General features: G+C 65.0%; 51 protein-coding genes, 2 tRNA genes and 6 pseudogenes (2 of these 59 cut by a window edge). 18 read left to right on the top strand and 41 right to left on the bottom strand.

The genetic code is table 11. The features are described from left to right. The 3 genes in view from eccCa to ACFVTE_RS14110 are tightly spaced (each overlapping or abutting the next) and all read left to right on the top strand, a layout consistent with a single transcriptional unit that may run on beyond the window. A protein-coding gene (eccCa, locus tag ACFVTE_RS14100) for a type VII secretion protein EccCa (protein ID WP_387101326.1) crosses the window boundary here: on the top strand, nt 1-1839 show its 3' end. Its footprint begins 2121 nt before the window's first position; the window shows 1839 of its 3960 coding nt (coding positions 2122-3960); its start codon lies off the left edge, out of view; it ends in the stop codon at nt 1837-1839. Beyond that, nucleotides 1829-2209, top strand: coding sequence for a hypothetical protein (locus tag ACFVTE_RS14105; RefSeq protein ID WP_387101328.1), 381 nt, complete (start codon nt 1829-1831; stop codon nt 2207-2209). The genes eccCa and ACFVTE_RS14105 overlap by 11 nt, the downstream gene beginning before the upstream one ends. Beyond that, complete coding sequence (locus ACFVTE_RS14110; RefSeq protein WP_387101329.1) at nt 2206-3144, top strand: DUF6177 family protein; 939 nt, start codon at nt 2206-2208, stop codon at nt 3142-3144. The genes ACFVTE_RS14105 and ACFVTE_RS14110 overlap by 4 nt, the downstream gene beginning before the upstream one ends. 4 nt (nt 3145-3148) lie before the next feature. Here the strand turns inward: ACFVTE_RS14110 and ACFVTE_RS14115 are convergent, their stop codons facing one another. From ACFVTE_RS14115 to ACFVTE_RS14160, 10 genes and pseudogenes are all read right to left on the bottom strand, one after another. Beyond that, nucleotides 3149-4447, bottom strand: a complete 1299-nt coding sequence (locus tag ACFVTE_RS14115) for a MinD/ParA family protein (protein ID WP_387101331.1) — start codon at nt 4445-4447, stop codon at nt 3149-3151. 115 nt (nt 4448-4562) lie between these two features. Then, nucleotides 4563-4691: a hypothetical protein gene (locus ACFVTE_RS14120; protein WP_387101333.1), complete on the bottom strand. Its 129-nt coding sequence runs from the start codon at nt 4689-4691 to the stop codon at nt 4563-4565. 532 nt (nt 4692-5223) lie between these two features. Continuing rightward, nucleotides 5224-5334, bottom strand: a pseudogene (locus ACFVTE_RS14125) (HPr family phosphocarrier protein); the annotation flags it as partial. Between the two features lie 477 nt (nt 5335-5811). Beyond that, a complete protein-coding gene (gene nrdF / locus ACFVTE_RS14130; protein ID WP_377965731.1) occupies nt 5812-6786 on the bottom strand; it encodes a class 1b ribonucleoside-diphosphate reductase subunit beta in 975 nt (324 codons plus the stop codon). Between the two features lie 103 nt (nt 6787-6889). Further along, a complete protein-coding gene (nrdE, locus tag ACFVTE_RS14135) occupies nt 6890-9046 on the bottom strand; it encodes a class 1b ribonucleoside-diphosphate reductase subunit alpha (protein ID WP_387101335.1) in 2157 nt (718 codons plus the stop codon). Between the two features lie 26 nt (nt 9047-9072). After that, nucleotides 9073-9579, bottom strand: coding sequence for a class Ib ribonucleoside-diphosphate reductase assembly flavoprotein NrdI (nrdI, locus tag ACFVTE_RS14140; RefSeq protein ID WP_387101337.1), 507 nt, complete (start codon nt 9577-9579; stop codon nt 9073-9075). A gap of 55 nt (nt 9580-9634) precedes the next feature. Further along, nucleotides 9635-9880 (bottom strand): glutaredoxin-like protein NrdH, encoded by a 246-nt coding sequence (nrdH, locus tag ACFVTE_RS14145; protein WP_076802586.1) that lies wholly within the window; start codon nt 9878-9880, stop codon nt 9635-9637. Nucleotides 9881-10367: 487 nt separating this feature from the next. Then, nucleotides 10368-11663 carry a class I SAM-dependent methyltransferase gene (locus ACFVTE_RS14150; RefSeq protein WP_387101340.1) on the bottom strand — a complete coding sequence of 432 codons (1296 nt, stop codon included), beginning with the start codon at nt 11661-11663 and terminating at the stop codon, nt 10368-10370. Between the two features lie 89 nt (nt 11664-11752). Then, nucleotides 11753-12478, bottom strand: a complete 726-nt coding sequence (locus ACFVTE_RS14155; protein ID WP_387101342.1) for a DUF1365 domain-containing protein — start codon at nt 12476-12478, stop codon at nt 11753-11755. Next, the gene (locus tag ACFVTE_RS14160; protein WP_387101344.1) at nt 12475-13884 is read right to left on the bottom strand and encodes an NAD(P)/FAD-dependent oxidoreductase; all 1410 of its coding nucleotides are present in this window, start codon (nt 13882-13884) and stop codon (nt 12475-12477) included. Before ACFVTE_RS14160 ends, ACFVTE_RS14155 begins: the two co-directional genes overlap by 4 nt. Before the next feature lie 125 nt (nt 13885-14009). Between ACFVTE_RS14160 and ACFVTE_RS14165 the strand changes: the two genes are divergently transcribed. Both ACFVTE_RS14165 and ACFVTE_RS14170 read left to right on the top strand, forming a co-directional pair. Continuing rightward, nucleotides 14010-14927 carry a LysR family transcriptional regulator gene (locus tag ACFVTE_RS14165; protein WP_387101346.1) on the top strand — a complete coding sequence of 306 codons (918 nt, stop codon included), beginning with the start codon at nt 14010-14012 and terminating at the stop codon, nt 14925-14927. Nucleotides 14928-14972: 45 nt separating this feature from the next. Next, nucleotides 14973-15482, top strand: coding sequence for a DUF2004 domain-containing protein (locus ACFVTE_RS14170; protein ID WP_387101348.1), 510 nt, complete (start codon nt 14973-14975; stop codon nt 15480-15482). Nucleotides 15483-15575: 93 nt separating this feature from the next. Here ACFVTE_RS14170 and metE read toward each other — a convergent pair whose 3' ends face one another. Beyond that, entirely contained in the window at nt 15576-17918 is a 2343-nt protein-coding gene (gene metE / locus ACFVTE_RS14175; RefSeq protein ID WP_387101350.1) for a 5-methyltetrahydropteroyltriglutamate--homocysteine S-methyltransferase, read from the bottom strand. Nucleotides 17919-17986: 68 nt separating this feature from the next. After that, on the bottom strand, nt 17987-18952 hold the full coding sequence (locus tag ACFVTE_RS14180; protein WP_387101352.1) for a methylenetetrahydrofolate reductase: 966 nt from the start codon (nt 18950-18952) through the stop codon (nt 17987-17989). 680 nt (nt 18953-19632) lie between these two features. On the opposite strand from ACFVTE_RS14180, the gene ACFVTE_RS14185 reads away from it, so the two are divergent. Together ACFVTE_RS14185 and ACFVTE_RS14190 are read left to right on the top strand one after the other, a co-directional pair. Further along, nucleotides 19633-20715, top strand: a complete 1083-nt coding sequence (locus tag ACFVTE_RS14185; RefSeq protein WP_387101354.1) for a hypothetical protein — start codon at nt 19633-19635, stop codon at nt 20713-20715. 91 nt (nt 20716-20806) lie between these two features. Beyond that, nucleotides 20807-21004, top strand: coding sequence for a hypothetical protein (locus tag ACFVTE_RS14190; protein ID WP_387101355.1), 198 nt, complete (start codon nt 20807-20809; stop codon nt 21002-21004). Nucleotides 21005-21041: 37 nt separating this feature from the next. On the opposite strand, the gene ACFVTE_RS14195 is transcribed toward ACFVTE_RS14190, so the two are convergent. The 6 genes from ACFVTE_RS14195 to ACFVTE_RS14220 all read right to left on the bottom strand — a co-directional run bounded on the left by ACFVTE_RS14195 (nt 21042) and on the right by ACFVTE_RS14220 (nt 26433). Continuing rightward, the gene (locus ACFVTE_RS14195) at nt 21042-22295 is read right to left on the bottom strand and encodes an ROK family transcriptional regulator (protein WP_387101357.1); all 1254 of its coding nucleotides are present in this window, start codon (nt 22293-22295) and stop codon (nt 21042-21044) included. Nucleotides 22296-22433: 138 nt separating this feature from the next. After that, nucleotides 22434-23582: a class I SAM-dependent methyltransferase gene (locus ACFVTE_RS14200; RefSeq protein ID WP_387101359.1), complete on the bottom strand. Its 1149-nt coding sequence runs from the start codon at nt 23580-23582 to the stop codon at nt 22434-22436. A 56-nt stretch (nt 23583-23638) separates the two neighbouring features. Continuing rightward, on the bottom strand, nt 23639-24796 hold the full coding sequence (locus tag ACFVTE_RS14205; protein ID WP_387101361.1) for an NAD(P)-binding domain-containing protein: 1158 nt from the start codon (nt 24794-24796) through the stop codon (nt 23639-23641). 183 nt (nt 24797-24979) lie between these two features. After that, nucleotides 24980-25573, bottom strand: coding sequence for a hypothetical protein (locus ACFVTE_RS14210; protein WP_387101363.1), 594 nt, complete (start codon nt 25571-25573; stop codon nt 24980-24982). 120 nt (nt 25574-25693) lie between these two features. Next, nucleotides 25694-26218, bottom strand: a complete 525-nt coding sequence (locus tag ACFVTE_RS14215) for a hypothetical protein (protein ID WP_387101365.1) — start codon at nt 26216-26218, stop codon at nt 25694-25696. 139 nt (nt 26219-26357) lie between these two features. Then, nucleotides 26358-26433 (bottom strand) — tRNA-Ala (locus ACFVTE_RS14220). Between the two features lie 430 nt (nt 26434-26863). On the opposite strand from ACFVTE_RS14220, the pseudogene ACFVTE_RS14225 reads away from it, so the two are divergent. The 7 genes and pseudogenes from ACFVTE_RS14225 to ACFVTE_RS14255 form a co-directional block, all read left to right on the top strand. Further along, nucleotides 26864-27531 (top strand): annotated as a pseudogene (locus ACFVTE_RS14225) (IS3 family transposase); the annotation flags it as partial. Between the two features lie 1027 nt (nt 27532-28558). Beyond that, nucleotides 28559-29038, top strand: coding sequence for a DUF6578 domain-containing protein (locus ACFVTE_RS14230; RefSeq protein ID WP_387101462.1), 480 nt, complete (start codon nt 28559-28561; stop codon nt 29036-29038). 335 nt (nt 29039-29373) lie between these two features. Beyond that, nucleotides 29374-30072: pseudogene (locus ACFVTE_RS14235) on the top strand (DDE-type integrase/transposase/recombinase); the annotation flags it as partial. A gap of 275 nt (nt 30073-30347) precedes the next feature. Beyond that, a pseudogene (locus tag ACFVTE_RS14240) lies at nt 30348-30518 on the top strand (hypothetical protein); the annotation flags it as partial. Nucleotides 30519-30558: 40 nt separating this feature from the next. Continuing rightward, nucleotides 30559-31372, top strand: a pseudogene (locus ACFVTE_RS14245) (AAA family ATPase). 171 nt (nt 31373-31543) lie between these two features. After that, nucleotides 31544-33238, top strand: a complete 1695-nt coding sequence (locus tag ACFVTE_RS14250) for a phospholipase C (protein ID WP_387101367.1) — start codon at nt 31544-31546, stop codon at nt 33236-33238. Between the two features lie 101 nt (nt 33239-33339). Beyond that, the gene (locus ACFVTE_RS14255) at nt 33340-34422 is read left to right on the top strand and encodes a glycerophosphodiester phosphodiesterase (RefSeq protein WP_387101369.1); all 1083 of its coding nucleotides are present in this window, start codon (nt 33340-33342) and stop codon (nt 34420-34422) included. On the opposite strand, the gene ACFVTE_RS14260 is transcribed toward ACFVTE_RS14255, so the two are convergent. Continuing rightward, nucleotides 34329-34763, bottom strand: a complete 435-nt coding sequence (locus tag ACFVTE_RS14260) for a hypothetical protein (RefSeq protein WP_387101373.1) — start codon at nt 34761-34763, stop codon at nt 34329-34331. The genes ACFVTE_RS14255 and ACFVTE_RS14260 overlap by 94 nt on opposite strands. A gap of 76 nt (nt 34764-34839) precedes the next feature. Further along, nucleotides 34840-35076, bottom strand: a complete 237-nt coding sequence (locus ACFVTE_RS14265; RefSeq protein ID WP_387101375.1) for a hypothetical protein — start codon at nt 35074-35076, stop codon at nt 34840-34842. A gap of 113 nt (nt 35077-35189) precedes the next feature. On the opposite strand from ACFVTE_RS14265, the gene ACFVTE_RS14270 reads away from it, so the two are divergent. Next, a complete protein-coding gene (locus ACFVTE_RS14270; protein ID WP_387101377.1) occupies nt 35190-35606 on the top strand; it encodes a CBS domain-containing protein in 417 nt (138 codons plus the stop codon). A 384-nt stretch (nt 35607-35990) separates the two neighbouring features. Here the strand turns inward: ACFVTE_RS14270 and ACFVTE_RS14275 are convergent, their stop codons facing one another. From ACFVTE_RS14275 to ACFVTE_RS14290, 4 genes are all read right to left on the bottom strand, one after another. Next, a complete protein-coding gene (locus ACFVTE_RS14275; RefSeq protein ID WP_387101379.1) occupies nt 35991-36389 on the bottom strand; it encodes a hypothetical protein in 399 nt (132 codons plus the stop codon). Nucleotides 36390-36410: 21 nt separating this feature from the next. Continuing rightward, a complete protein-coding gene (locus ACFVTE_RS14280; protein ID WP_387101380.1) occupies nt 36411-36644 on the bottom strand; it encodes a helix-turn-helix domain-containing protein in 234 nt (77 codons plus the stop codon). Continuing rightward, nucleotides 36644-37282 carry a hypothetical protein gene (locus tag ACFVTE_RS14285; RefSeq protein WP_387101382.1) on the bottom strand — a complete coding sequence of 213 codons (639 nt, stop codon included), beginning with the start codon at nt 37280-37282 and terminating at the stop codon, nt 36644-36646. The genes ACFVTE_RS14280 and ACFVTE_RS14285 overlap by 1 nt, the downstream gene beginning before the upstream one ends. A gap of 282 nt (nt 37283-37564) precedes the next feature. Next, on the bottom strand, nt 37565-38350 hold the full coding sequence (locus ACFVTE_RS14290) for a hypothetical protein (RefSeq protein ID WP_387101384.1): 786 nt from the start codon (nt 38348-38350) through the stop codon (nt 37565-37567). A gap of 668 nt (nt 38351-39018) precedes the next feature. On the opposite strand from ACFVTE_RS14290, the gene ACFVTE_RS14295 reads away from it, so the two are divergent. Together ACFVTE_RS14295 and ACFVTE_RS14300 are read left to right on the top strand one after the other, a co-directional pair. Then, entirely contained in the window at nt 39019-42387 is a 3369-nt protein-coding gene (locus tag ACFVTE_RS14295) for an Ig-like domain-containing protein (RefSeq protein WP_387101386.1), read from the top strand. Nucleotides 42388-43626: 1239 nt separating this feature from the next. Next, a complete protein-coding gene (locus ACFVTE_RS14300; RefSeq protein WP_387101388.1) occupies nt 43627-43812 on the top strand; it encodes a hypothetical protein in 186 nt (61 codons plus the stop codon). Here the strand turns inward: ACFVTE_RS14300 and ACFVTE_RS14305 are convergent. The 3 genes and pseudogenes from ACFVTE_RS14305 to ACFVTE_RS14315 all read right to left on the bottom strand — a co-directional run bounded on the left by ACFVTE_RS14305 (nt 43796) and on the right by ACFVTE_RS14315 (nt 45256). After that, complete coding sequence (locus tag ACFVTE_RS14305) at nt 43796-43972, bottom strand: hypothetical protein (protein WP_387101465.1); 177 nt, start codon at nt 43970-43972, stop codon at nt 43796-43798. The two genes, ACFVTE_RS14300 and ACFVTE_RS14305, sit on opposite strands and share 17 nt — an antisense overlap. Before the next feature lie 134 nt (nt 43973-44106). Then, nucleotides 44107-44403 (bottom strand): annotated as a pseudogene (locus ACFVTE_RS14310) (DUF6884 domain-containing protein); the annotation flags it as partial. 34 nt (nt 44404-44437) lie between these two features. Continuing rightward, nucleotides 44438-45256, bottom strand: coding sequence for a PRC and DUF2382 domain-containing protein (locus tag ACFVTE_RS14315; protein WP_387101390.1), 819 nt, complete (start codon nt 45254-45256; stop codon nt 44438-44440). Between the two features lie 550 nt (nt 45257-45806). On the opposite strand from ACFVTE_RS14315, the gene ACFVTE_RS14320 reads away from it, so the two are divergent. Continuing rightward, nucleotides 45807-46034: a hypothetical protein gene (locus ACFVTE_RS14320; protein WP_387101392.1), complete on the top strand. Its 228-nt coding sequence runs from the start codon at nt 45807-45809 to the stop codon at nt 46032-46034. A gap of 67 nt (nt 46035-46101) precedes the next feature. On the opposite strand, the gene ACFVTE_RS14325 is transcribed toward ACFVTE_RS14320, so the two are convergent. The 14 genes from ACFVTE_RS14325 to ACFVTE_RS14390 all read right to left on the bottom strand — a co-directional run. Further along, nucleotides 46102-46296, bottom strand: coding sequence for a hypothetical protein (locus ACFVTE_RS14325; protein ID WP_387101394.1), 195 nt, complete (start codon nt 46294-46296; stop codon nt 46102-46104). Nucleotides 46297-46396: 100 nt separating this feature from the next. Then, nucleotides 46397-46723, bottom strand: coding sequence for a hypothetical protein (locus ACFVTE_RS14330; RefSeq protein ID WP_387101396.1), 327 nt, complete (start codon nt 46721-46723; stop codon nt 46397-46399). A gap of 90 nt (nt 46724-46813) precedes the next feature. Further along, nucleotides 46814-47140 (bottom strand): hypothetical protein, encoded by a 327-nt coding sequence (locus ACFVTE_RS14335; protein ID WP_387101398.1) that lies wholly within the window; start codon nt 47138-47140, stop codon nt 46814-46816. 549 nt (nt 47141-47689) lie between these two features. After that, nucleotides 47690-47765: transfer RNA gene (locus ACFVTE_RS14340), tRNA-Ala, on the bottom strand. Nucleotides 47766-47864: 99 nt separating this feature from the next. Continuing rightward, nucleotides 47865-48266 carry a ribosome silencing factor gene (rsfS, locus tag ACFVTE_RS14345; RefSeq protein WP_387101400.1) on the bottom strand — a complete coding sequence of 134 codons (402 nt, stop codon included), beginning with the start codon at nt 48264-48266 and terminating at the stop codon, nt 47865-47867. Between the two features lie 49 nt (nt 48267-48315). Further along, complete coding sequence (locus tag ACFVTE_RS14350) at nt 48316-49617, bottom strand: hypothetical protein (protein ID WP_387101402.1); 1302 nt, start codon at nt 49615-49617, stop codon at nt 48316-48318. Between the two features lie 7 nt (nt 49618-49624). Beyond that, nucleotides 49625-50356 (bottom strand): nicotinate-nucleotide adenylyltransferase, encoded by a 732-nt coding sequence (gene nadD, locus ACFVTE_RS14355; protein ID WP_387101404.1) that lies wholly within the window; start codon nt 50354-50356, stop codon nt 49625-49627. Continuing rightward, entirely contained in the window at nt 50295-50519 is a 225-nt protein-coding gene (locus tag ACFVTE_RS14360) for a hypothetical protein (RefSeq protein WP_387101406.1), read from the bottom strand. The genes nadD and ACFVTE_RS14360 overlap by 62 nt, the downstream gene beginning before the upstream one ends. Before the next feature lie 102 nt (nt 50520-50621). Continuing rightward, nucleotides 50622-51971, bottom strand: a complete 1350-nt coding sequence (locus tag ACFVTE_RS14365; RefSeq protein ID WP_387101408.1) for a glutamate-5-semialdehyde dehydrogenase — start codon at nt 51969-51971, stop codon at nt 50622-50624. Between the two features lie 26 nt (nt 51972-51997). Continuing rightward, entirely contained in the window at nt 51998-53095 is a 1098-nt protein-coding gene (gene proB, locus ACFVTE_RS14370) for a glutamate 5-kinase (protein WP_387101463.1), read from the bottom strand. A gap of 64 nt (nt 53096-53159) precedes the next feature. Then, on the bottom strand, nt 53160-54749 hold the full coding sequence (gene obgE, locus ACFVTE_RS14375) for a GTPase ObgE (protein WP_387101410.1): 1590 nt from the start codon (nt 54747-54749) through the stop codon (nt 53160-53162). A 118-nt stretch (nt 54750-54867) separates the two neighbouring features. Further along, nucleotides 54868-55131, bottom strand: a complete 264-nt coding sequence (gene rpmA / locus ACFVTE_RS14380) for a 50S ribosomal protein L27 (protein ID WP_003803426.1) — start codon at nt 55129-55131, stop codon at nt 54868-54870. A gap of 60 nt (nt 55132-55191) precedes the next feature. Beyond that, nucleotides 55192-55500 carry a 50S ribosomal protein L21 gene (rplU, locus tag ACFVTE_RS14385; protein ID WP_003803420.1) on the bottom strand — a complete coding sequence of 103 codons (309 nt, stop codon included), beginning with the start codon at nt 55498-55500 and terminating at the stop codon, nt 55192-55194. 328 nt (nt 55501-55828) lie between these two features. Next, nucleotides 55829-56249, bottom strand: the final stretch of a protein-coding gene (locus ACFVTE_RS14390; RefSeq protein WP_387101413.1) for a bifunctional hydroxymethylpyrimidine kinase/phosphomethylpyrimidine kinase. The gene runs 1175 nt beyond the window's last position; only the last 421 of its 1596 coding nucleotides appear in the window; its start codon lies beyond the right edge, outside the window — the gene reads right to left on this strand; its stop codon occupies nt 55829-55831.

Genomic DNA, 56249 nt, shown 5'->3' on the forward strand with positions numbered 1-56249 from the left:
CCCACCGCACCCGCGGCCGAGCCCGTAAGAGTCTTTGGACTAGCCGGGGACGCACACAACAACGTAGCCACCAAAAATCCAGATACCGTAGCGCGCCCAGCCGTGCCGCAGCAGAAGACCAGCCCGGGCGCCGCCACCATCCTTTCGACCATCGTCGGCTTCGCCTCCGCACAACCCCGCCAGACATCCCCTGTGTGGCTACCTCCGCTGCCGACGGCCATCTCCCTCGCCGTCACCGGTGCCCCGCTCGATCTCACTTCCACCGGGCCACGGCTGGCCCAACCACGTCACCTTCATCCCGCCGTCGGAATCCTCGACGACCCAGCCAGGCAGTGGCAAGGCCCCTGGCACCTGGATCTGTCGGCGCGCGGCGGCAACCTGGCAGTCATCGGAGCACCCCAAAGCGGAAGATCCACAGCCCTCCGCACCATCGCCGCATCCCTCGCCCTCAGCCACAGCGTTCAGGACATCAACATCTACGGCGTCGACCTGCTCGGCAACGCCCTGTCCGGTCTGGCCGACCTGCCCCACTGCAGCGGGACGGCAGGACGCGGCAACCGCGAGCTGCTCCGCCGGACAGTGGAAGAGGTCCAAAGCCTCCTGAACGCCCGGCAGGCAGTCTTCGAGACCCACAACCTCGATTCGCTCCAGGCCATGCGGTCCCTGCGAAGCAAAGGCGCGCTAAAGGAGCTGAGCTGCACCGATGCTTTCCTGTTCATCGACGGATTCGGAAGCCTCACCTCCGAGTTCCCGGAACTGGAGGATGCCGTTCACGACATCATGACCCGCGGCAGCTCCCTGGGCGTGCACGTGATCGTCAGCGTCCGAAACTGGTCGGAAATCCGAATGTCCAGACAGTCACTCCTGGGAAACCGGATCGAGTTGCACATCTCCGATCCGGCGGACTCCATCGACCGCAGGCTCGCCACCACATTGGGCGCCCACCGCCCTGGCCGCGCGCTCACGACCGAGAAGACGATCGGCCACTTTGCGCTGCCATCCCTGGCCGAACTCCCAGACCCTGCGGATACGGGCCGCGATCTGGCGGAACTCGCCTCCGTCCTGCGACGGTACTCAACGGAGACCGCGCCCCCTGTCCGGGTCCTCCCCCAGCACGTTCAACTGCCAGTGGACTACAGTCCGGCAGGAGGCAGGACGGCACTTGGCATCCGGGAACATGACGCCGGAACAGAAACCCTCGACCTCTTTGGCGCCGACCGCGGCGCGGTCATCTTCGGCGACCCAGAAACCGGCAGAACCAACCTCCTGCGGACCGCGGCCGCCCAACTCATCGCCTCCCATAAACCAGGCGAGCTCGCGTTCGCCATCTTCGACCCGCGCCAGCAGCTCCAGGACTTCGTCCCCGACGGTTACCTCGGCGAATACGCGGCAAACGGCCAGCGCGCCGCCCAACTTGCGGAATTTGTTGCGGGCCAGGCGCGTGAACGGCTCGGCGACGGGACACGCGCCCCTGTCCGAACACCCCGCATCGTGCTGCTTGTGGACGATTACGACATCCTGGCCGCCACTGGAAACCAGCCGCTGCGACCGCTTGCCGGCTACCTTCCGTCAGGGGCCGATGTCGGGCTGTTCGCCCTGGTCACCGCCAGGACAACCGGCGCCGCGGTGACCGTCCACGATCCGTTCATCTCCAGCCTCAGGGCGGCGGGCGCTCCTGTCATCATGTTCTCCGGGGATCGGTCCGAAGGGGTGATCGCCAACGGCGAACGTCCCATCCCGCTGGCAACCGGACGTGCCAGGATCCTGCGGCCCAGCCGCCCTCCGGTTATGCTCCAAACATTCCACTACAACGGCGAGGCGCCCCACCATGAGCTATGAGTTCCACCTCATCTGCGACCAGAACCCGACGTTGAATCTCTTCGAGGCCGCGTCCGTGCAGTTCGAGAACAAGTTCACCCTGTCAGCCGTGGAAGGCTCAGACAACCTCGTCATGAGCTTCAACGGAGAGGACCTGGCCCTCCTCACCACCCCGCGGCCGGTCCCGGTACCCGAAGTCACCAGGATCTTCGGCGAGCAGGTTGCCAACCAGCTCAAGCAAGAAGCATGGGTATCGGAAGTGAGCTGCCCCTACGATAAGGACACCGCCGAGGCCGTGCGCTCATTCCTGATGATCACAGTGATCGGCACCCAGGGACTGCTGATCGATCCACAAGCCAACGAGGTCATCAACGCGGACTGGGGCTCATGACGACTCCTCTGGTCCTAGTCCAAACCAAGGCCACCCGGCCGTGGCTCAGCCGCACGCTATGGGGCGAACTCCACCAGGCAACCAGCAGTGCACACCAAAGCGGTATCGTCGCACTGCAAACTGCTCCCGAAGCCGCGCCCAGCTATCCCATGCTGGCGTTCCTGAAAGCAGCCGGCATCCCCTGGGTCACAGCAACCCCCGGTGGGGATTTGGGGAACGCGCTGACTCCTCACGGAGAGGACGAACCGCCCCCGAGACAGACCCCCGCTCTCCGAATCTATGGCAGCGTGCTCCACGCTGCCACCGAAGAGCTAGTGATCGGTTCCTTCAGCGCCCGCATGCTGCTGGCCTCCCTGGAAAGCGAACCCGAGCACATGGGCCCGACCGAGCCGCTGGAGCACTCCTGGGACACCGCTGCCGTGACGGAATGGTTCCGCCATCACATGCCGCTGGGAACCATGCTGCAGTCCGGCCCCGGATTCGCCGGAGCGATCACCGCCTACCGTACCGATACCGGCGTGATCGAATCGTTTGACGTGCTGCTGTCACCAAACCGGTCGGCGGGTGGAACGGCCGGTCCGGGGCGACGCTCACTTTGGAACGTGGACCGGCACGCAGAGGTCGAGGCAGCCGCCGTGGCGGCCAACGTTCAGGAACTCGGTATCGAACTGCACTTCGGCGCCGTTGGACTGACTGTGCCCGCAGGCAAAGACGCCTTCCGGGTCCCACAGCTCCTCGTGCTGGGCCCTGCGCTTGGGCGAACGGTCCAGACCCAAGCACCGGAACTGGCGGGAGTGGTCAGCAACCTCCTTGGCACCGCCCCGTTCCAGCACCTGGCCATCCGCTACCCGGAAAGTCCGGCATGGGACGGGGGACGCGCCCGAGACTTCCAACAGCGGATACTCGCTGCGGCGGCCCGGGCGGACAGCCCGTAGTTGCCTAGAGGTAGCCGTCCACGATGGCGGCGGCGATCTCCTTGTACGCCCGCCGTGTGGCGGCGGAAATCTTTTCCAGGGAAATCCGGTCCCCGTCAGCCACCCCACGGTCGTGCGGGACGGTGATGAGCTGGCGGCAATAACCGGCCAAGTGCTCTTCAATGGCCCGCTTATTGACCCTACTGGAGACCTGGTCTTTGTCGGTGACCACAACTATGGCATTGCGCGCGAGGCTTTCATAGCCGTGGGCGGCCAGCCACTGCAGGGTATTCCTCGCCCGCTTGGCCCCGCTGACCGCGTAGCCGGACGCGATGACCAGGTTGGTGGCCTGCGGCAGCACACCAGCCATGGCGGGGTGGGAAACGCCCGTACCGCAGTCGGTCAACGTGACCGAGTAGTACTGGGAGACAAGCTGCTTGATCTGTAGATATTCCTCCGCCGTCAGGGCATCCGACAGCGCCGGGTCCTGTTCACCGGCGATCAGGTGGAGCCGGTTGGCGTGGTGCATATAGTCAGTCAGTTGGGTCAGGGAATTGATCTGCCCAATGTCCCGGACAATGTCCGTCACCGTGCGGGGCTTGGCTTTCTGGTACAGCATTTCGCCCAAGGCCCGCTCGGCAAGGTCGCCGCTGTCCGGGTTCGCGTCGATGGCGCAGGGGTGGTCGCCACGGTATTCAGCCAGAATCATGCCAACCCCCACGGTGGTGGAGGTCTTCCCGATCCCGCCCTTCAGGCTCAGAATAGCCGTGTTGAAACTGCCGGACAGCGGCCTGGCAATCCGTCGCTCCAGTTCCGCCTCCTCCTGGTCCTTGGCGCTGGGACCCAGGTTCACCAGGCCGCCGGTAGCGGAGTAGACAGCGCCGCGGAAACCGGACGCAGGCCGAGGGCGGTCCGGGCGCACGAATTGAGTCTCGTTGATCGGCGCACCATAGGGCGCATCGGCTGGTCGATCGATTGCGGTCGGAAAGGAATCGCGGGCCCCAGGCTCTCTCGTAATCGCGCTTGCTTTCTGACCAGCTGCCTTCGCGGGAAGACCAGAACCTGAGGCCACGGCCGGGGAAGGCTCTTCAGGCGATACGGGTTCAGCCCGGCCGTCCGGGTGAACCTGAAATCTGCCGCGCGAACCATTCGAGTGATCGGTAGCCTCCGCAACAACCGGAGCGCCGGACGTTTGCGCGAAGTCCGCCAGCACCGCAATGGCTGCCGAATACGGGTCCACGCCAGGAGGAGGGGAGATCGCCTCGCCGCCCACAGTCAGTCTGCCATCGGCAAACACTTCAACCCTTGTGGCCCCCAGTTCCATTACTGCTCCTCAACGTCAACACACCCGGATGGTGCCTCCCAGTGATCCTAGTCGCCGCAACACTTGGCGGTCATGTCATGAAGACACTCAAGCGGGTTCAGAACCTCCGCTCCGGCTACCCTCCGGGTTCACGGTCGTCCTTCAATTCACCTGCGGCGATACGCTCGGCGGTGCGCCGGTATGCCGCCGCGATGAAGTCTTCGACGTCGTTCGCCGCGATGTGCCAGACACCGCGGCCACCCACCTGAATTCCACTAAGGTCTCCGGTTTGAAGCAAAGCCCTGATTTGGCTATCGGAGACGTTCAGCTCCTAGCGGCCTGTGGAATGGTCAGGAAGCGGCGTTCTTTGGGTTGCTCGGACACCGGTCCACCCTATATGCAGCCCGGCCCCGCTGCCGCCAGCACGCACCTTCGCACTGACGGGGACGAGCCTAACGATAACTTGCTGGCTCCCTCCGCGCTGCCTGGCAACGTGGCGCCCTTAGACCAGAGTGAGGTGAAGCTACCGGCTGCGGCCAATCGGCTCCCGCCGGCCCAGCCCCCAAGGTCCGGACCGAAGCCATCGACATCAACAAGCTCGAAGTGCGGCTGGTGAAGGATGGCAATCCACCTCTTTCCGGGACATTGACTCCCTTACGGCGGGTTTCGAGGGACCACGACCCGTATTAGCAGCCCTGCGCGCTCTTGAGGAGGGCACCTTCGCCTGAGCTTTCCTGCGTGGGCCGCCTTCGAACGCAACGAGGCGCCGTCTCTACTTATGCTTGGTGGATGCATGATCGGGCGATGATGATGTCCAGATCGAACTCACCTGCGGCCTCAGCGAAGATGGCGGCGGGGCGGGCGTGCAGGCCCACGCGGCTTGCGACAGTTGCGGCACGTTCTGGCATTGGAGCTCCTTAGTCGTTCCAGGCGGCAGACGGTTCAGCGCCAGGAGGATAGGGGGTTCGGCTGCTGACAGGCTCCGCGCCGTGGGAATGCAATGCGGGTCCGAGAATAACAATTGTTAAGGCTAGGAAAATCTAGTCCCAAAATTGTTAATTTTGCGCCGTTCTGGACACCAGCACCGTGATGGCGACGAAGACGAGCGGCACCATCAGCAGCAAGGACAGAAAAGTGAATGCGACTACGCCACTCCCCTGACCGGATCCTGGGAGGCTTACAAAGCGGGCCCTGCACGATTCACCGTGCAGGGCCCGCTCAAGCGGTAGCTACTTGGAAGACTTCCTCCAACTAGTCAACTAAGTCGGAACAGAGGTTCAAGTAGCGCGGAATAGGGTCAACTTGAACGGAACAAGGGCCAACTAGCTTGGAATCTCACAGATACTGTGAAATTGCCCAGCTAGGTCGGGATCTCACAGTGGTGACTAGAAGTCCCAGTCCTCGTCTTCGGTGTTGACGGCCTTGCCAATGACGTACGACGAGCCCGAACCCGAGAAGAAGTCGTGGTTCTCGTCGGCGTTCGGCGACAGGGCCGAGAGGATGGCCGGGTTCACGTCCGTGACGGAAGCCGGGAACATGGCCTCGTAGCCCAGGTTCATCAGGGCCTTGTTGGCGTTGTAGTGCAGGAACTTCTTGACGTCCTCGGCCAGGCCAACGCCGTCGTAGAGGTCGTGCGTGTACTGGACTTCGTTTTCGTACAGCTCAAAGAGCAGCTCGAAGGTGTAGTCCTTGATCTCCTGCCGGCGTGCCTCGGAAACGGTCTCCAGCCCGCGCTGGAACTTGTAGCCGATGTAGTAGCCGTGCACGGCCTCGTCGCGGATGATCAGGCGGATCAGGTCTGCCGTGTTTGTCAGCTTGGCGCGCGAGGACCAGTACATCGGCAGGTAGAAGCCGGAGTAGAACAGGAAGCTTTCCAGCAGCGTGGAGGCCACTTTGCGCTTCAGGGGATCGTCGCCCTGGTAGTAGTCCATGACGATCTGGGCCTTCTTCTGAAGGTTCTCGTTCTCGGTGGACCAGCGGAAGGCGTCGTCGATCTCCTTGGTGGAGCACAGGGTGGAGAAGATCGAGGAGTAGCTCTTGGCGTGCACGGCCTCCATGAAGGCGATGTTCGTGTACACGGCCTCTTCGTGCGGGGTGAGCGCGTCCGGAATCAGCGAAACGGCGCCGACGGTGCCCTGGATGGTGTCCAGCAGGGTCAGGCCGGTGAACACGCGCATGGTCAGCTGCTGTTCCGCCGGGGTGAGCGTGTTCCACGACTGGACATCGTTGGACAGCGGCACCTTCTCCGGCAGCCAGAAGTTGTTGACGAGGCGGTTCCAGACCTCAACGTCCTTGTCGTCCTGGATGCGGTTCCAGTTGATGGCCTCGACGTGGCTCAGCAGCTTGACCTTCTCGGTCATGTCATCCCCTAAAAAGTTGGGTTGGTTCTTACTTAAAGCGTACGACGGCGGGCGGGCACCCGCCGTCGTACGTGGCCTTGGTCTCGACACGCTCGACCAGAGGTCAGAGCATGCAGGAAACGCAACCCTCCACTTCCGTTCCTTCCAGCGCGAGCTGGCGGAGACGGATGTAGTAGATGGTCTTGATGCCCTTGCGCCAAGCGTAGATCTGTGCCTTGTTGATGTCGCGGGTGGTGGCGGTGTCCTTGAAGAACAGCGTCAATGACAGGCCCTGGTCCACGTGCTGGGTAGCGGCGGCGTAGGTGTCGATGATCTTCTCGTAGCCGATCTCGTACGCGTCCTGGTAGTACTCCAGGTTGTCGTTCGTCAGGTACGGCGCCGGGTAGTAAACGCGGCCGATCTTGCCTTCCTTGCGGATCTCAATCTTGGACGCCACCGGGTGGATCGAGGAGGTGGAGTTGTTGATGTAGGAGATCGAACCGGTCGGCGGAACGGCCTGCAGGTTCTGGTTGTAGATGCCGTGCTCCATGACGGAGGCCTTCAGCTCGCGCCAGTCATCCTGCGTGGGGATGTGCACGTCCTTGAAGAGCTCCCTGACCTTCTCGGTCTGCGGCACCCACTCCTGCTCGATGTACTTGTCGAAGAACTCGCCCGACGCGTACTTGGACTTCTCGAAGCCGCCGAATGTCTGCCCGGTCTCGATGGAGAGCAGGTTCGATGCGCGGACCGCGTGGAACACCACGGAGTAGAAGTAGATGTTGGTGAAGTCCAGTCCCTCTTCGGAGCCGTAGTGGACCCGCTCACGTGCAAGGTAGCCGTGCAGGTTCATCTGGCCCAGGCCGATGGCGTGGGACTGGTCGTTGCCGCGGGCGATGGACGGCACCGACGTGATGTTGGACATGTCCGAGACCGCCGACAGCGAGCGGATGGCCGTCTCGATGGTCAGGCCGAAGTCCGGCGAATCCATGGTCTTCGCGATGTTCAGAGAGCCCAGGTTGCAGGAGATGTCCTTGCCGGTCTCGTCGTAGGACAGGTCATCGTGGTACGTCGTGGGCTGGGAGACCTGGAGGATCTCCGAGCACAGGTTGGACATGATGATTTTGCCGTCGATCGGGTTTTCCCGGTTTACGGTGTCCTCGAACATGATGTACGGGTAGCCGGATTCGAACTGGATCTCGGCGAGGGTCTGGAAGAACTCGCGTGCCTTGATCTTGGTCTTCTTGATCCGGGAATCGTCCACCATCTCGTAGTACTTCTCGGTGACCGAGACGTCGGAGAACGGCATCCCGTAGACGCGCTCGACGTCGTACGGCGAGAACAGGTACATGTCCTCGTCCTTCTTCGCGAGCTCGAAGGTGATGTCCGGGATGACGACGCCGAGCGAAAGGGTCTTGATGCGGATCTTCTCGTCCGCGTTCTCCCGCTTGGTGTCCAGGAACCGGTAGATGTCCGGGTGGTGGGCGTGCAGGTACACGGCACCGGCGCCCTGGCGGGCACCGAGCTGGTTGGCGTAGGAGAAGCTGTCTTCGAGGAGTTTCATCACGGGGATGACGCCGGAGGACTGGTTCTCGATCTGCTTGATCGGCGCGCCGACCTCACGGATGTTGGTCAGCGCGAACGCCACGCCGCCGCCGCGCTTGGACAGCTGCAGGGCGGAGTTGATGGAGCGGCCGATCGACTCCATGTTGTCCTCGATGCGGAGCAGGAAGCAGGAGACCAGCTCGCCGCGCTGCTTCTTGCCGGCGTTCAGGAACGTCGGGGTGGCCGGCTGGAAACGGCCCTCGATGATCTCGTCCACCATCTGGGTGGCCAGCTGCTCGTTGCCGCGGGCCAGGTGCAGGGCGACCATGCAGACGCGGTCCTCGTAGCGCTCCAGGAAGCGCTTGCCGTCAAACGTCTTCAGCGTGTAGGACGTGTAGAACTTGAAGGCGCCCAGGAAGGTCTCGAAGCGGAACTTCTTCTTGTAGGCGCGGTTGAAGAGGTCACGGATGAAGTTCATCGTGTACTGGTCGAGGGTCTCGCGCTCGTAGTACTGGTTCTTCACCAGGTAGTCGAGCTTCTCCTCGAGGTCATGGAAGAAGACCGTGTTGTTGTTCACGTGCTGCAGGAAGTACTGGTGGGCAGCCTCGCGGTCGGCCTCGAACTGGATTTCGCCGTTCGGACCGTACAGGTTCAGCATCGCGTTCAGCTCGTGGTAGCCCAGGCCCTTGTAGGCAGCGGGGAGCGCCGGCTTCTCCTGCTTTTCAACAGCCGTGTCCATGGACGCGTCCTTTCCTTCGGGCCTGGTTACTTCTGTGTCTGCGACAGTCGTGTCCAAAACTCTTCCAATCCTTCTTGTACACGGGAGACGTCTTCCGGCGTGCCCATGAGTTCGAACCTGTATAGGTGGGGGACCTTGCACTTGGCGGCGATGATGTCGCCTGCCATGCAGTAGTTGTCCCCGAAATTAGTGTTTCCGGCCCCGATGACGCCACGGAGCAGGCGTCGGTTTTCCGGGTTGTTCAGGAACCTGATGACCTGTTTCGGCACGGACCCCTCGCCGCCTGTCCCGCCGTAGGTGGGGACCACGAGCACGAACGGCTCACAGGCAACGAGGGGTTCGTCCTTCGCGTGCAGGGGGACCCTGGCGGCGTCCGCACCAAGCTTCCCGATGAAGCGTTTGGTGTTCTCGGAGGCCGAGGAGAAGTAGATGAGGCGGCTGTGGGTCTGGTTCACGGACGGTGTCTGATTGACGGGCGTCGTGTCCGCAGCGCGGGCTGCGGCCGGCGCATCGGCAAGTGCCGGCGCAGCCATGCGAGTCACCTCATCTACTTGGGAATTCTCTGCCGGAAACGGCGTGGGCGCAGCCTTAGGCCACGGAAGCGGACGCGCTGAGCGCCAGCTCTTCGATCTTGTCCGGGCGGAAACCGGACCAGTGGTCCTGGTCCGTAACCACGACCGGTGCCTGCATGTAACCGAGCGACTTCAGGCGCTCAAGGGCGTCCGCGTCCTGGGAGATGTCCACGCTCTGGTAGGCGATGCCCTTCTTGTCCAGTGCTCGGTAGGTAGCGTTGCACTGTACGCAGGCCGGCTTGGTGTAAACCGTAACGGTCATGGTTCCTGTCCCCTTTGTTGAAGTCACTGCTGCTGCACTCTTCTGAGACCTTGCTGGTGTCTCTGTCTTTAAATCTCTGGCATCGTAGCGGTGGACTCTGCCCGGACCTTACCGTCCAGTACTGGCTGCGCCGGCCTCCCGCTCAATCTGTATGTCGATACTACATGTAGTGCGCGGCCCCGGATGGGACCCCAAGATGATGTATTACAAGTATGTCATTTAATGCACTTTTAATCCACAGGCCAGGGCTCTCAAAATGTCCGGATTTCCGGGTTTTTCGCGGACGGAATCCACACCCTGTGGAGTAGTTAGACACATTTAAACGCCAGCGTGTCGCGGCGGAGACGGCGTGTCGCAGCACCCCGGACGGCACCTTTTGGGTGGCCCGGAATACAACAGCGGGGGTCCCGGAGCATGCTTAGGGACCCCCACTGTGATTAAGCAAACGCCAGGGCGGTGTTGCGCTTCCCGGCGGACGCGGCACGTACTACAGCTGCGCCTCCCTGCGGTCCAGCACGATCTGCTGCACGTCCAGATATCCGGACTGGAAGCCTGCACGTGAGTAGCACAGGTAGAACAGCCACATCCGCTGGAAGACCGCGTCGAATCCGAGCTCCTGCACTTCCGCGGCGCGCTGCAGGAACCGTTCCTCCCACAGCCGGAGCGTGACCGCGTAGTGGTCACCAATCCCCCGGCGCTCACGTACCCGCAGGGTGGTGTGCTGCTCCGTGACGCTCTCGATCGCCCGCACCGACGGCAGGAACCCGCCCGGGAAGATGTACTTGTGAACCCACGTGTAGGCATTGCGGGTGGCAAGCATCCGCCCATGCGGCATGGTGATGGCCTGGATGGCCACCTTGCCGCCGGGTGCCAGCACCCGGTCGATGGTCTGGAAGTAGACGGGCCAGTATTCGTAGCCCACCGCTTCGATCATCTCCACGGACACGACGGCGTCATACTCGCCTTCCACGGCACGGTAGTCCTGCAGCCCGACGGTGACCTGCCCGGAGAAGCCGGCTTCCTCGATCCTCTGCTGCGCGAGCGCCCGCTGCTCGCTGGACAGCGTGACCGTGTACACGGTGGCGCCCCGGGCTGCGGCCCGCAGGGCCAGTTCGCCCCAGCCGGTGCCGATCTCCAGCAGCCGGGTGCCCTCCCCCACGCCGGCCTTGTCCAGCAGCCTGTCGATCTTGGCCTGCTGCGCACTGGCCAGGGCCTCCCAGCCCAACTCCGTCAGCTGGCCCGCCGACGCCGGGAACAGCGCCGAGGAATAGCTCATGGTGCTGTCCAGGAAGCTGGCGAACAGCTCGTTGGAGAGGTCGTAGTGCCGGGAGATGTTGCCGCGGGTGTTCTGCTCGGTGTTGCGCTCCTGCCGCGGCGCCCTTGGCAGATACAGACTCCGGAGTTTCTGCAACGGGACGGGGATGAGGGTGTCCACCGATGAGGCAAAGACCTCGAGGACCCCGGCGAGGTCTGACGCCTCCCAGTCTCCCGCCATGAAAGACTCCCCCAGCCCGATCAGCCCGTTGTCGCCGATCCGGACCGCGAAGTCCTCCGGGCGCAGCATGGTCATCACCGGCGCGTCTGCATCGCCGGTGCCCAGCACCTTCCCGTCGGGGTATTCCACCCGGAGCGGCAGGCAGCGGACCGCCGCCCTGAACAGCGAGTCGGCTGCCTTGCCGGCCAGTTGAGCCTTGATCCCGGCAGGCGGACGGGCGACGCCGGGCCACACCTCCGCGTCGATGGCCGCCGGCGCCGGCGGGACCCGGAAGGCCCCGCCTGGCATGCTTCCGCGCCGTGAGGGGTCCCTGCGTGAAGGGTCGGGGCGTGAAGGGTCCCCGACAGCGGGATCTGTGTATGACGGATCTGTGAGAGTCACGAGACTGCCTCCTGTGCTCGGTGGTCGGGACGGTTGATGATGGGCAATCCGCGGGCCCAGAGTCTGATTCCCTGCCAGCGGATCTGCAGGACAACGCGGAGCGGCGCGACCGGCACCGCTGCCGCCGCAGCCAGGACGCTGCGGGGTGTGGCGGGCCGGCGGTCGCCGGTCATGGTGGCGGTGAAGGGCTTCCGTCCGGCGCGCTCCAGCACCACTGCCACGGCGAGTTTGTCCGCCGGCTCGGGCAGGCTCATCCGGTAACTGCCGTCCACCCCGTTGAACGGGGACACGAAAAATTCCTTGTCGGTCCGGGCTCGGCCGGTGCTGTCCGGGTGCAGGAGGTAGCAGTGCCGTTCGCCGTAAGTGTTGTGGACCTCGGCGATGACGGCACGCAGCGAGCCGTCGGCATCGCGGCACCAGAAGATGCTGATCGGGTTGAAGACGTGGCCCAGCACCCTGGCGCTGGCCAGCATGGTGACCGTACCGCCGTCGTGCGCTTCGCCGTTCACGGCAAGGAAACGGTCCACGTTCTCCCTGATGCTCGCGGCGGGATCGCCAAAATGGTCCTTCGCATGGAGGCCGGCGAGGGGCCGCAGCCACCAGGGCAGTTTCGGCAGGTCATCGAGGTCCACGTACCAGCTGTAGCTGCGGTAGGTGAAGGCATTCTGCAGCGGATCCCGCCGCACGTGGCGGATGCTGGTCCGGTAGATTGCCGCGGTCATGGCACCAGCTCCGCGGCGTGCCCGGCACCGGATGCCGCGGCCTCCGATCCGGAGGGGTCCGGCTCCGCGACGAAGGGATCCTCCCACTCGCGGCCCAGCTGCGCGGCTGCCCGCACACCTGAGGCCGCGCCGTCCTCGTGGAATCCCCAGCCGTGGTAGGCCCCCGCGAAAGCCAGCCGGTGATCGCCCAGCTCCCGAAGGCGCTCCTGCGCGGCCACGGATCCCGGCGTGTACTGGGGGTGCTCGTAGACGAGGTCCTGCAGCACTGCGGCCGGTTCAATGAGGTCCGATTCGCCGAGGCTCACGATGTAGCTGCCGCCGTCGTCGGGCGTAAGCCGCTGCAGCCGGGTGAGGTCGTAGCTGACCAGCACGTGCCCGGGGCGGGCGTCGCAGGACGGCAGCCGGTAGTTCCAGGAAGCGCGGGCGGCGCGGCTGCGCGGCAGCACAGCCGGATCACGGTGGAACTTGATGTGGTTCACGGAATAGGGGATGTTCCCCAGAACCTGGACCTCCGCCGGCGTCGATTCAGCCAGCATGGCGAGTGCTTCGCGGGGATGGGCGGCGATGACTGCGGCGTCGAAGTGTTCGGTTCCGGACGCCGTCGTGATTTCCACTCCGGCGGGGACCCGGCGCACGGCGAGGACGGGGCTGGAGAGGCGGACATCCTGGAGGCCTTCGACCACGCGGTCAACGTAGCGCCGGGATCCGCCCCGCACCGTCTTCCACTGCGGCGAGCCTTTGATGCCGAGCATGCCGTGGTGGTCAAGGAAAGTGAAGAGGTACCGGGCGGGATAGGCCAGGGCCGTGGCAGGGTCGCAGGACCAGACAGCGCTGACCACCGGCGCCATGAAGTGCGAGGTGAAGTAGTCGCTGAACTGTTCGCGTTCAAGGAACTCGCCCAGCGTTTCCTCCGGCGCATCGGTCCGCGGTGCCCCGGGCCGCGACGCGGCGTCGGCAGTGCTGGCCAGCAGCGCCCGGGCCTTCCGCCAGAACCGCAGGATCTCGGCAAGCATCAGCAGGAACCGTGGCCGCGCGAGGTTGGCTGGCCTGGCGAAGACACCCGCGGCGCCCTTCGCTCCCGCATATTCCAGGCCACAGCCGTCGCAGCGGATGCTCATGGTCATGTCCGAATCCTGCGTCTCCACACCGAGCTCGCCGAACAGCCGGATGAGGTTGGGGTAGGTGCGGTTGTTGTGCACAATGAAGCCGGTGTCCACGGCCAGGCTCCCCGACTCCTGCCGCACGTCGTGGGTGTGGGCGTGTCCGCCCGGCCGGGCATCCGCCTCGAAAAGGGTCACATGGTCCCGGCGGCTGAGGATGTACGCCGCCGTCAGGCCCGCCACCCCGCTTCCGACGACGGCGACGTGCCGCCTTTCGTCTCCACTCCGTGCTGGGCTCGGTGACAATCTTCGCTCCTCTGCTGAACAGTTGCCGTGAATCGGGTAGTCAACGGCTATTCGGAGCACTCATGCGTGCCGGATGGGTGCGGTGTCTTTTTCCCGTCCCCAAGCACCCGGAGTAAGGTTGGCTGGTGGTCAACCCCGTGCATTTAAGGACGCTCCTTGAGGTGACGCGGCTGGGTTCCTTCGCCGCCGCTGCGGGCCGGCTTGGCTACACGGCCTCGGCGGTGTCCCAGCAGATGTCCGCCCTGGAACGGGACACCGGCGTCCGGCTGTTCCAGCGCTCGGCCCGGAGCGTGGTTCCCACCGACGCGGCGATGGTGATGGCGCGCCACGCAGCCAAAGTCCTCACGGACATCGAGGCGCTGATGGCGGCGGCCTCCAAAACGCAGGACACCACCAGCCAGGAGCTCCGGCTGGGCATCTTCCCGAGCCTGGCCACCTACGTGCTGCCGCGGATCCTGCGGAGTCCCGCATGGAAAGGACTGGGCATCGACCTCAGGGTTTCCGTGGCGGAACCCGCCCAGACCATCCAGGGCCTGCGCACCGGCGGCGACACCGATGTGGCGCTCGTGTACCAGGTGGGACAGTCGGGGCTGGCCTGGCCGCACACCATCAACCGGCAGTGGATCGGCGATGACAATTTCCGCGTGGTCCTTCCCTCCGGCTGGGGTTTCCGCACGGACGCGAAGGTGGCGGCGGACCATCTCTCGGACATGCCGTGGATCATGCACCATCCGGGCACGAGCGATGCCACAGTCATCGAGCGGCTGTTCGCGGGCTGCAACCTGCATCCCCGCGTGGTGGCCTACAGTGACGACTTCCATGCCAGCCTGGAAATGACCGCCGCGGGGCTGGGGGCGGCACTGGTGCCGGAGCTTGCGCTGCTCCACCGGCCGGCCGGCGTCGTGGTGCTGGACGTTCCGGAAATCCGGCTGGCCCGCAACGTTTTTGCGCTGCTCATCAATGACAAGAAGACGGCCCGGGTGCAGCTGTTCGTGGACCTGCTGGCCGAAACGATGGGCAGCCTGGGGCAGTCAGTTAAATGACCCCCGATGCTGGAATGCTCTGCTGTTCGGGTCTATGTTGAAGATATGACCACCAAGGTAGCGAGCCAGCACTTCGGAGTAATCGAGCTGAACCACGGCAGGGACCACAACATTGCCGCGGAGCACGAGCTGGCCGGCCAACGCCTTGAGCTGGATCTGAACATCAACGCCCACGACCACTTCGACGAAGCGGCCATGCACAAGGTGGACTACCGCCTCCGGTACCTCCCCGAGCTCGTGGACGAGGTCAGGGAAATGATTGCCGAGGAGCTCGAGCAGGAGGGCACCAGCCCGCAGGAATACTTCCGCTTCCACTGCAACGCCATCAAGGACGAGCACCTGCAGAAAATTTTCGGCGTGAAAGAGAAAAGCCAGCTCACCAATGCGGTGTTCCTCAAGGCCCTGAAACTGGGCCACGTAGGGATCTACCCCGGCCAGCCGGAGCGCTACTTCGTTCTGGACTTCACGCTGGGCGGGCACTTCACGGACGAGGTCCTGGTGGCCTCCGCGGACGAGGACGGCGTGGTCGACGACGAGATCGTCTGGGAATCCTGAGGTTTCGACCGGCTCAACCGCCCAAGCATTAAATGACGACGGCGCCCGTCACCATTTTGGTGACGGGCGCCGCTTCGCGAGTGGTGCTATGTACTATTTGGCTTCCTGCAGCAGTTCGGCGCGGACCGTCTTGGTGGCCGCGACCAGGTTACGCAGGGACGCTTCGGTCTCGGCGTAGCCGCGGGTCTTCAGGCCGCAGTCCGGGTTGACCCAGAGCTGGCGGGACGGAACGTGCTTCACGGCGGTGCTCAGCAGTTCGGTGACTTCCTGCTCGCCCGGAACGCGCGGCGAGTGGATGTCGTAGACGCCGGGTCCGACGCCGCGGCCGAAGCCGTGGGACTCGAGGTCGTGGACAACCTCCATGCGGGACCGGGCGGCCTCGATCGAGGTCACGTCGGCGTCCAGGCCGTCGATCGCGTCGATGATCACACCGAACTCGGAGTAGCACAGGTGGGTGTGGATCTGGGTCGCGTCGGCTGCGCCGGCGGTGGCCAGGCGGAAGGAGTTGACGGACCAGTCCAGGTACGCGGGCTGGTCGGCCTTGCGCAGCGGGAGCAGTTCACGCAGGGCGGGCTCGTCAACCTGGATGATCTTGATGCCTGCGGCTTCCAGGTCGGCGATCTCGTCACGCAGCGCCAGGCCCACCTGGTTGGCGGTCTCGCCCAGCGGCTGGTCGTCGCGGACGAAGGACCAGGCCAGGATGGTGACCGGACCGGTCAGCATGCCCTTCATCGGCTTGCTGGTCAGCGACTGGGCGTACTCGGCCCATGCCACCGTGATGGGGGCGCTGCGGGTGACGTCGCCCCACAGGATCGACGGACGGGTGCAGCGGGAGCCGTAGGACTGGACCCAGCCGTGGACGGTTACATCGAAGCCCTCGAGGTTCTCGGCGAAGTACTGGACCATGTCGTTGCGCTCGGGCTCGCCGTGCACCAGGACGTCATAGCCGAGCTCTTCCTGCAGCTCGACGACGCGCTTGATCTCGTCCTTCATGAGCTGCTCGTACTGCTCGTTGGTCAGGTCGCCCTTGTTGTTGCGGGCGCGGGCCGAACGGATTTCCGAGGTCTGCGGGAAGGAGCCGATGGTGGTGGTGGGCAGCGGCGGCAGCTGCAGTGCTGCTTCCTGGGCGGCCTCGCGGACCGAGTACTCGGACCGGTTGAAGTCGGCCGGGGTCAGGGCCTCGGTACGGGCACGGACGTCGGCGCGGCGGACACCCTCGGCCTCGGCGCGGGAGGCGATGACACGGGTGGCCTCGTCGATGGCCGGCTGGACTGCGGCACCATCGGTCAGCAGGCCGGCCAAGGTGACGACCTCGACGGTCTTCTGGTCGGCGAACGCCAGCCAGCTGCGCAGCTGCTCGGAGAGCTGGACCTCTTCCTCGACGTCGTGCGGGACGTGCTGGGTCGAGGTGGAGGTGCTGATGGCCAGCTTGGCGACGCTCTTCTGCAGCTCGGCGATCTTGTTGGCCGAGGCCTGCAGGTCGTTGCGCCAGATGTTGTGGCCGTCCACGACGCCGGCAACGAGGGTCTTGGTGCCCAGCGCGGCCAGTGCCGCGGCGGAGGGAACCTCGCCCTTGAAAACGTCGATGTGCAGGGCGTCGATGTTGGTGGCGGCGAGGGTGCCTAGCTGGCCGTTCAGTGCGCCGTACGGTGTGGAGACGAACAGCTGCGGGCGGCCGGCAGCAGCGGTGAGGACCTCGTAGGCGCGGGCAACCGCGGCCTGGATCTCCTGTTCCGGGGTGTCCTGGTCCACAACCAGGGCAGGCTCGTCCAGCTGGACCCAGCTGGCGCCGGCGGCTGCCAGCTTGCCGAGCAGCGCGGTGTAGACCGGCAGGACGTCCTCGAGGCGGGACAGCGGGCTGAAGCCGGCGGGGGCGTCGTCGGAAGCCTTGCTCAGCAGCAGGAAGGTGACCGGGCCCACGATGTACGGGCGGGTCTCAACGCCGTTGGCGAGTGCGTATTCGAACTCTTCAACGATGCGGTTGGAGGTCAGCGCGAAGTTGGTCTCCGGGCCGATTTCCGGAACCAGGTAGTGGTAGTTGGTGTCGAACCATTTGGTCATTTCCAGCGGCTGCTGTTCCTTGTTGCCGCGGGCCAGGGTGAAGTAGCCATCAATGTCCAGCTGTCCCTCAGCGTTGAGGAGGTTGCCGAAACGGGCCGGAACGGCGCCGACGTGGGCGGCGGCGTCGAGCACCTGGTCGTAGAACGAGAACGTGCCCGGAACCGCAGCGGCTTCGGTGAGGCCGAGGCCCTGCAGGCGCTTGGCAGTGCCCAGCTGGATTTCCTTGGCGGCAGCGTCCAGGGCGGCGGCGTCGATCTTGCCGGCCCAGTATGCCTCCACGGCCTTCTTCAGTTCGCGGCGGCGGCCGATGCGCGGGTAGCCCAGGATCGAGGCGGACGGGAAGGGCGTGCTCTGCACGGGAGTCTGTTCAGTCATGTGGAAGTCCTTGAATCGTTGCGGAAAATCGTTGCGAAAAGCAGTGAATGTCTTGGGGAGGAATGTGGTCAGCTGGCGAGCTGGCGGCGTGCGAGCGCGCTGAGGCGGCTCGTCGGGCGGGCGGGCCGGGCAAGCTGCAGCTTGTCCAGCACCTCCAGCGCGCTCTGGTGCTCATTGAACGTGTAGATGTGGAGTCCGGGCGCTCCCGCGGCCAGGGCCGCGTTGGCCAGGTCCACCGTTGCGCTGACGCCGATCCGGAGCCGCTCGGCGTCGGTATCCGCCGCCGCCATGCGCTCGATGAGTTCGGGTGCAGGTTCGACGCCGGTCAGCTCGCCCAGGCGCTTGAGCCTGCGCAGGCTGGTGAGCGGCATGACGCCGGGGATGATCGGGATGGTTACGCCGGCCCGGCGGGCCCGGGTGAGCAGGTCCGCGTACTGGTCGGTGTGGAAGAACACCTGGGTGATCGCGAAGTCGGCACCGGACCGCTGCTTGGCGAGCAGCACCTCGACGTCGTGGGCCTCGCTGGGTGATTCCGGATGCCGCGTCGGGTAGGCCGCCACACCAACGGCAACCTTTCCGGCGCACAGCAGCGCGGAACGCCGCTGCTCGACCCTGCGGATGAGCTCAATCAGGTCCTGGGCGTAGCGCAGCGAACCGCTGGCCGGTACGCCGCTGTCCTTCGGCAGGTCGCCGCGGAGGGCGAGGATGCCGCGGACGCCGGCGTCGAGCAGTTCCCCGATGATTTCGGCGAGCTCGGTGGGCGTGTTGCCTACGCACGTCAGGTGCGCCAGCGGGCGGAGGGTGGTCTCCAGCACCAGGCGGTTGATGAGTTCGACGGCGGTGTCCCGGTTGGAGCCGCTGGCGCCGTACGTGACCGACACGTAGTCGGGATCCGTGGCTTCCAGTTCCCGGATGGTGGTCCAGAGGGTCTCGGCCGCAGCAGGCGACCGCGGCGGGAAAAGCTCATAGGAGAGCGCCACCGGTGCGGTGTCGGAGAGATTTGGGTGCGTGTCAATAAGGCTTGGTGGTGACATTTGCGTCCTTGGCTATGGGCCATTGAAGGCTGCGCTGCCGTGGCTGGAAGCCCTGCAGCATGCGGTCAATGAATTGAGTTTGGGGAACACGGGACGGACTTCGGCAGGGCGCAGCCGCGACTGTTACGCCTGGAAAAAAGTCCACCGTGAGCAAATGTCAGGCCCACATGGGGGCACCCACACCCTCCTTGGCGGCCGGCAGGCGGCTCACCGCAGCGGAGGATCGCTGACACGTTACCTCGGTAACTTGTATAGAACTCTAGAAGCCGTGGAGGGACGCCTTCAAGTTGGCGCCGAATTAAGACGCAGCTTTACGCCCGGTTGGACTGCCCGTTCAGAATTATCTTCGCCGAAAGCGAGCCTGGGGTCCACGGTCCGTCGGGAACCGGCCCGGCGGGGCCCTTTTCAAACCGCGGAAATTAGTCCATTCTTTTGTCACGTCGTATCGGATTCGGCAAGGTCTCAGGTTGAGGAGGCTGGATGCTTCTTCTGGTTCTTCCTCGGTGAATCGTCCCGAGAGAACATGATCCGCGCTCGTCTCCCGGCCTGCGTCGCACCGTCCCGAGATTCGCCCGCCGGCAGGGCGCGGTTTGCCAGCGTTCTGCCGCAGCCCGGGCCGGCACTGACGGCGCGGTGGAGTAGCTGGAAGCCAGAAATCCCTACGGCGAAAGGCCATTGAGATGTTCCAGCTTCACAAACCTCCGCTTTCCAAAGCACCGTCTGCCCCGGGCTCCGCCCTTGTACTCCTCCTGGCGCTGGCCACCGTTACGTCCTGCGCTCCCCAGCAGAATTCCGCCCCGCAGGCCACCACCGGTTCTGCCGCACCGACAGTGACGTCGGCCGCGGCTTCGCCGACCGGCTCTGCGGCTTCGGAATCCGCCACCCCCGGTTCAACCGGGACAGCCGGCGCGGACGAGCTCTGCGGTCCCGGCTCCGCGATCAACTTTGACATCTCCGAATTCCAGTCAACCCCCAACGTGGACAACAAGTGGTTCCCGCTGAAGCCCGGCATGCAGTACACCACCACGGGCGACGTCAAGAGCGCCGAGGGAGACATCAAACGCACGGTGGTGCATACGATAACGGGACTGACCAAGGTCATCGACGGCGTGAAGACCCAGGTCATGTGGGACCGGGACTACGCGGGCGATGAGCTGGTGGAATCTGAACTGGCGTTCTTTGCCCAGACCAACAGCGGGACCGTCTGGCTCTTCGGCGAATACCCCGAGGAATACGAGAACGGGAAGTTCACCGGCGCACCCTCCACCTTCATCCACGGCCTGGATGAGGCCCAGGCCGGCATCGCCATGCAGGCGGACCCGCAGACCAATACGCCCAGCTATGTCCAGGCGCACGCGGCGAGCGTCGACTTCCTGGACTGCGGGCAGGTCATCAAGCAGAACGACCATGTGTGCGTCGCCACGGGCTGCTATGACGATGTGCTGGTGATTGACGAACACAACCCGCTGGAACCCGCTGTCGGCCACCAGCGGAAGTACTACTCGGCCGGGACGGGCCTGGTGAAGGTGACCGCCGTTGGCGGCGCGGACCAGGAGACGCTGGAGCTCGCCAAGATCGAACAGCTCACCGATGCCAAGCTGAAGGAAATCAACCAGGAGGCCTTCAAGCTGGACCCGCATGGCTACCAGGTCAGCAAGAACGTGTACGCCAAGACGGAGCGGGCTCAGGTTGCCACGGATACGTCTGCGCCCGTCAGCAGCCCGGCTACGGGCGACAGTCCAACTGTTCAGCCCGGCTACTAGTCAGGGCGGACGTCCGATACCGGACAGGGTGCCCGGCAAGAGGTTGCCGGGCACCCTCCCCTACGGCCATGATCAGGTCTATTCTGATGCCATGATCCAGCTACCATCCAGCTACGAGGAATATCTCGTTGGCAAGGACCCGAGCTTCGTTGACATGGTCCGCCCGGTCCTTCTCCAGTCGGCAGCGGACCAGTTGCACGGCGTCCGGGTGCTTTTTGTTCCCCGCGGACACCAGGCCCACCTGGACGACACGATTCCCTACGGAACGATCGTCGAAGACATCGACTGAAACTTAGCTTTCAGGCGGCCTTGGTCCGCCAGCGGGCTCAGCCTTCAAGGAGCAGCCGCTGGGCCCGGGGCGCGAGGGTGTGCTCAAGGACCAGGCAGGCAGCACCGACTGCTCCCACGTCCTCCCCCACCCCTGTCCCCACCACTTCTACGGGGTGGATGTTGCCGGCGTCGCTGCTTTGCTGGATCAGTCCGGGGACCTTCTCCAGGTAGCGCCCGGACAGCAGCGGCCAGAAAGGGCCGCCGAACACTACGCGGTCCACGTCCAGGGTGTTGGCCACCGCTGACGCTGCCCGGGCCACGAGTTCAGCTGATTTGTCGATGATGGCAGCCGCTCTGGTGTTGCCGGCGTCGGCGGCCTCGCAGAGCATGGCAAACCGCTCCTGGACGGCAGAGCCGTTGGCAGCAGTACCGGGCTCGTCCAGGATACCGGCGGCCTGCGCCTGCGCGACGAGGACCTGCGGAATGCAGGTGGACTTGACGCAGCCGCGCAGTCCGCAGTCGCAGGGGGCACCGTCCGGGTCGACAATGATGTGGCCGATCTCGCCGGCGTTGCCCGACGTTCCGCGCACAACCTCGTCATTTAGAACGATGCCGCAGCCGATGCCGGTGCCCATGTACATGAAAACAAAGCTTCCGGCGCCGCTGGCCCCGCCGGCCCAGGTTTCGGCGACCGCGGCGCTGGTGACGTCCTTGTCCATCAGCACGGAAAGGCCCGTGGCCTCGGCCAGCGCATCCCGAAGCGGCACACTGTCCCAGCCGTCAAGAAGCGGCGGCTCCACCACCGTTCCGTTGTCATGGTCGATGGGCCCCGGCGCCGCGACGCCCAGGCCGGCAATCTTGGCGCGGTCCACGCCCGAGGCTTCGATCAGCCTGTCGATTTCGGCGGCAATGGCGGTAATGACAGCCTCGGGCCGGGAGCTGGCCGGCGTTTTCACGCTCGAATGCTGCACCACCGCGCCCAGCAGATCAAGAACGACGAACGTGGCTACGGCAGGGTCGAGGTGCACACCGACCGCGTACATGCCGGCGGGGTTCAGGCGAAGGATGGTCCGTGGCTTGCCGGGCCCGCTGCCCTCTTTGCCTGCCTCGACGATGAGGCTCTGGTCGAGCAGGCGGCGGGAGATGTTTGAAATCGTTTGCGGGGACAAGCCCACGATCTGGGCCAGTTCCACACGGCTGAGCCCTCCGGCGGTACGGCGGATCGCATCAAGAATGACAGTGAGGTTGAAGTCGCCCATCCGGGGCAGGTTGGTTCCGCGCCTCGGCGAGGGCTGGCGGATCTCGGTCAAGGATTCCCCTAACATCTTTTGTTGGCCATCCCCCAATGTCTGAATCTCCCCACTGTCTGAATGGTACGTCACGCCCCCTGTAACGGGTACGCCCCACGCGCGGGGCGGCGCAGGGTGCTTCGGCGACGGCCCCGGCGCTCAGCCGGCCGCACGACGTACGCTGGTGGCCACCGTGAATTTGGGGTTCCGGCCCCTCACGGTGGTGGGGCCAACAAGCCGCTCCAGGGCGGGCACATAGCGCAGATGGCTGTTGAAGACTGTCCAGAGCTGGCCTCCGGGGGCCAGTACCCGGCCCGCTGCCTCGAAGAGCTTCAGCCCCGCCCCGGCGTGAACGCTCGAGCCGAGATGGAACGGGGGGTTCAGGAGGATCAGGTCCGCGCTTCCGTCCGGAAGTGTGCTCATGGCATCATCCTGGACGGCAGTGATGCTGGCGGCCAGGCCGTTCGCCCGGGCGGTCGCTGCTGCCGATGCCACCGCGGCCGCGGACCGGTCCGTGGCGAGGACCTCGGCTTCGGGATGCCGGCGGGCATACATCGCTGCAAGGATCCCGGTGCCGCAGCCCAGGTCCACCGCTCTGGGTGCGGCAGGGAGCTCCGGCAGGAACGTGAGCAGGAAGCGGGTTCCTATGTCCAGGCGGGTGCCTGCGAAAGCTGCCCCGTGTGCGCAGATGTCGAGATCGAGTTCGGCGCTGTGTTCGGTCACGGGGTAGGGCGGAGGAGCGTCCGCCCGTTTCAGGTCAGAGGCAATGAGAAGCCGGGATTTTTGCCGGGCCAGCTGCGGCTGGACGGTACCGAAGTGCTTGCCCAGCACGGCGTTCATGCCGAGGGACATGTGCTTGACACGGCCGCCGGCAATCAAAACAGCACCGGCAGGCGCGTGTCGGGCAACGGCGTCGGAAATTTCTTCGAGTTCCGCGAGCGTCTTGGGAAGCTGCAGCAGCACCAGGTCCGCGCCGGCCAGCAGTTCGGCGCCGAGCGGCAGCTGGGAAAAGCCCGCCGCGACTCCCAGCGCTGCCGCATTGTTGCGGAGTGCCCGCTCGCCCGTGACGAGGTCCTGATGCACCTTCACCTCCGCCGGCACCGGTCCGGCACCGCCGGCCAGCAGCCCGAGGGTGAGTGCCCCGTAGTTGTCCCCGATGACAGCAACGGTGCTGTCCGGGGTCAGCAGATCAGAAGCGGCCTCCAGCAGGAGCGAGTCGGTGGCGTCCCACGCCTGAAGGTTGGCGGCCTCGACATCAGGGTGCCTTCGAAGCAAGCCCAGGACCTGCCCAAGACCGTTTTCTGTCACGTGTTGCCGCCGCCTCTTCCTTGCTGGTTGCCCGGCGGAAATCCGCCTGTGCAAATCTACCGTGGATCCGTCGCGGCTGCCGGAGTGGTGAGGAGTTTGAGAATTTCGGTCACCGCTGTCCGGCCGGCACGGTTTGCGCCGATGGTGGAGGACGACGGGCCGTAGCCCACCAGGTGCACCCGGGGTTCCGCCGCCACCTGGGTTCCTTCCATTGCAATCCCGCCGCCTGGTCCCCGCAGGTGCAGCGGCGCCAGATGTTCCAGCTCGGCCCGGAAGCCGGTGGCCCACAGGATCACGTCCGCTGCGAGGAACCCGCCGTCAGCCAGCCGGACGCCGCCGGGTTCGATCCCGGTGAACATCGGCCGCCGGTCCAGCACGCCGCGTGCGGCGGCCGCCCGGAGCGCCGGAGTCCAGATGAGCCCGGTAGCGGCCACGACGCTTTGCGGCGGCAGTCCCTGCCGTACCCGTTCTTCCACGAGGGCCACGGCGTCGTGCCCGGCCTGCCGGTCGAACCCCTCCCGCCATACCGGCTCACGGCGCGTGAACCAGCTCGTCGAGGTGACCTTGGAGATTTCGTCCAGCAGCCCGACGGCGGAAATCCCGCCGCCCACCACGATGACGTGCAGGCCCCGGAACTCCTCGGCGGACACATAGTCGGCCACGTGCAGCTGCCGGCCGGCGAAGGTGAACTGGCCGGGATAGATCGGCCAGAACGGCCTGGTCCAGGTGCCCGTGGCGTTGATTACCGCGCGGGCTGACCAACCGCCGTCGGACGTGGTGATCCTTAGCCGCCCGGCCGGGTCCGCGTCCTCCCGTTCGACGGCGAGCACTTTCACGGGCCGCTCGACGGCCAGCCCCACCTGCCGCTCGTAGGCGGCGAAGTAGCGGCTGAGGAAGGCGGAACTTGGCTCCTTTGGGTCGACGTCCGGCTGCGGTATTCCCGGAAGGTCGCTGATGCCGTTCACCGTAGCCATCAGCAGGCTCTTCCAGCGGTGCCGCCATGCTCCGCCCGGGCCGTCCTCGGCGTCCAGCACCGCGTAGCTCCGTCCCGGACCGGCTGCCGGCGCCGGATCCTCCGGCCGTTCTGCAGCGCCGGCCGGTGTAAAGCCGCGGCGGGCCAGGTGGTACGCGGCGGAGAGGCCGGCCTGCCCTGCGCCGATGACCACGACGTCGGCGTTCCGGGTCGCTCTGCTGCTGACAGGGGCGCCGCTCAACTGTGCCGCTCTCCCGGGTCGTTTATCCGCTCCACTTTGTCATCCTATGCGCCGTCCGTCCGTGGTCAGCACGGACCTGGCTGCCGCGCTTCCCTCGGCACGCGGAAGGTCCTCCTGGACACCAGGGTGCAGGAGGACCGTCCGGCCTTTCAGTTGTCTTGTCGCGTTGGGCAGTCGCCGTTATCAGTCGTCGTTGCCGTGGCCGCCGCTGCCGCTGTCGTCGCCTGGCTCGGTGGCCTTGTGGTCTCCGCCGTTGTCGTCACCGGGCTCGGGCGTTGTCCGCAGCCCGCCGTGGTCATCGCCCGGTTCAGCAACCCGGGGTGCCTGGTCTGAGCGGAGACCGCCGTTGTCGTCGCCAGGCTCGGGGGTGGTCCGAAGGCCGCCCTTGTCGTCACCCGGCTCGACGGTGACGGAGCCGCTGCCGACGAAGTTCTCCGCCGGCGCTGCCGCCGTTCCGCTGTTGTCGTCGCCGGGCTCGGCTGCGGTCCGGCGGCCGCCCTTGTCGTCGCCGGCTTCCGCCGGCTTGGACGCCTTCTTTGCTGCTGATGCCTTCTTGTCGTCGGCTTGCGTGTCATCGGTTGTCTTGGCGGTGGCCTTGGAGGAGCTGACGGCGGGGGCCGGAGTTCGGGTGGCGGAGTCGTCCGTTACGAGGACGCTCTGCGCGTCGTCACTGGTAGCAGGGCCGGTGTTGCCCAGCGTCTGGGTGGTGGCGAAGGCGGCACCTCCGGTGAGGAGGATGCCGGCGACGGATAGTGCGAGGGCTGCTCTTGTCTTCATGGCTCCACAGTAGAAATTCGCCGTCGAGGATAGGTGCAGGGGAAATCCAAGAGTTGTCCAAGATTGCCCCGCGGTTCTCCGGCACGTAGGAAAGCGTGCGTGGTGCGTCAGCAGGAAGGGTCAGTCGTCGGCGCCGTGGCCGCCGCTGCCGCCGCTGTCATCGCCGGGTTCCGGCGCCTTCCGCAGGCCACCCTTGTCGTCCCCGGGCTGAACCGGGACCACCACAGCCGGTGCGGGAACGGGCTGAACGGTCATCGTTCCGCCGCCGGGATCGGATGATGACGGCGCAGACGAACCGGCGGCATTCCCTGACGGCGCAGCGACCGGGGCGGACGTCGCCGGATTCGGTTTCGCTGCAGTCGATGCCGCTGCACCGGATTTCGTGGAGCCCGGCTTTGCGGGGCTGGATTTCGCCGGAGTGCCCGTCTTCTGTGCGCTGGCCGGCGCGCCTGTCGCGTGTGGCGTGGCTTCCGGTCCTGCCGTGCTGGCAGGACCCGGCACGGGGCCGTTCGGCAGGAGGACCACGCTGGCATTTCCGGTGCCGGTGGGCGAAATGCTGAGCACCTGCGTATTGACGGCCAGGGCTGCCGAGCCCGCTGCGAGTATCCCCGCCACGGACAACGCCAGGGCAGCTCCCGTTTTCATGGCACTACTTTAGAGGCAAAGCGGGAAAGACTGGCCCAACGAATATCCAAGATTCGTCAAAGATTCGCGGTCGACTGCAGCCCGGGTGTTAAACAAAGAGCCGCCGGTTCATGATCTAAACCATGAACCGGCGGCTGCTTGGTGGAGCTGAGGGGACTCGAACCCCTGACCCCCTGCATGCCATGCAGGTGCGCTACCAGCTGCGCCACAGCCCCAAGCTGTTTCCTCCGGAATCTTTGCGTTTTCCCGAAGCAACCCGACCAGCGTAGTCCAGAAATTGCCAAGATGCGAATCGACGGCATGTGGCTTCCGTCACGTTCACCGGGGAGCCTGCAAGGCAGTGTCAACGCGGCTTTCGGGCAAACAAAAATCCGCCGGAGCTGAGGGGACTCGAACCCCTGACCCCCTGCATGCCAATCGAAAAGAATCCACGCTCCCGTGTGTTCCCAGTTGCGCCCGCTTCGCAGCAAGCGCAAGGGTTGGCACCTATCCTCGGATCCCTGGTCTTCCCGTGATGCTCCGTGTTTTCCGGTGGAAAATACGGAGTAAACTCGGAATGAGTTGAGTGGCCGGACTAGCGCCGAGCACCCGGAGCGGGTGCGGTTTCCTCGGTGCTGGGAGCTGCGGGAGTACCCGGCCGTGGTGCGGGCGGAGCTGGATGCGAAGGTTCGGCGGGCTCACCGGGATTCGACCGGGATCTACGGGGCGCCGCGGGTCCAGGACGCGCTGGCGAGGAACGGGACCGGTGGGGATCGGAAAACGGTGGCCGCCTCGATGCGCCGGCAGGGTCTGGAAGGGATTTCGCCGCGGCGTTTCCGGATATTACCTATCTGCGCACCGGGGAGGGCTGGGTGTATCTGTGTGCTGTTCGGGACGCCTGTTCGCGGCGGGTGATCGGATGGGCGATGGACTCGGCCCAGACTTCCGGCCTGGTCGAGCGCGCGTTACGGATGGCCTACATCCTGCGCGGCGGAGGCCCGGACGGGGTGGTGTTCCACGCGGACCGCGGCACTCAGTACACCTCCACCCAACTCAACGAGGTCTGCACCGGTTTGGGCATTAAGCAGTCCGTCGGGCGGACAGGTGTGTGCTGGGACAACGCGATGCAGGAATCCTTCTGGTCCACACTAAAAACCGAGTTCTACGACCGGCGCCGTTGGGCAAAGCGGCAGGACGCGATCCGGGCAACAGGACGTTGGATCGAGGAGTTCTACAACCGCGCCCGGCTCCATTCAGCCCTGGGCTACAACACGCCCGTCGAGCACGAACAAATCCTCACCAGCAATAAGCCTCAGCCGGCACAAGCCGCCTGATCAACTGTCCACAACTTGCGGGCAGCCCCACAGGACGCATGCCCCCCGATGCAGACACTCACTGCACGCTCCTGTCGACTGTCTTGAAACTCTACGGATTTGAGGCGTGCAGCTTTCGAGACGCCACGGCAACATGCCTATAAAGCCCGGATCATCGAGGTTAGGACCAGAAGTCTGTAGCGATGGTTGCAGTCCGCGGGCACTTTGCTTCAGACGTCACCGGCATCGTCTGCTCTGTCGGCAAGCACGCCCGGGACAATTTGTGCTCTTCTTTCCCGCAGTGTTTCGCGAAGGATATGGCCAATCATCACCCCGACAGCGCTGCTGGGAATCAGTACCGGCCACAAGCTGGACCACGGCTTGGGAAGCTGGGAAAGAATCACACACTCCACCACAACCATGAGCGCGAAAAGGACTGCCACTAGGTTTTCTCGAGCCAGGAGTCGGACGAGAGCGCCCCCTACGATTCCGGCAGCAAGCAGAACAGCGATGACCAGGGCGTTGGATCCCCTCGTCAATGAGTAGGACGCGAAAAATATGCCAGCTACAAAAGCCAACACCATCACCCACAGGGACCACGTGCTTGGAACGGTTCGGATAAGGCCAGGCGGATTACGCACCTTTCTCATCTTGCTCCTCATTTGCCGGGGCGTTCTTCACGAAGGCCTTCAATCTGCACAAGCGGCTCTTCCGCGTCCCCCACGTCATGGTGTCAGCCTATCCATCCCCACGAGTGTCTGCTCATTGGCAGGTGTTCGTCGAGGGGTTGTGAAATTGGTCTGGCTGGGGAGCCACCAAACCGTCAACGATCCTATTCGACTGGCCGGTAGGCAGACCGTCGCGCAACCCTTGGGATACGAGACGTCTCACAGGGCGCGACAATGGGCGATGACGGCTGCACCTCATTTGACTCGCAGCGATGGATGGTGGTCTTTTCGCAGCGCCATTTGTCACTCCCCAGCACGTAAGGGGATTCCTCAGCGGGCCACTGTGAACATCAAACGGTGTGGTCTGGGACGATGGTTTTATGCATGTGTGGCTTACGGACTGGCAGGTCGCGGAAGATCATCTCCTCATTAGAGTCGGTGACACCATAGATTGGACCCTGTACCCAGCCGACCGGAGCTGGGTGTCGCGATTGCTCGGTGATCGTCTTGTCATCGATTGGCAGTTCGATACATATGGCGATGCGGTGGACCAGCCTGCCCTGCGGGTGTCGGGAGAAGTAGCTGAGCTACGGAGTGTTCGGTGTCGTCAGATTCAAACGGATGATGGCTTCGTGCCCGTCATTGGCGAGGCGACGCTGCAGCCGGTAGCAGACACATCTGGTTCATGGATGCGCCTTGCCCGCCAAGAGGAGAGTGCCGCTGTTCCAGGCGCTGAGACGATCACTTGCAAGTTCCCATACACGAGTTCCGGTGACAGCGTTGAAGCCGAAGATCTCTACGGCTACGTCCTATCGCTTGCAGGTAGCGACGGAGATTGCGGCAGCGCGGAAGCGAGATGACCGGCGCCCGCAAGCCGGTCCCTGTTTGGATACGTGTATCTCTGACATGGGACAACGGCACTTCACAGCAGGCGTCGCCCCGTTGGACCGGACCCATGCACTGTCCGGAAATGGTGCCACATACGGCAGCATTGGATGGCCGCCGGGGCGAATGCCAGGGATGCCCGTCTAGGTTCGTTCGCTTGGCTCAACGCCGTGGCCCAGACGTGCCCAGAGGCCATCCCGCTCGGGCCCGATAACGCGGGTGGCGTCAAAGGTTCCGTCCCTGTCGAACCGGGAGTCTACCGTCACCAGAAAGCCCTCGCTGCCCGCGAGAGCACCATGTAGCTGCGTTCATGAATGGCGTGGAGCGGTGGCGGATCCTTCGATTGCACGTCGAAGACAAGATCCCACTCGCGGAGCTGGCCCTGGCATCAGAGGTCAGTCTGCGCACGCTTGAGCGCTGGCACCGGTCGTTCCAAGAGGGTGGCATCGCGGCGCTGGATCCGCGTCCCAGGTTCGATGCCGGCAGGCGCCGTACCGCAGCGGAAACGGTGGCACTCATCGAGAGGCTCGCGCTGACAAAGCCCCGTCCAAGCCTTGCAACCCTGCACCGGCTCGCTGTCGCCGACGCCAGACAGAGGAACGCTCCGGCGCCTGGGTATTCGACGGTTCGGGACATCGTCACTGCGCTGGATCCCGGACTAGTCACCCTCGCCCTCGAGGGGCCCACGTCCTACCGCGACCGGTACGAACTCGTGTACCGCCGCCGGACGGAACGGCCGGACCAGATATGGCAGGCCGACCACACCGAACTCGACATCCTCATTCTCGGCGCGAACGGTAAAACGGGCCGCCCTTGGCTGACCACGGTGGTAGATGACTATTCCCGGGCAATCTGCGGCTACACCGTCTTTACCGGCGCACCCGCAGCCTTGAACACGGCACTCGCGCTGCGGCAGGCAATCTGGCGCAAGCAGAACCCTTCCTGGGTGATGTGTGGACTTCCTGACATCCTGCACGTCGATCACGGCTCCGACTTCACCAGTCAGCACCTTGAACGCACCGCCGTCACGCTGCACATCCGCACCATCCATTCCACCATCGGCCGGCCACAGGGCCGCGGCAAAATCGAGCGCTTTTTCGGCACAATCAACACCGAAGTCCTTGCGACCTTGCCGGGGTACCTTGCTCCCGGAAGCCGTTCACCACAGCCAGTGCTCGACCTGCCCACAAACGACCGGGAAATCGGCGCCTTCATCTCCATCTACAACAACCGGGCACACAGCGAAATAGGCACATCACCCAGGGACGCCTGGGTCGCTGACGGATGGCTTCCCCGCTTGCCGGACACCCTCGAAGAACTCGACGGACTCCTCCTCACCGTTCCGAAAAACCGCGTCGTGCAACGCGACGGTATCCACTTCCAGGGCCAGCGCTACCTCTCAGCCACCCTCGCCCCCTTGTCGGACACACCATCACCATCCGCTACGACCCCCGAGACATCTCCGAGATTCGCGTCTTCGACCGTAACACTGATGATGGACCAGCCATTCATCGTGACCAAAGAACACCGGCGCTTCACCGAGTTCGCCAACGCCGTACGGAAAGAGCGCACCATCGGTATCTGCCATGGGGACGCCGGCGTCGGCAAAACCTACTCCGCCCGCCGCTACGCAAACTGGGATGCCCTGGAACCGTACATAACAGACTGGCGGTCCCGCGACGCAGAAGAAGAGGCCAAGCACTTCTCACTCGCCAACAAGAACCGCGCCGTTTTCTACACCCCGGAAGTACTCTGCCGCCCTGGAGAACTCATGGCAGAGATCCACCGCTCCCAGGTCCGGATCGCCTCATGCATTGATGGCCACCTCCACCGGCAACGATCCAACAACCCCTCGCCTCATGAACGGCATCACCGAACTCGTCGAACTGCTCATCATCGACGAAGCCGAACGCCTCACCCCAACAGCCCTGGAACTCTTCCGCGACAACCACGACCGGACCCGGCTGGGGATCATCCTCATCGGCATGCCTGGCATCGACCAACGATTCCGCCACTACCCGCAGCTCTACAGCCGCCTCGGATTCTCCCACCGCTACCGCCCCCTCGGCCGCGACGAACTCCTGTTCGTCCTCGATCGACATTGGAAAAGAATCGGCCGATCACTCGACCCCGACGACTTCACCGACGCCCAGGCAATTGCCGCGATCGAGCGGATCACTCGCGGCAACTTCCGGCTGCTCGAACGGCTCTTCCCGCAGATCACCCGTGTGCTGAAGATCAACCAACTCGAAACCATCACCGATGATGTCATCGAAGCAGCCGCCAGCACCCTCGTCATCGGGAACTAACGACAAAGAGCGCCAACAAAACTCCACCAAAGAGCGCCGAACTCCACAGTCATAGGTGTCCTGACCTCGTCACCTGACGTTCACCGAACCGCCCCCGCAGGTTAATTACCGATCAGTAACTTGGTTGGCGCTCAACAGGCAACTTCCTTCACACACGAAAGACTGGACCCCATGCCTCAACCCCAGGCAAAACGCAGATTCAACCGCAAGGGCGCAGCGGCCACCGGCGCTGTTGTCCTCGCCGCTTCAGCACTGACATCAGGCCTGCTCGGGCTCGATACCGCGACGGCCGCCGGCACCCCCAGCGGCACGGCCACGCCGATCAAGCATGTCGTAGTCCTCTTTCAGGAGAACGTCTCCTTCGACCACTACTTCGCGACCTACCCGAAGGCGGCCAACACCGCCGGCGAGACCCAGCAGGGCTCCGGGACCGCAGCAGCGGCCTTCAAGGCTTCCGAGGACACTCCGAAGGACATCAACACCCTCGCCCACGCCGGCCTGCTGGCACCGAACAACCCCAACTCGGTCCAGCCGGCGCGGCTGTCCCCGACGCAGGCCGTCACCTGCGACCAGGACCATGAGTACACCGCCGAGCAGAAGGCGTACAACGGCGGGCTGATGGATAAGTTCGTGGAGTTCACCAGCCGGGATGCCTGTGCACCGAACCAGTACGGGCGCCCCGGGCTGACGATGGACTATTACGACGGCAACACGGTCACCGGGATCTGGAACTACGCCCAGAACTACGCCATGAGCGACAAGCACTTCAGCACCGTCTTCGGCCCCTCCACCCCGGGCGCGCTGAACCTGGTCTCGGGGCAGACCCACGGTGTCAAGGAATTCACTGCTGCCGGCCAGCCGGTGAAGCCCGCGGCCAGCGACTACACGGTCCGCGTCCCTGACGCCAACGGCGTCGGCACCATGATCAACGACCCCGACCCGGTTTACGACGACTGCTCCAACAACAGCCACGCCAAGACCAACAACCTCGCCGGCATGACCGGCAAGAACATCGGCGACCTGCTCAACGACAAGGGCGTGTCTTGGGGCTGGTTCCAGGGCGGCTTCACCCCCACTACCGCGGCAACCGCCACGAACCCGGCCGCCTGCAAGAGCACCCACAACAACGTGGCAGGCGTCTCCAGCACGGACTACAACCCGCACCACCAGCCCTTCCAGTACTACGCCTCCACAGCCAACCCGCACCACCTCGCACCGGCGAACGACGCCGAAATCGGCCACAACGGCCAGGCGAACCACCAGTACGACCTGACCGACTTCAACAAGGTGGTCAACAGCGACAACATGCCCGCCGTGTCCTTCCTGAAAGCCTCCAACTACCAGGACGGCCACGCCGCCTACTCGGATCCGGTCGATGAGCAGAACTTCATCACCAAGACCGTCAACCAGATCCAGCAGTCCAAGAACTGGAAGGACACCGCCGTCGTCCTTGCCTACGACGATTCCGATGGCTGGTACGACCACGTCGCCGCCCAAGTGAAGAACGCCTCCAACAGCCCCGACGACGCCGCCTGGTGCCAGAACGCGGCGGCCGCCGGTGTCCCGGTGGCCGCCGGTTACGCCGACCGCTGCGGCCCCGGCCCCCGCCAGCCGCTGGTTGTCATCTCCCCGTACTCAAAGAGGAACTTCGTGGACCACAACGAAACCGACCAAGCCTCGATCCTGCGCTTCATCGAGGACAACTGGCACACCGGCCAGATCGGTGACTCCTCGGCCGATGCGACCGCCGGGTCCATGGAGGCGATGTTCAACTTCCATCACGCACGCAACGACAAAGTCCTGCTCAATGAACAGACCGGTGCCGTCGCTGCCATCACCCACAACGGCCACGGCGGCGGAAACTAGCCACCTTCTACTGCCCTTCACCGGGCAGTTCCGTCCAATATCATGCACGGTCAGCCCAGAAAGCCGACCGCGCCGAACCCCGACACCACTCTGGAGAACCCATGAAGTACACGAAGCTGCTGACCGCGGCCGCCATCACCGCCGGCCTCGCCCTGGGAACAACCCTCCCGGCCCACGCCGCCGACACCAACCCCAACGGCACGGAAAACCACTTTGACCTGCAGGCGCACCGGGGCGGCATCGGCATGACCGTCGAATCAACTCTGGCCTCTTTCGCCAAGGGTATCGAGACCGGCGTGAGCACCCTGGAAATGGATCTGCAGATCACCAAGGACGGCCGCGAAGTCATCACCCACGACCGCAAGATCAGCGGCCAGAAGTGCAAGGACACCGCGCCCGTCACCCCCGGTGACCCGGCCTACCCCTACGTCGGCAAGTACATCAAGGACCTCACCTTCGCCCAGGTCCGCAGCCTGGACTGCGGCTCCCAGACCCTGCCCCAGTTCCCCGGCCAGCAGGCCTCCCCCGGCGCGAAGATGCCGACCCTGGCCGAAGTGTTCGACCTCGCCGACCGTTACCGGGCCAGCCAGGTCAAGTTCAACATCGAGACCAAGGTCGAAGCCGGCGCACCGGAGCAGACTGCCCCGCGCGAACAGTTCGTCGACGTGGCCCTGCGCGAAATCAACAAAGCGCACATGGCAGGGCGCGTCTCCATCGAAAGCTTCGACTGGGGTGCCCTGCGCCTGGTGAAGGAGCGCCAGCCCGGCATCCGCACCGTGGCACTGACCAACAAGGACTTCCTGCAGGCCGGACAGCCCGGCAAGTCGCCTTGGCTGGGCGGGATCGACGCGGACGACTTCGGCGGCGACCTGGTGGACTCGGCTGCTTCCCTGGGATTCGACGCGATCTCCCCGGTCCACGGCACGCCGCAGAACGGGAAAGTCACCGACCCCGGCTACGTGCCCTACGTGACTGCGGACATGGTGGACCGGGCCCATGCCAAGGGAATGCAGGTCATTCCGTGGACCGTAGATGACAAGCCGACCATGCGTAAGCTCATGGACGACGGCGTCGACGGCCTGATCACCGACTACCCGGACCAGCTGCGCGATGTGCTTGCGGAGCGGTCCCTGAAGCTGCCCAAGCAGTACACCCTGGAGCCGGGAGCCCCTGCACTGCGCTGATAAGCGGATCCAGCCCCGAAAGGCCCCTGTTCCGAAATAGCGGAACAGGGGTCTTCTTTATCCGGAACCGTGAAGAAGCTCTTTGGGTCGTCGGCACCGAGCAGGTCGTGGTGGAACGGGATCGCGTCGACCGGTCTGGTGTCGGCGAACAGGGCCGCCACGGTCCGGGAGTGGACGACGGTGTAGCGGGTGAGGCCGTCCACCCAGGAATGGATCCCGGTGTACTCCTCGACGTCCAGCCCGTCACCGAGCAGGCCCCGCTCCGAGAGCAGGTGGTGGACAACATTCCAGGCGCGATCCATCAGCTCGTTGATCGCCGCTTCCACTGTTGGAGCCGTCATACGAATATGGTGCTCCTGGGCACTGACAGCCCTGTGATGGGCATCCCGCGTGTTGCCAGGCCGTGTCCAGGGCCGATCAGAACTGGCCGTCGTAGCTTTCGCGGATGGCTAGGGCCGTGAACTTCCAGCCGGCAATAATCTCGCTCAGGTCGTGCTCCGGGGATGCCCTGCCCAGTCGGCGAACCACCTTCATCTCGGCTTCCATGGATGCTGCCATCCGGTCCGCGTAGTCGATCAGCTCTCGGATCTTCATGGCTGGAAGGTCAGGTGGCTCGGGGTAGATGATGATCTCTCCATGCGGCCAGTGTGCCACGCCTCCTCTGGACAGTGGCGCTCGGCATTCCTACCGTTAGGGCGTGCCCGAGCCGATGGAGGACAGCGGCACGGGCGCGGTCCAGAAACAGCCACTCATTTGAGGAGAGCGCCATGACGACAGCACGCGAAATCATGACCGGCGGCGTCGAATGCGTCGGTGAGAACGAAACCCTGGAAGCGGCGGCCCGGAAGATGAAAGAGCTGGACGTCGGGGCCCTGCCGATCTGCGGGGAGGATAACCGGCTCAAAGGCATGATCACGGACCGGGACATTGTCATCAAATGCTTCGCTGAAGGCGGTGACCTGCGGACGGCCAAGGCCGGGGATTTTGGCCAGGGCAAGCCGGTGACCATCGGCGCGGACGACTCGATCGAAGAAGCCATCAAGACGATGCAGGACCACCAGGTCCGCCGGCTCCCGGTCATCGACGGCCACGACTTGATCGGCATCATCAGCCAGGCCGACATCGCCCGGAACTACCCGGAGGACCGGGTCGGAGAACTCGTGGAGCTCATTTCCTTCTACTGAGCCAAGCAAAGAGGAAGGGCCCTACGTCGCGCGACGAAGGGCCCTTCCTGTGCAACCGTTGGTCAGTACCCGGCGGGCTGGTCGAAGCGCTGCCCGGCCGGGTCCGGCCCCAGGACCGCGAACACGAACAGGATGATCGCTCCGGCGTCCCGGCGGCCGGGAACGGCGCGTCATAGTACGGGGCCCACAGGGGCGGTTCACCCTGCCAGGACTGCTGCTGCGGCTGCTGTGGCGGGTAGGGCTGCTGGGAAGGGTATTGCGGATAGCTCAAGTCTTCCCCCAAAGTCAGAGTGATGAAACGAATTCATCGTACGGTCGGGTTGCAGCCGAAAAGCCGCATCAGGTGGGAAATTTACGCGGAATTTCCCTACCCGACGGTGGATGTCATCGGGTGCGGCGGTATCCCCGGTCGGCCAGACCACCAATAGCCCCGGCCAAGGCGGCCGGGAGGGCGACGAAGGCGGCCAGGTGGCGCGCCAGGCTGTACGGCATAAGCAGGGCGATCCCGCCGACCAGGATGGCAGGTGCAGCAACGCACGCCGTCACCCAGTGCGGGTGCCCCCGCAGAAACGACCAGACAGCTGCAGCCAACGACGCTGCGGACCCACCCAGCAGATACAGACTGCCCACCCGTGCGTCCTCCACGAGGCCGGGCTCCGTGATGAAGCCAAAGAACATTGACCTCAGCAGGCCGGTGACCATCAGGACAATGGACGCCAGGACCAGGACCGCCCAGAGGAGGGCGCCGGGCCATCCGCGGACTGCAGTACGGGGCTGCCTCATACTTCCCCCTTCCCGACAGATCTAACGGCTGCCCCCCGGTCGGGACCTAATTAGCAGGTCTCCGACCTCGCAGTCCAGAACGTCGCAGATCGCCGTCAGAGTGGAAAAGCGAATGGCCCTCGCCCTGTCGTTTTTGAGCACCGACAGATTCACAAGGCTCACGCCGACTTTCTTGCTGAGCTCGGTCAGTGTCATTTCCCGCTCCTCGAGGAGTTCATCGAGCCGGCAGTGGATGCCTGAGTCCTCTGCCGGCATCAGACCAGACCCTCGGTATCCTTCTGGAGGCGGCGGCCGTAGTGGAAGGCTCCGGCCACCAGCACGAGCACCAACCCGAGCGCCAACGGCGCGATGTTGAACTCCGCTGCGAAGATATAGAAGTCAGGGTCAGAGCGTCCGTTCGCTCCGATCAGGTCGGCAAGGCGCGTCCGCGCCCAACCGTCAAGGATCTGCCCAGCCGTGCCGGCCAGCGCGAGAACCGCCCCACAGACGCCCACGATCCAGGCGGATCCTGCCGTGAACAGAACCGCGCTGCGAAGCCGGAAGGCAAGAACAAAGAGGAGTGCAAGAACGGCCAGGATACCCATTTGGCTTAGCGCCCCGCCCCAGGCAAGGAGTGCCGCCTGCCCCGTCGGGACAGCAGGGATCACGGCCTCCAGGGACGTGTAGTGCCCCGTCGAACCCAATTCCAGGCCGCTGGCAGTCTGGCCGGACCCTGCCACCGGGAGCTCCAGAGTCACAGGCCCCGTGAAGTACCCGGCAATGCCGATGATGGTCAGTACCGTCGAGACGACGGCGAGCACCCCGGACGCGACCATCAGAAACATCGCGTCTGCTCGGGAGACCACCTTCCCGCCAACGTCCCGGAATGCGCTCTTGCCGTGGGCCAATTTCATAACTCCCCCAGTCCTGTTATCGAATCGCGTTAATATCGACAATCAATAACGTAAACCAGAAGCCGCATTTTGGCCATACCGATCCCGCACCGAGCATGACCTCCTTCAGCACCTCTGCCCATGGTGCAGCAGCCGTTACCTCTAGACTGCCGCCACGAGCTCCCGAACCCGTGCATACCGTCAGGCGCATGCGGCAGTCACTCGAAGCGTCACCGCCCACGACCTGCTCGGCGTCCTGGACCCCGGGGGCTCCGGCCGATGAGTAATTCAGGCCGAAGCCGGTCAGGCTTTGCCCATCTGCGACGGACAGGTCGTGCAGCCGACGATGACGGGCACGGCGCCGATGACGAGAGCGCCACGGCGCGCGGCTGTGTCAAGGTCAATGCCGGTGTCGGTGATGTCCAGATAATCCCCGCTGATGACGAGGATCCGACCGGTCCGGGTCGCGGCCTGGATCCACGCTGTGTCGTCGTCGCTGTGCGGGTCGAGCTGTTCGCGGTACAGATTTTCACCACCGACGTTGAGCAGGAGCTGGGACCAGGGCGTGATGGTGATGCCGCAGTCTGCCTCTGCGACATCGGCCTGCTGCAGAAGCGCGGAGCAATCCGGGCTCACGGCCAGTTCGAAGCGGTGGGCGAGCAGGAGGGACACCAGGGCCGAGGTCAGTTCGCCGCCGTTCTCACGGAAAGTCAGCACAGGGTTCAGCGTGAAGGCCAAGATTGGGAGCACCCTGATCCTTCCGGTATCGCACTGTTGAACGAAAAGGACGCGTGCAGCGACAGGTTTGAGTTCGGCCTGTGTCCAGGGAGCTTCGTGAACCGTCAGCGCCGGCTGTTTGCAGCTGCGGTGGCAGACGCAGTCGGTGAATGTAAGGCATTCGGTTCCGTCCGGGGCGGCGCTGCGCATGATGTCCACGCACAGGGAAACGGGTTCACCGCTGCCCAAAGCGCCCCGGCACGTGCCGCAGTGCCGCGCGAGCTTTGCGGCCAGCAGGGCGTACTCTCTTGTGTCGGCGCCTTTGAAGGACTCAAGACCCGCGTCCCAGGCGACGTTGCGGGTGATGGGCATGGGCTTGATCCTCTTCAGTTGTGCCGCTGGAGCGGCTGCAATGGGACATGATGTTCAACCTTCCACACTTGGATGGACGATCCTGGTTCAACCGTTCCGGGCCCTGACCGGCGGGTGATGTGTGTCCCCGGTTCGGCACGGAACAGCCTGCCGAGCCTGGACTGCGGAAAGGTTGGAGGACCCTATGACCTTCTACGCCCATTCCCGTTCTCAGGGCAAACGCAGCCAGAACCAGTAGTAAACTACCGGATGCAACGTTAAATGTGGTTGGGGAAACCTTGGGAATCCCCTCCGAACCCCCTCGTCCAGGGGGTACGCGGACCCCTCATGCAGTTCCTCGGTTCCCAGCGGTCGGAGCCGTGGACTGCTGAAGCGGGGCAAAACCACAGCCTGCGGCCGCGCGCCGCCGAACACATTCTCCGCTGGTGCCATTCCAACCGGCTATGGCATTGCCGGGTGTTCAGAACCGCGCCGGCAACAGCCGTGCGGGGAGGTCTGCCTCCGCCTCGGCTGACGTGGCAGGGAGGGGCCGGTCAGGTTCCAAGTTCAGCACAGGATTTCCCACCGTCCCCCGCCGATGCTGGCTGCAGCCCTTCCGGCCCGGTGCCCGGCACTGGGGACGAGGGCGGCCAGCAGGAGGAGTTTTTCCACAATTCAAGGGGGAGATCATGTTCAAACCAAGTAACCGCCGTCGGGCCGCCGCAGGCTTGACAGCCTTTGCCGTGAGCGTCCTGGGACTGGCGGCAGCCAGCCCCGTCCGGGCCGCCGCGGCCATCAACGACCCGCCGGCGCCACCGCACTCCATCGACGTTTTTCCGGTCCGGGACTTCGTCTCGGCAGACGGGTATGCCGCCTCCGACCGCCCCACCATCCAGGTGATCCGTGGTGGCACCATCATCGGCACGGCCTCAAACCTGGTGCCGCAGAACGGCCTGGTCGAAGTCAACCATCCCGGCGGAGGATGCTGGGAAGGCGTAACCCCGGACATCCGGCCCGGCGACATCGTCCGGTTACTCACAGCACCCGACACCGGAGACCAGACCACGACCGCGAACGTCACTGTTACCCAGTCGGCAACCAAGATCGACGCCGGAACCGTCGTGATCAAGGGAACGGCCGTGGCCGCCGGAGGCGGACAGATCCCGGTGGACCAGCTTGAGACCCGGATCGTGGCCAACAAGCAGGCCTTCGTGACCACCGGGAAGCGGACGCTGCGCGCCAGCTCGACCCCCGGCGACGCCGGGATCCTCGCCTACGACGGCCCGGGGCTGACAACGTGGACCGCCACGTTCAAGGGCCTGGACAAGGTCAGCACCGTTGATGGCCTCTCCGATGCCGACCGGGCCGTTGCAGCCACCTCCGGAACAGTGGGCATGTGGCTGGGCCGTAACCCTGGAGCCGTAGCAGAGGGCACCCACTTCGAGACTGCAGAAATCCCCGGCCCGGCAGCCCCGTGCACCGCGCCCCTGGCCAAAGGCCCCACGGCGCCCGACATGACCGCCGCCACGGACACCGGCGCATCACAGACCGACAACATCACCCGCAACACGTCCCCGGCCTTCACCGGAGCCGTCGGACTTGCCACTTCCACCAACGTGAACCTGTACGTGGACGGCATCTCCAGCGGCACCGCCGCCGTGGCTCCGGACGGCAGCTACTCCCTGACCCCGTCGATGGCCCTGGCCGACGGCCAACACACGATCACCGCGAGCGAATTCACCCCCGGCGGAGCCGAAACGATGTCCGCCGGTTCGCTGAGCATCACGGTCAGCACCGCCGCCCCGGCCGCCCCGGTTGTCACCGGCACCAACCCGGCGTCAACCGGCGCCAGCACCAAACCGGCCGTGAAAGGCACGGCGGGCCCCGGTTCCACCGTCAGCCTCTTTACCGATGCCCAGTGCACCGCCCCGGGCATCGCCACCGGAAGCGCCGCTGATTTCTCCGCAGCAGGCATCCCGGCCACCGTGCCCGCCGCCTCCACGACGGCGTTCTACGCCACCGCTACGGACGTCGCCGGAAACGTCTCGGCCTGCTCGACCGGTTCGGCCAGCTACGCCCAGGACTCCGTGGCTCCGCCAGTACCGTCCATCGGGGCATCCAGCACCACCGGCCTGGTCAACACCACCACCGCCACGGTCGGCTTCACCGACTCCGAAACCGCCGCAACGTTCACCTGCGCGCTCGATAATGCGGCGCCGGCACCGTGCACCAGCCCTGCCAGCCTGACCGGCCTCGGCCAGGGAACACACACCTACACGGTCCGTGCTGTGGACGCCGCAGGCAACGCCAGCGCCCCCGCGTCAGCATCCTGGACGGTCGACACGGTCGGACCGGCCGTCACTATTTCAAGCCCGGCCGGCAAGGTCATCAACGACACCAGCCCGACCTTCCAGTTCGCCGCATCGGAAGCCGGATCCGCCGTCACCTGCTCACTGGACGGCGCTCCCGCGGCTCCCTGCACGACCAGCACCACCCAAACCAGCAGCGCCCTGGCGGACGGGCCGCACTCCTTCACGGCAACCGCCACCGACCCGGCCGGCAACACCGGCGCCGCCACCACCTACGCGTTCAGCGTCGACACCCGGGCCCCGGCCGTCAGCATCGACACCGCAGCACCGAGCCCGACCAACAGCAACACCCCGGGCTACACCTTCTCCACCGAACCCGGCGCCACCCTCACCTGCGCCCTCGCCGCACCAACCACCGCAGCACCGGCCTTCCAGCCCTGCACGGGCGGGTCGTTCCGGACCGGTCCGGTAGCCGACGGGAACTACAAGTTCACGGTCAGGTCCACCGACGCGGCCGGAAACGTCGGTACGGCCAGCAGCCTGGTCACAGTGGACACCGCAGCCCCGGCCGCACCGACACTCACGAGCCAGCCGCCGGCAACCACCGGGCTCACGAGCATCTCGTTCGGCTTCAGCTCCTCCGAGCCCGGCGCATCGTTCCAGTGCGCACTCTCACCGCAGACCCCGACGCCGTGCGCCACTGGCGAAACCTACGGCCCCCTCACTGACGGTACCTACACGTTCAAGGTGCAGGCCAAAGACCAGGCCGGGAACCTCAGCGTGCCCACCACCGCGACGGTCACGGTGGCCAAGGACACCATCGCCCCCACGGTGACAGGCCGCACCCCGGCCGTCAACGCGCTGGCTACCAGCCAGGGCGGCAGTGTCACCGCCACCTTCAGTGAGAAAGTTACCGGAGTGAACGGAAGCACGTTCACGCTGAAGAACGCCGCAGGAAGCGCTGTTACCGGCACCGTCGTCTACGACCCGGCTACCAATACCGGCACCTTCAAACCAGCCGCCGCACTCGCCGCCGACACCCGCTACACGGCAAGCCTGAGCGCCGGGATCACCGACGTGAGCGCCGGCAACCCGCTTACGGCCACCAGCTGGACGTTCACCACCGGACCCGTCCCCGTTGTCAGCTCAACGAACGCACCCTCCGGTGCAACTGGCATCAGCCAGACCGCGGACATCACCGTCACCTTCAGCGAAGGCGTCACGGGGGTCAGCGGCACCTCGGTCACCCTGAAGGATGCAGCAGGGGCGACCGTGGCAGCGGTGGTCAGCTACAACGCCACCACACGGGTCGCGACCCTGAACCCGTCACCGACGCTGACCGCCGACAGGAAATACACCGTCGGTCTCACCTCAGGCATCAAGGACGCAGCGGGCAACCCTCTGACCGCGACCGCCTGGACATTCCTCACCGGTCCCCGGCCAACCGTCAACTCAACAACTCCGGCCGCGAACACCACCGGCATCAGCCGCACCAACAACATCACGGCTGTGCTGAGCGAGAACGTCACCGGCGTCAGCACCGGCACCTTCGCACTGAGGAACACCATGACAGGGGCCCTGATACCCGCAGCCGTGACCTACAGCGCGACCGCCAAAACCGCAACACTGAACCCGACCGCCACCCTGGCAGCGAGCACGAAGTTCACCGCAACGGTGTCCAGCAGCATCAAGGACCTCGCCGGCAACCCGCTCACCGGCAAATCCTGGACATTCACCACCGGACGCTAGGAACAACAGCCCGAAGAAAGGAACCAACAGCAAGCAAGGCCCGGGGCCGCCCTCAGAGCGACTCCGGGCCTTCGCCATGCTGGCCCGGACGCCCGTCTAGAGGGCTGACCACTCAACGAGGGGGGCAAAACAGCCGCGGCCCGGACAGCACCTGCAATTCCCAGGGACACAACGGGATGATCATCCTGTCCCTGAATCGAAAGGGCGAAACGGACAACTACAGATGGCCGCTCCGGGACGGTGAGCCACCCGGGTGTAACGTGCTGCCTCTTCTTGATCCCATCGTGCACATTTGCTGCGCCATCCTTGATGCCACCCGTGCAGTCTTTCCATCCTTTCCGAAGTGGAGGCCCTCCGCGAACTGGAGACGCTGCCGGTTGAGGCCGCCACGGATCTGACCTCACCAGTGCTGGGTATTCCAGCCAGGCATTTCGTGTAGGGTTTGGCGCCGACGGACCCGTAGCCGGACGATTGCCGCGGATGGACAACAGAGGGGTAGAGGGTGCAGACGAACGGATCAAGAGCCCGGCTCGCCCGCCAGGACGATGAGCGTGACGCCGTCCAGACCGCTGGTCTGCGAGGATGAACCGTGCAGAGAAGCGGCCGGCCATGTCCCTCTCCGGCGCGTCAATCCAGCGTTCTGCCAGGATTTCACACGGCCCCTGACGCATACTTGACGCGCCTGACGAACCGCCCTCCTGCCGGCGGAGTCAGGAGCACCGGGACCGCGGCGCCTCCCCCAAGCGCGTCCAGGTTCCGGTGCGCCCACGTGCCGGGCAACGAAAGCGCGCGACCAAGGCGGGGTGTGACCTGCGGCCGGCGGCGGCTGGAAGGAACATCCAGGTCTCAAAGGCGCTCCACGCCGCCGGCCTGTGATCATTCAACACTAGAAGTAGGGTCGCTGCATCAGGAGTCTTTCCCGGGTGCCGCTGGCAGCGGACCGGCCTGGCCGGGACTCAGAACCGATAACCCTCCCTCAGATAGGCCCCCTATCCCCTGCCCTGTTCCAAGGTTCCCCGGGCAAGACCCCACCAGTTGTCGACAGACTCGTGGCCAGACGGAGGAAAGCTCTTCCTCTGCAAGGACAGGACCGGATAAGGATAGCCTTCGCGGCTCAGGCGAAAGGGTAGCGATGACAATTCTCGAACTTCCCCCAGTGATCGGACGGCAGCGGGACCTGGGCTCCCCACAGAGGCGGACCCGTATCAAATACCTGGCCCAGCCCGTCAGGGTAGCCTCTTGCAGTTCCAGCTCCGGCGGCTGATCCGTGAAATCCTTGCAGATCCAACCTTGGATCCCGCCGTCTACCTCTCTCTCGCCGGCCACCTGGCAGCGGACCCACGGAATCCGGAACAGGTGCTGCTCACCCATCTCCGGGAAATCCAGGAACCGGCTGATCTGCCGCCCTTCAAGGCCTGCCGGTAAGACTGTCGGTTACACTACTGCCCAGTTCTGCTCTGCTGCGAGCTGCTGTCAGCCAGCCCAGCTGCTGGCCGATGCCCATGCCCTTCGTCGGGATCTCGTACGGCCACGGGCTGCCGTAGACGGCGTACCGGTACTGCTCCCTTGCCAAAACGGTGAGCATGACGTTATCCAAACCCGCCAGCTCGACGGCCGGCTGTTCCTGGACCCTGCCGCGCCAAGCGTGGATGGGCGGGGACGTGGGTGGTTGGTACCGAGCCGCACGTCGTAGTGGTCCAGGATCATGTCGGGGCGGACCAGGCCGTGCTTAGCGCTCAGGATGTACCAGCGGTCGCAGGTCCGTTCCGCGTAGGCGCACGCTTTCGTGAACAGCTGGGAGACGTAGAGTTCACTGGCGGGCGCCGTGCGGCGCAGCTTCTGCGAGGCGCAGCCGACCAGGCCGACTTTCTGGTGGTGGATCCCCATGCGAGGACGCAGGCGGAAGCCAAGTGCCGCATTGCGGGATTCCCCGAAGTTGCGGCAGTCAAGGCAGGCATAGGGGGGTCGTTTGGAGGAGAGCCGTCGTGGCATGAAAAAGCCGGGGCGGAGGCTCATGTCCGGCCCGCCCCGGCTTTCTGCGTTTTCTGGGTTAGCGGCGGATGTCGCCGGTTCCGTCGGTCTCGATGCGTTCCCTGCGGACCTCTTCCTCAACGATGACCTCGTCCGTCACGGTGTCCTTGTCGAGGCGTACACGCTCCACCGGAACGGTTTCCTTATCCACGACGGGCCGTTCCTCATGAAGGATCACTTCGTGTTCCTCTTCACTGATGGCCGGCCCGTCCATGGCTGCGCCAATGTTGGCGTCGGTGATGGGTTCGCGTTCGATGCGCACCTCTTCGCGCTCGACCGGGACCGTGGTGGTGACGTTTTCGGTGGTGACATACTTGCGCAGCCGGGCCCGGCCGGCGGTCTGCCGCTCGGTGTCCACGTTCAGCCGCTCCTCGGAACGGGTCATCGCGTCATCCGTGGTGGGACCGGACGTGTCGTGGCCAACAGAGCCACGGGCGTCAGTGTCGTACCCGGCGGTGCCGGCCGAGTTGTTGTCCCCGTCCCGTCCTGTGCTGGCGTCGGTGTAGGTGCGTCCCCCACCGCCGCTGATCTGATAGTAGGCGTAAAGCCGGTCTTCCTCGGACGGGTCCAGGTGGCCGTCAGCGTCCACCCGCGGGGCATCCTTGACCTGGTCCTTGGAGTACGGGACGACCAGGTCGTCGCCGTCAACGCGCGCGCCTTCGAGCGGGACGAAGGATTCAGAGGTTCCAAACAGGCCGGTCTTCACCGTGACCCAAGTGGGCTGCCCGCTGTCGTCATCTGCATAGACCTGCCCGATGGAGCCGATCTTGTCCCCATCCGTCGAAACGACGTTTCCGTTGCGGTCGAGGAGGTCGTCGATATGTTCCTTGGCAAGCATGGTGTCTCCTTGGATCTCGTTTGTGCGATGTCTTTTGGAGGGGCCGGCCACCCTTGTCGGGCCAGTTCCTGCGGCCCATGACAAACAACCTAAGCATGCTTACTATCCATTTGCAAGCACCTTCACCATGTCAAAATGCCGCACTCATTGAGCTGGCCGACAGGTGGCCTCACACTGGATTCGCACCGACCAGGCCACTTCAACGCTTCCTTCGCCGGACGCGTTCCGCTGCAAATCATCTTTGCTGATCGTGCACAAGCCGCGGTGGTGTCACTCAGGGCGTATCGGCCATTAGTATGAAGCAAATTCGCCATGGCAAGCGGCGCGCGGAGCCATCCGACGAGCCTTCCAGGTGCATCCTACTTTTCCTAGCCGGGGGGCAACACGCATGTCATCAGTCCAGTTCGAGCCCGTTGGGGACAATGTTTCAGTGGATCTGTTGGGCGAAGCAATCGTACGGATCGTTCTGAAGCCTGGGGCGCGGATGACTGCGGATGATGGGGCACGCGCGCGGCAAGATCTTCTGGCCCTTACGGGAAGCAAACCCTCAGTGGTACTGCTGCAGATCACCGGCGTCGGCTCCGTCAGCCGGGAAGCGGTCGGTGTTTACAGCGAAGCAAAAACGGTCCGGGCATTCGCCATCCTGGGTTCAACCCCGGTGGACCGGGTCATCGCCCACGGTTTGCTGGGCCACCCCAAGCCGGAGTGCCCGACCGAATACTTCACGGAACTGAATGGCGCCCTCCACTGGCTGCTCCAGCACGTACCTGCGGTGTAGTAACCGGCAGGCTTCTGCCTGGACTGTTTTAGCGCGCAACCGGGTGGAGACCCTGCGGGTGCCGGCGTCAGTTCTCGTGCCGCAGGACGGCGCGTAGCCGGGCTGAACGACTGCCGATGCGGTTAGACTGGCCGGTCCGGTGCTTGCGGGCCTTCTGGTCTGCGTGGGTACCGGCAGCACCGGAGGCAGCGAACTGGACCCGCTGGCGCACCAGCTCGGCTGGCAGCGCGAACCCGGGCTTTCGTTTCTTGCGGGCGGGCATGGGAGGTCATCCTTTCGGGCGTGGTTCAGCGGGCATGGTCGGCCCTGCCCCTCCGATGTGTGCGGCAGCCACACTGGCCTTCGACGGTCACCTGCAGAGGCTACTCGACGATGACACTGCCTTCAACCAGAGTAAGCGTGGTGGCGGAGTCCGGCGCCGTGTCGATAGCTTCCTGGACGTGCACGGAGAACATGCCGATGGAGGCCTTCTCCAGCGTCCACCCCGGCCACATCGCATGCCAGGCGGCATCGTCGATCGTGATACGTCTCCGGATCTCGTCAGCGGACTCCCGGAAGGTGAATGAGCGCGTGCCATCACTCTTGGCGGTAATGGACACGGTCCCATAGTGAGAGACCTGGGCGGCGCCGACATCGGCCAGCCCTGCCGTCAAGTCAACGGCAAAGGTGCCCAGATCGGGCGAAACCATGTCCTCGCCTACCCGCTGCTCGTTGAGTACGCCGTGTTGATCCTGCCTTCCCCGAGGCGTGTGGCTGCCCCGGTTCGTGCTAACCGGGTGTCAGCGCGCCGTCACCGCCCGGGTCTTGGCGTTGACGCGGGCAAGAGTGGTGTAGCCGGCTTTGCTGCCGGTGACCGTGACGGTCATGGTCTTGCGAACATCGGCGGCACCCAGAATGTAGGAAGCGCCGGTGGCTCCGGCAATGTTCAGGCCGTTGCGCTTCCACTGGTAGCGGAGGGTGACTGGTGCAGGGTTCCAGATGCCGGCACCGGCAGTCAGTCGCTGGCCTTTTGCCGTTTCCGGCGATCGTGGGGACCGGGGCTGCGGTGAGGTTGGCGGGGTGGAGCGCAACCACGGTGACCACGTTGCGGTCCGGGAAGGTGGCATAGAGGCCGGAACCCCAAGGGTTGGCCGTCAGGCTGCCAATGCGGCCGGCCAACCTGGGCTGCCAGGGCGTTCTTGGTGATGTCCACGACCAGGACATCACCGGCGTTACCGTTGACGGCGGTCGTGTACAGCCGGGTTCCGGCCTCATTGACCAAGAGTTCGCGCGGCACGCCCGGCAAGGGGATGTCAGCGGTGATCCTGTTCGTGCTTGTATCGACCACACACAGCCCGAACAGGTGCCCGACGTACAGGTAGCGTCCGTCTCGTGCTCGCCTCGAGCTGCCCCGGGTATGTGCCGACACTGATCCGGCCAATGGCAACGTTGCGGGTCGCGTCTATGACCGTCAGTTCTCGGTGCCAGCGGGGGGCCGAGCAATAGAGCACGGGCGTGGCGCCCGCTGTGGATGGGGCGCTCAAGGTTCCCGACTTATCCCTTGACTGCCCGGGTTCGCGCCCTCAAAACACGGGCAAAACACGGAGTTGGGTCGAGTTTGACGACATAAAAAACCGCTAGAACCGGGCTACTTCCCTTTGTTCCAGCGGTTTTCTTGGTGGAGCTGAGGGGACTCGAACCCCTGACCCCCTGCATGCCATGCAGGTGCGCTACCAGCTGCGCCACAGCCCCATATTCTTGCTGCTTCGGTTCTCGATCTCTCCGAAGCAACTCAAATATCTTAGACCAGCATTTCTGAAAATTCCAAATCGGGCATATTCGGTCCGGCAGCTACTCCTGATCGGCGGCAGCGCTGGCCTTGGCAGAGGCGTCGTCCCCCAGCTGCAGGTCCACTACCGGGCAGTCCTTCCACAGGCGCTCCAGGGCATAGAAGACGCGGTCTTCCTCATGCTGGACGTGGATGACGACGTCGGCGTAGTCCAGCAGGACCCAGCGGCCGGCCGAACGGCCTTCCCGGCGTACCGGACGAAGGTCCTGCTTGATGAGCTCCTCTTCAATGCCGTCGACGATGGCGTTGACCTGGCGTTCGCTGGGTGCCGAGGCAATGAGGAACACGTCCGCCAAGGCCAGCCGTTCGCTGACATCAAGGGCGACGATGTTTTGGGCGATCTTGTCCGCCGCGGCCCTGGCTGCATGCCGGGCTATGGTGACGGACGATTCGGATGCGGTCACGGGACTCCTTGTAGTGATAAAAAAGCGTAAGTAGTGGTACTGGCTGAAGTCAGCGTGCGAGACCGCTGATGATCATGATGACCCCGGCAACAAGGGCAATGGCGCCGAGCGCCACGACGCCAAGCTGAATCAGCTTCAGCCGGTTGGCCCGGGCGAGTCCGGCAGTGGCCGCGTCGAGGGGTTCCAGCCCGTAGGCCGACTTGGCTGACACCGGCGGCAGGGTCGTAACGTCTTCACCGGACTCATCGGTCCAGGCGTTTTGGCGGGTGCCGGCCGGAGGTGCTGCTGCCGAACGCGCCGCCGCTTCCGCCCGGGCAATAACCCGCGACCGCCCGGTGGACGGCGCGCCTGAACGGGAGGCCTTGGCGGCCCGGTTGCCACGCGCCGGGACCCGCGGACCGGGGTTGGTCACCACGGGAACATGCGAGGTGGCCGGCCGCTTCATGACGGGACGGTCGACGCCGGGCACCTGTTCAAATTCCAGCGGGGTCACCATGGCAAGGTTGCTGGCCGTGGAGGGACCGTTTTGTCCGCCCTGCTGGGGTGTGTTCTGTTCGGCAAGCTTCTGCTTGGCCATGGCCCGCTTGTTGAGCACGGCGGCCCGTTCGGCCAGGGCAATCTGCTGGGCCAGGATTTCCGGATCCACGGCTTCAGGGTCAGTAGCCGCGATGTGTTCCATCTTGGCGATCTGGTTCTTCGCCTGTTCAGCGAGGAGTGCACGCGCCTCAAGGGCCTGCTCCACAGTCATGCCGTCGGGCAGTTCGTCTCCCGCCGGAGTCGCGGGCCGCGGGCCCGGACCGGTGGCGGGAGAGGTTGCCGGCTTGGATCCGGCGGCCAGAGCGGGCTTGCCGGCCGTTCCGGACGAGGAGTCAGACGCAGAAGCGGACGATTTCCCGGTGGAGGCATCGCCGTCGGCCGGCGGCACAACGGGCATCGCCGACGTAACAGCCTGCTCCTTGAGCTGCATCAGCCGCAGCTGGCGGCGTGTTGGCGGCCCACCGCCGGAAAGCTGCTCTTCCTTTTCGGCCAGCTCCTTGATGGTCCGCAGGGCCGCCCTGTCGCGGGCACGGATCTGTGACGAACGCTCGGCGGCTGAACCGGCCGCCGGGGAGTCCACGGGGCCCGGCGCTACCCGGCGCACGCGCCCGGTGTCATCCTGGCTGCTGTCTGCGGCGGCCGGCCGCTTCGAACCAGGCGGGTTTGAGGGGGGAACCTTTGAAACAGGTGGCTTCGAGGCAGGGGTTTGCTCGCCGGCACCCGGAGGGGCGGCGTTCCGGTTCTTGGCCAGGGCTTCATCCCGGGCCTTGCGCAGTTCTCGGCGGCTGCGGATCGGTTGCTGTTCCTGACTCATCTCAAACTCATTCAGTGCTGGCTGGATCGTTTGTCTCGGTAGTTTCGGAGCTGCTGTTCCCGGCCGGTGCGGCGTAGAGCCCGTATTTCGCGATGTACTGCACCACACCGTCCGGCACCAGGTACCAGACAGGGTTGTGGGCGGCAACGCGGGCACGGCAGTCGGTAGACGAGATCGCCATCGCGGGGACCTCGAGCAGGCTGACGTCCTTGCGGCCCATGCCGTCGAGCTCATGGCCTGGCCGGGTAACTCCCACGAAGTGGGCCAGCGACCACAGCTCGTCGATGTCCTTCCACGACAGAATTTGCGCCAGGGCGTCAGCGCCGGTGATGAAGAACAGGTCGGCATCCGGCCGCTGGGTCCGCAGGTCGCGGAGGGTGTCGATGGTGTAGGTGGGCCCGGGACGGTCCACATCGACACGGCTGACAGTAAACCGCGGGTTCGACGCCGTGGCAATCACCGTCATCAAGTAACGGTGCTCGGGTTCGCTGACCTTCTTGCTGGACTTTTGCCACGGCTGGCCAGTGGGCACGAACACGACCTCGTCGAGTCCGAACTTCGCTGCCACCTCGCTGGCGGCCACAAGGTGGCCGTGATGGATGGGATCGAACGTCCCGCCCATCACGCCCAGCCGCAGCCGGCGCTGCGTATCCCTGTGGTGCAGTGCGGCGGAAATCTTAGTGGCCCTGGCCGTGGTCGTGCTTGTTGGGGTGCTGGCGGTGCGGGTCAGCGTGCTCATCAACAGCACTGTGGCGGTTGCCCAGGTTGCCGTACGAAAGGGTGACGAACATCAGCACCACGAAGATGGCGAACATCGAGATGCCAAAGACCCACGGCTCGGCCCACAAGGGCGCCCTTTCCTCGTGTTCGGCAACTGACGCGGCAATCTGCTGGAGCAGCATTTTCTCCCCTATAGGAATAAAAAGGATGACGACGGCGGAAATTCCCGCCGGTCCGGACTTCTTTACTATGTTACCGCTATGTCGGGAGCGGTTTCCGCGATGTTAGGCGCGGACCTGGCCCTCGCCCTGGACAATCCACTTGGTGGTTGTCAGCTCGGTCAGGCCCATCGGGCCGCGGGCGTGAAGCTTCTGCGTGGAGATGCCGACCTCGGCTCCCAGGCCCAGCTCCCCGCCGTCGGTAAACCGCGTGGACGCGTTCACGATGACCGCAGCGGAGTCGATTTCCGCGATGAAGCGTTCGGCGTTCCGCAGGTCATTGGTCAGGATGGCCTCGGTGTGTCCCGTCGACCACGTCCGGATGTGCTTGACGGCATCGTCCAGGCTGTCCACCATGGCCACGGCCAGGTCCAGGTCCATGTACTCGGTGGCCCAGTCCTCGTCGGTTGCCGGCAGTGATTCCACCGATGCAGGGAGCGCGGCGCGCACGCGGTCATCGGCATGCAGCCGGACACCCGCCTTGCTCAGGGCTGCGGCAACGGCAGGCAGGACCGTCGAGCCGGAGTGGACGAGGAGCGTCTCCACCGTGTTGCAGACGCTGGGGCGCTGCGTCTTGGCGTTGAGGAGGATCTCCACTGCCATGTCTTCACTGGCTGATTCGTCGATGAAGATGTGGACGTTGCCCTCTCCGGTCTCGATGACCGGCACGGAGGAGTTGTTGACGACTGTCTGGATCAGTTCACGGCCGCCGCGGGGAATCAGCACGTCGACGCGTCCGCGGGCACGCATGAGCACGTTGGCGCCCTCACGGCCGTACTGGTCCACGGTCTGCACGGCATCGGCGGGCAGGCCCACGGACTCCAGCGCATCGCGGAGCACACGGATGAGGGCCTCGTTGGTGAAGGCTGCGGCCGAACCGCCGCGGAGGATCACGGCGTTGCCGCTCTTGAGCGCCAGGCCGGCGATGTCCACCGTAACGTTGGGACGGGCCTCGTAGATGGCTGCCACTACGCCCATGGGAACGTTGACCTGGCGCAGGCGCAGGCCGTTGGGCAGGGTTTGTCCGCGCACCACATTGCCCACGGGGTCGGGCAGCCCGGCCAGGTTCTCCAGGGCGGCGGCGAGGGCGGCAATGCGGGTGTCGTTGAGGGTCAGCCGGTCCAGGAGGGCGGCGGACGTGCCATTGGCCCGGCCCGCTTCGACGTCCTTTGCGTTCGCGGCGAGGATCTGCTGCTTATTCGCGAGCAGGGCGCTGGCGATGGCGCGCAGGGCCTTGTCCTTCCAGGCCCGGTTGGCGCGGCCCATGCTGCGGGCGGCCTGGCGGGAACGGTCGGCGATCGCGTAGACGGCCGCCTCGACGTCAGCCGGTGTGGGCTGGCTGTCTGCCGGCAGGGTGGGGACCGTCGTAGCGTCGTTGGATGTCTCAGCTGCTTGGTTCATCAGTGCCTCAGTCATCATTCAAGTCTAGGCGAATGCGGCGCCTAGACCAGAACCAGGTCGTCAACGTGAACAACTTCACGGTCGAACCCGCGGCCCAGGGCCTCCCCCAGCTCCACGGTGGACCGTCCGAGCATCTGCGGCAGTTCGGCGGCGGAGTAGTTCACCAGGCCGCGGGCGATGACGGTGCCCTCGGGCGAGACCATCTCGACGGCGTCGCCGCTTTCGAAGCTGCCCTCGACGGATGTGATGCCGGCGGGCAGCAGCGAGGTGTGGTTGTCCCGCACGGCCCGGACGGCGCCGGCGTCAAGGAACAGCCGGCCCTGCACATGGGCCAAATGCGCGAGCCACATCATCCGGACGGACTTGCGGGCCCCGTTGACGGTAAACCAGGTTCCAACGTCATCGCCCGCCAGCGCCGCCGCGGCGTTCCCGGTGGAGGTGACGAGCGCCGGAATGCCCGAATCGGCGGCCATGAGGGCCGCCTCAACCTTGGTCTGCATGCCGCCGGTACCCACGCCGGCTTTGCCGGTCTTGCCGATGGAGACGCCGTCGAGGTCCTCCGGACCGTCCACCTGGGGAATCCGCTTGGCGCCCTGGGCGGGCGGACCGTCGTACAGGGAGTCGACGTCGGACAGCAGCACCAGCGCATCGGCGCGCACCAGGTGCGCCACGAGGGCTGACAGGCGGTCATTGTCGCCGAAACGGATCTTGTGCGTGGCGACGGTGTCGTTCTCGTTGACGACGGGAACGACACCGAGGTTCAGCAGCCGGTTGAGGGCGCGGAATGCGTTCTGGTGGTGGCTGCGCCGCATGAGGTCATCTGCGGTGAGAAGCACCTGGCTCACCGTGACACCGTGCGCGGCGAAGGCGTGCGTGTAGCGTGCCATCAGCAGGCCCTGCCCAACGCTGGCCGCGGCCTGCTGGGTGGCGAGGTCCCGGGGACGCTTGGCCAGGCCCAGCGGCGCCAGGCCAGCAGAGATGGCTCCGGAGGACACGAGGATGATCTCGGTTCCCGCATTGCACTTGGCGGCCAGCACATCCGAAAGCTCGGTGAGCGCCTCCTCCGATATTCCGCCCTTGATGCTGGTAAGGGACGACGATCCTACTTTGACCACAATCCGGCGTGCCCTGGCGAGCATGCTGCGGTCGTCGGTCCTGGGTTCCTCGATGACAATTGCGGAAGTATCGGTCACGTGTGCGGGTTCACTCCTCATGTTCGGTGTTCAGCCCGCTCTCCTTGAGGGGCTGGGCAGCCCGGCGCGCGCTGACGGACTCGGTCCAGATGCCGGCTTTGCGCTCGGCTTCCAACTCGGCCCGTGCCGCGGCCTTCGCCTCGCGGCGTTCGATCTGTTCCTCGCGCTTCTGGCTGCGGGTGGGACGGTCGCCGATGTCTGCGAAGCGGACGTCCGTGCCGCGCGGCGAGGCCAGCAGCTCGGCGCCAGCCATCATGGTCGGCTCCCAGTCGAACACCACGCCGTCGTCCTCACCGATCACCACGGTGTCGCCGGGCTTGGCGCCCTGCTTGAACAGCTCGGTTTCGACTCCGAGCTTGGCCAGGCGGTCGGCAAGGTAGCCAATGGCTTCCTCGTTGGTGAAGTCCGTCTGCTTGACCCAGCGCACGGGCTTCTCGCCCAGCACGCGGAACAGCGGCTCCAGGTTTTTCTCCTCGCGGCGGATCCGGAAACCGGACTCGTTGACGGCGCGGGGCCGCAGTACCGGTGCGTGCACCTTCGGCGGCGTGGCTTCCACGCTGTCGCGGGCGGCCTGGACGATCTCTGCCATGGCGAAGCCCAGCTGGCGCAGGCCCTCATGGCTCGTGGCTGACACTTCGAAGACGCGGTAGCCGCGGGATTCCAGCTCCGGCCGGACAAACTCTGCCATGTCCTTGCCGTCCGGCAGGTCGACCTTGTTGAGTGCCACGAGCCGGGGGCGGTGGTTGAGCGGAACAACTTCGCCGTTCGAGCCGGCATAGCTCATGTCCACCGCGTATTTTTCGAGCTCGGTTTCGATGATTGCGAGGTCGGAGAGCGGATCTCGGTCAGATTCCAGCGTACCGCAGTCCAAAACGTGTACCAAAGCTGCGCAGCGCTCGACGTGTCGCAGGAAGTTGTGGCCGAGGCCCTTGCCTTCGCTGGCGCCCTCGATGAGGCCGGGGACGTCGGCAATGGTGAAGCGGACATCGCCGGCCTGGACCACGCCAAGGTTCGGGATGAGGGTGGTGAATGGGTAGTCGGCGATCTTCGGCCGCGCGGCGGACATGGCCGCGATCAGGCTGGACTTGCCGGCGGAGGGGAAACCCACCAGGGCAATGTCGGCAATCGACTTGAGCTCCAGGACTATGTCGCTGGCGTCGCCCTCGATGCCGAGCAGCGCGAAACCAGGCGCGCGGCGCTTCTGGGAGGACAGCGCGGCGTTTCCGAGCCCGCCCTGCCCGCCGGAGGCTGCGACAAATTCGGTGCCTTCACCCACGAGGTCGGCCAGGACCTGACCGTCCTTGGTCTTGACGACGGTGCCGTCCGGAACGGGAAGCACCAGGGTTTCGCCGTTCTTGCCGCCGCGCCAGTCTCCCATGCCGGGGCCGCCGTTGGTGGCGTGCCGGTGCGGTGCGTGGTGGTAGTCGAGCAGCGTGGTGGTCTGCGAGTCGACGCGCAGGATGACGTCGCCCCCGTCGCCGCCGTTGCCGCCGTCGGGTCCGCCCAGCGGCTTGAACTTCTCGCGGTGGACGGAGACACAGCCGTGGCCACCGGTTCCGCCGGATACGTGCAGTACTACCCGGTCTACAAAGCTCGCCACGGTGAATCTCCTCTGTTGCTAAATCCGGCCGTCCTGGACGTCCAAATCGATTGTAATGCGGTTAAAAGAACAGTGGAGCGAGCCATCATGGCCCGCTCCACCGCTTCAGAACTTGTTGTTACTCTGCAGCTGCAGCAGCAACGATGTTGACGACCCGACGGCCGCGGCGCGTACCGAATTCAACGGCACCTGCCTGCAGTGCGAACAGGGTGTCGTCGCCGCCACGGCCAACGCCCGCACCGGGGTGGAAGTGCGTGCCGCGCTGGCGGACGATGATTTCGCCAGCGGAAACTACCTGGCCGCCGAAGCGCTTGACGCCGAGGTACTGGGCGTTGGAGTCACGACCGTTGCGAGTGGAGCTCGCGCCTTTTTTGTGTGCCATTTGGAATGCCTGCCTTTAATTCTGGAAAAACTGTTGGAAACCTGAACAGTAACCCGGGGGTTACTTGATGCCGGTGATCTTGACCTTGGTCAGTTCCTGACGGTGACCCTGGCGCTTCTTGTAACCGGTCTTGTTCTTGAACTTCTGGATGACGATCTTCGGACCACGGAGGTCCTGGAGGATCTCAGCCGTAACAGTTACCTTGGCCAGGTCCGCAGCTGCGGAGGTGACCTTGTCACCGTCTACCAGGAGCAGCGCGGGCAGCTCAATGGTGCTGCCAGCTCCACCGGCGACGCGGTTCAGGGTAACGAAGTCTCCAACGGAAACCTTCTCTTGGCGGCCGCCTGCGCGGACAATCGCGTACACCACTTGGGAACTCACTTCTCTCGACGTTTATTACTAAATTTGCGTGCGGAACCCCGGGTCCGGAAATTGGCCTGGTTCTCGCTGTGCCTCAACGCCGTGGATTACCCGGGGGAACCCGTGAGCTATCCCAGGAACAAGTCCGACTGGACGATCCCGGGTCATAACCCAAGTGTTGGCGTAAGCACCGAAGATCTAGAATACGCTAATTCCGTCGTCGGCCGCAAATGAGGCGGGCACCGGCGGGTTGTCCGTGATAGGCACCACAGGGGTGCTGTTCCGGACATCCTATGCCGTGCGCGACCATCATACCGGGCGCGGCGGCCGCTGCCGCTCAGCTGTGGCGGCTCGGCGCGTCGAAGAATTCCACCTCGTACCGGCAGGAGTGCCGGAAGGCGGTGATCATCGCTTCGCGCTCTGCCGCGGACGCGGTCCGGCCGGCGCCGTCGGCGATTTCGATCGCCCGCTGGGTGGCGGCAGCGAACTCCTCGTCGGCGTACGTCCGCAGCCACTCGGCGTACGGGTGCCCGGCCGGGGCGCCGGCAGCCACATATTCGGCGTGCAGGGTCTCCCCCACCTCGGCGTAGAGCCAGAAGCAGGGCAGGACCGCGGCCACCAGCACCGCGTAGCTGCCGCCGGCGGAGGCCGCCACCAGATGGTCGACGTAGGCTTTCGTGACCGGACCCAGCTCAGCGTTTACGGTGCGCGTGCTGAGCCAGTTGCGGTGCAGTTCCGATTCAACTTCCAGGCACTGC

Source organism: Arthrobacter sp. NPDC058097 (assembly GCF_042884885.1).
GTDB lineage: Bacteria > Actinomycetota > Actinomycetes > Actinomycetales > Micrococcaceae > Arthrobacter.

What these genes read in the sequence shown, in the direction of transcription:
- ACFVTE_RS14105 (WP_387101328.1), top strand. Translation starts at nt 1,829, where the DNA reads ATGAGCTATGAGTTCCACCTCATCTGCGACCAGAACCCGACGTTGAAT.
- ACFVTE_RS14110 (WP_387101329.1), top strand. Translation starts at nt 2,206, where the DNA reads ATGACGACTCCTCTGGTCCTAGTCCAAACCAAGGCCACCCGGCCGTGG.
- ACFVTE_RS14115 (WP_387101331.1), bottom strand. Translation starts at nt 4,447, where the DNA reads ATGGAACTGGGGGCCACAAGGGTTGAAGTGTTTGCCGATGGCAGACTG.
- nrdF (WP_377965731.1), bottom strand. Translation starts at nt 6,786, where the DNA reads ATGACCGAGAAGGTCAAGCTGCTGAGCCACGTCGAGGCCATCAACTGG.
- nrdE (WP_387101335.1), bottom strand. Translation starts at nt 9,046, where the DNA reads ATGGACACGGCTGTTGAAAAGCAGGAGAAGCCGGCGCTCCCCGCTGCC.
- nrdI (WP_387101337.1), bottom strand. Translation starts at nt 9,579, where the DNA reads ATGGCTGCGCCGGCACTTGCCGATGCGCCGGCCGCAGCCCGCGCTGCG.
- nrdH (WP_076802586.1), bottom strand. Translation starts at nt 9,880, where the DNA reads ATGACCGTTACGGTTTACACCAAGCCGGCCTGCGTACAGTGCAACGCT.
- ACFVTE_RS14150 (WP_387101340.1), bottom strand. Translation starts at nt 11,663, where the DNA reads ATGCCAGGCGGGGCCTTCCGGGTCCCGCCGGCGCCGGCGGCCATCGAC.
- ACFVTE_RS14155 (WP_387101342.1), bottom strand. Translation starts at nt 12,478, where the DNA reads ATGACCGCGGCAATCTACCGGACCAGCATCCGCCACGTGCGGCGGGAT.
- ACFVTE_RS14170 (WP_387101348.1), top strand. Translation starts at nt 14,973, where the DNA reads ATGACCACCAAGGTAGCGAGCCAGCACTTCGGAGTAATCGAGCTGAAC.
- metE (WP_387101350.1), bottom strand. Translation starts at nt 17,918, where the DNA reads ATGACTGAACAGACTCCCGTGCAGAGCACGCCCTTCCCGTCCGCCTCG.
- ACFVTE_RS14180 (WP_387101352.1), bottom strand. Translation starts at nt 18,952, where the DNA reads ATGTCACCACCAAGCCTTATTGACACGCACCCAAATCTCTCCGACACC.
- ACFVTE_RS14185 (WP_387101354.1), top strand. Translation starts at nt 19,633, where the DNA reads ATGTTCCAGCTTCACAAACCTCCGCTTTCCAAAGCACCGTCTGCCCCG.
- ACFVTE_RS14190 (WP_387101355.1), top strand. Translation starts at nt 20,807, where the DNA reads ATGATCCAGCTACCATCCAGCTACGAGGAATATCTCGTTGGCAAGGAC.
- ACFVTE_RS14210 (WP_387101363.1), bottom strand. Translation starts at nt 25,573, where the DNA reads ATGAAGACAAGAGCAGCCCTCGCACTATCCGTCGCCGGCATCCTCCTC.
- ACFVTE_RS14215 (WP_387101365.1), bottom strand. Translation starts at nt 26,218, where the DNA reads ATGAAAACGGGAGCTGCCCTGGCGTTGTCCGTGGCGGGGATACTCGCA.
- ACFVTE_RS14230 (WP_387101462.1), top strand. Translation starts at nt 28,559, where the DNA reads ATGCATGTGTGGCTTACGGACTGGCAGGTCGCGGAAGATCATCTCCTC.
- ACFVTE_RS14250 (WP_387101367.1), top strand. Translation starts at nt 31,544, where the DNA reads ATGCCTCAACCCCAGGCAAAACGCAGATTCAACCGCAAGGGCGCAGCG.
- ACFVTE_RS14255 (WP_387101369.1), top strand. Translation starts at nt 33,340, where the DNA reads ATGAAGTACACGAAGCTGCTGACCGCGGCCGCCATCACCGCCGGCCTC.
- ACFVTE_RS14260 (WP_387101373.1), bottom strand. Translation starts at nt 34,763, where the DNA reads ATGACGGCTCCAACAGTGGAAGCGGCGATCAACGAGCTGATGGATCGC.
- ACFVTE_RS14270 (WP_387101377.1), top strand. Translation starts at nt 35,190, where the DNA reads ATGACGACAGCACGCGAAATCATGACCGGCGGCGTCGAATGCGTCGGT.
- ACFVTE_RS14275 (WP_387101379.1), bottom strand. Translation starts at nt 36,389, where the DNA reads ATGAGGCAGCCCCGTACTGCAGTCCGCGGATGGCCCGGCGCCCTCCTC.
- ACFVTE_RS14280 (WP_387101380.1), bottom strand. Translation starts at nt 36,644, where the DNA reads ATGCCGGCAGAGGACTCAGGCATCCACTGCCGGCTCGATGAACTCCTC.
- ACFVTE_RS14285 (WP_387101382.1), bottom strand. Translation starts at nt 37,282, where the DNA reads ATGAAATTGGCCCACGGCAAGAGCGCATTCCGGGACGTTGGCGGGAAG.
- ACFVTE_RS14290 (WP_387101384.1), bottom strand. Translation starts at nt 38,350, where the DNA reads ATGCCCATCACCCGCAACGTCGCCTGGGACGCGGGTCTTGAGTCCTTC.
- ACFVTE_RS14295 (WP_387101386.1), top strand. Translation starts at nt 39,019, where the DNA reads ATGTTCAAACCAAGTAACCGCCGTCGGGCCGCCGCAGGCTTGACAGCC.
- ACFVTE_RS14305 (WP_387101465.1), bottom strand. Translation starts at nt 43,972, where the DNA reads ATGCTCACCGTTTTGGCAAGGGAGCAGTACCGGTACGCCGTCTACGGC.
- ACFVTE_RS14315 (WP_387101390.1), bottom strand. Translation starts at nt 45,256, where the DNA reads ATGCTTGCCAAGGAACATATCGACGACCTCCTCGACCGCAACGGAAAC.
- ACFVTE_RS14325 (WP_387101394.1), bottom strand. Translation starts at nt 46,296, where the DNA reads ATGCCCGCCCGCAAGAAACGAAAGCCCGGGTTCGCGCTGCCAGCCGAG.
- ACFVTE_RS14330 (WP_387101396.1), bottom strand. Translation starts at nt 46,723, where the DNA reads ATGGTTTCGCCCGATCTGGGCACCTTTGCCGTTGACTTGACGGCAGGG.
- ACFVTE_RS14335 (WP_387101398.1), bottom strand. Translation starts at nt 47,140, where the DNA reads ATGCCACCTTCCCGGACCGCAACGTGGTCACCGTGGTTGCGCTCCACC.
- ACFVTE_RS14350 (WP_387101402.1), bottom strand. Translation starts at nt 49,617, where the DNA reads ATGAGTCAGGAACAGCAACCGATCCGCAGCCGCCGAGAACTGCGCAAG.
- nadD (WP_387101404.1), bottom strand. Translation starts at nt 50,356, where the DNA reads ATGAGCACGCTGACCCGCACCGCCAGCACCCCAACAAGCACGACCACG.
- ACFVTE_RS14360 (WP_387101406.1), bottom strand. Translation starts at nt 50,519, where the DNA reads ATGCTGCTCCAGCAGATTGCCGCGTCAGTTGCCGAACACGAGGAAAGG.
- ACFVTE_RS14365 (WP_387101408.1), bottom strand. Translation starts at nt 51,971, where the DNA reads ATGACTGAGGCACTGATGAACCAAGCAGCTGAGACATCCAACGACGCT.
- proB (WP_387101463.1), bottom strand. Translation starts at nt 53,095, where the DNA reads ATGCTCGCCAGGGCACGCCGGATTGTGGTCAAAGTAGGATCGTCGTCC.
- rpmA (WP_003803426.1), bottom strand. Translation starts at nt 55,131, where the DNA reads ATGGCACACAAAAAAGGCGCGAGCTCCACTCGCAACGGTCGTGACTCC.